The 49,390-nt window shown below is 40.2% G+C and carries 47 protein-coding genes; 33 read left to right on the forward strand and 14 right to left on the reverse strand.

Translation table 11 applies throughout. From position 1 onward, the window contains the following. A partial coding sequence (locus tag B2X72_RS05510) for a hypothetical protein (protein ID WP_286848500.1) occupies positions 1-463 on the reverse strand: 463 nt, incomplete at its 3' end. Positions 464-1,415: 952 nt separating this feature from the next. Here B2X72_RS05510 and B2X72_RS05515 point away from each other — a divergent pair. Genes B2X72_RS05515 through B2X72_RS05530 form a run of 4 tightly spaced genes read left to right on the forward strand, consistent with a single transcriptional unit; the run spans position 1,416 to position 7,941 of the window. Further along, positions 1,416-1,790: a hypothetical protein gene (locus tag B2X72_RS05515; RefSeq protein WP_286709420.1), complete on the forward strand. Its 375-nt coding sequence runs from the start codon at positions 1,416-1,418 to the stop codon at positions 1,788-1,790. Positions 1,791-1,800: 10 nt separating this feature from the next. Further along, a complete protein-coding gene (locus tag B2X72_RS05520) occupies positions 1,801-5,040 on the forward strand; it encodes a SusC/RagA family TonB-linked outer membrane protein (RefSeq protein ID WP_286709421.1) in 3,240 nt (1,079 codons plus the stop codon). Between the two features lie 4 nt (positions 5,041-5,044). Beyond that, positions 5,045-6,439 (forward strand): RagB/SusD family nutrient uptake outer membrane protein, encoded by a 1,395-nt coding sequence (locus tag B2X72_RS05525; protein ID WP_286709422.1) that lies wholly within the window; start codon positions 5,045-5,047, stop codon positions 6,437-6,439. Between the two features lie 2 nt (positions 6,440-6,441). Next, positions 6,442-7,941 carry a TlpA family protein disulfide reductase gene (locus B2X72_RS05530; RefSeq protein ID WP_286709423.1) on the forward strand — a complete coding sequence of 500 codons (1,500 nt, stop codon included), beginning with the start codon at positions 6,442-6,444 and terminating at the stop codon, positions 7,939-7,941. A 50-nt stretch (positions 7,942-7,991) separates the two neighbouring features. Here B2X72_RS05530 and B2X72_RS05535 read toward each other — a convergent pair whose 3' ends face one another. The 4 genes from B2X72_RS05535 to B2X72_RS05550 all read right to left on the reverse strand — a co-directional run bounded on the left by B2X72_RS05535 (position 7,992) and on the right by B2X72_RS05550 (position 10,342). Beyond that, positions 7,992-8,360: a hypothetical protein gene (locus B2X72_RS05535; protein ID WP_286709424.1), complete on the reverse strand. Its 369-nt coding sequence runs from the start codon at positions 8,358-8,360 to the stop codon at positions 7,992-7,994. A 19-nt stretch (positions 8,361-8,379) separates the two neighbouring features. After that, positions 8,380-8,880 (reverse strand): MauE/DoxX family redox-associated membrane protein, encoded by a 501-nt coding sequence (locus B2X72_RS05540; RefSeq protein ID WP_286709425.1) that lies wholly within the window; start codon positions 8,878-8,880, stop codon positions 8,380-8,382. A 221-nt stretch (positions 8,881-9,101) separates the two neighbouring features. Continuing rightward, positions 9,102-9,725 (reverse strand): hypothetical protein, encoded by a 624-nt coding sequence (locus B2X72_RS05545; RefSeq protein WP_286709426.1) that lies wholly within the window; start codon positions 9,723-9,725, stop codon positions 9,102-9,104. After that, positions 9,725-10,342: a hypothetical protein gene (locus B2X72_RS05550; protein ID WP_286709427.1), complete on the reverse strand. Its 618-nt coding sequence runs from the start codon at positions 10,340-10,342 to the stop codon at positions 9,725-9,727. The genes B2X72_RS05545 and B2X72_RS05550 overlap by 1 nt, the downstream gene beginning before the upstream one ends. A gap of 265 nt (positions 10,343-10,607) precedes the next feature. Here B2X72_RS05550 and B2X72_RS05555 point away from each other — a divergent pair, with 265 nt between their 5' ends. The 8 genes from B2X72_RS05555 to pnp all read left to right on the forward strand — a co-directional run bounded on the left by B2X72_RS05555 (position 10,608) and on the right by pnp (position 17,822). Further along, on the forward strand, positions 10,608-11,630 hold the full coding sequence (locus B2X72_RS05555; RefSeq protein WP_286709428.1) for a hypothetical protein: 1,023 nt from the start codon (positions 10,608-10,610) through the stop codon (positions 11,628-11,630). A gap of 132 nt (positions 11,631-11,762) precedes the next feature. Further along, complete coding sequence (locus B2X72_RS05560; protein ID WP_145327852.1) at positions 11,763-12,110, forward strand: hypothetical protein; 348 nt, start codon at positions 11,763-11,765, stop codon at positions 12,108-12,110. Positions 12,111-12,653: 543 nt separating this feature from the next. Continuing rightward, positions 12,654-13,298 carry a DUF6266 family protein gene (locus B2X72_RS05565; protein ID WP_153846071.1) on the forward strand — a complete coding sequence of 215 codons (645 nt, stop codon included), beginning with the start codon at positions 12,654-12,656 and terminating at the stop codon, positions 13,296-13,298. Between the two features lie 93 nt (positions 13,299-13,391). Continuing rightward, positions 13,392-13,952 carry a DUF6266 family protein gene (locus B2X72_RS05570; protein ID WP_286709430.1) on the forward strand — a complete coding sequence of 187 codons (561 nt, stop codon included), beginning with the start codon at positions 13,392-13,394 and terminating at the stop codon, positions 13,950-13,952. Positions 13,953-13,993: 41 nt separating this feature from the next. After that, a complete protein-coding gene (locus B2X72_RS05575) occupies positions 13,994-14,380 on the forward strand; it encodes a hypothetical protein (RefSeq protein WP_286848503.1) in 387 nt (128 codons plus the stop codon). Then, entirely contained in the window at positions 14,338-14,892 is a 555-nt protein-coding gene (locus B2X72_RS05580; RefSeq protein WP_286848504.1) for a CHAP domain-containing protein, read from the forward strand. Before B2X72_RS05575 ends, B2X72_RS05580 begins: the two co-directional genes overlap by 43 nt. Positions 14,893-14,903: 11 nt before the next feature. Beyond that, positions 14,904-15,344, forward strand: a complete 441-nt coding sequence (locus B2X72_RS05585; RefSeq protein WP_286848505.1) for a hypothetical protein — start codon at positions 14,904-14,906, stop codon at positions 15,342-15,344. A 291-nt stretch (positions 15,345-15,635) separates the two neighbouring features. Further along, on the forward strand, positions 15,636-17,822 hold the full coding sequence (pnp, locus tag B2X72_RS05590) for a polyribonucleotide nucleotidyltransferase (protein WP_075991035.1): 2,187 nt from the start codon (positions 15,636-15,638) through the stop codon (positions 17,820-17,822). A 281-nt stretch (positions 17,823-18,103) separates the two neighbouring features. Here the strand turns inward: pnp and B2X72_RS05595 are convergent, their stop codons facing one another. Then, entirely contained in the window at positions 18,104-18,430 is a 327-nt protein-coding gene (locus B2X72_RS05595) for a DUF493 domain-containing protein (protein ID WP_070563528.1), read from the reverse strand. Between the two features lie 77 nt (positions 18,431-18,507). Next, on the reverse strand, positions 18,508-20,790 hold the full coding sequence (locus B2X72_RS05600; protein ID WP_286848506.1) for a GH92 family glycosyl hydrolase: 2,283 nt from the start codon (positions 20,788-20,790) through the stop codon (positions 18,508-18,510). Between the two features lie 147 nt (positions 20,791-20,937). On the opposite strand from B2X72_RS05600, the gene B2X72_RS05605 reads away from it, so the two are divergent. Beyond that, complete coding sequence (locus tag B2X72_RS05605; protein WP_075991038.1) at positions 20,938-21,948, forward strand: LacI family DNA-binding transcriptional regulator; 1,011 nt, start codon at positions 20,938-20,940, stop codon at positions 21,946-21,948. Here B2X72_RS05605 and B2X72_RS05610 read toward each other — a convergent pair. Further along, positions 21,938-22,318, reverse strand: coding sequence for a methionine-R-sulfoxide reductase (locus B2X72_RS05610; protein ID WP_312352501.1), 381 nt, complete (start codon positions 22,316-22,318; stop codon positions 21,938-21,940). The two genes, B2X72_RS05605 and B2X72_RS05610, sit on opposite strands and share 11 nt — an antisense overlap. A 501-nt stretch (positions 22,319-22,819) precedes the next feature. Between B2X72_RS05610 and B2X72_RS05615 the strand changes: the two genes are divergently transcribed. The 16 genes from B2X72_RS05615 to B2X72_RS05690 all read left to right on the forward strand — a co-directional run bounded on the left by B2X72_RS05615 (position 22,820) and on the right by B2X72_RS05690 (position 40,129). Further along, positions 22,820-24,082 (forward strand): cytochrome c3 family protein, encoded by a 1,263-nt coding sequence (locus B2X72_RS05615; RefSeq protein ID WP_070563536.1) that lies wholly within the window; start codon positions 22,820-22,822, stop codon positions 24,080-24,082. A 37-nt stretch (positions 24,083-24,119) separates the two neighbouring features. Next, the gene (locus B2X72_RS05620; RefSeq protein WP_075991039.1) at positions 24,120-27,134 is read left to right on the forward strand and encodes a TAT-variant-translocated molybdopterin oxidoreductase; all 3,015 of its coding nucleotides are present in this window, start codon (positions 24,120-24,122) and stop codon (positions 27,132-27,134) included. Between the two features lie 29 nt (positions 27,135-27,163). Beyond that, positions 27,164-28,648, forward strand: coding sequence for an NrfD/PsrC family molybdoenzyme membrane anchor subunit (gene nrfD, locus B2X72_RS05625; RefSeq protein WP_046674137.1), 1,485 nt, complete (start codon positions 27,164-27,166; stop codon positions 28,646-28,648). Positions 28,649-28,654: 6 nt separating this feature from the next. Beyond that, entirely contained in the window at positions 28,655-29,191 is a 537-nt protein-coding gene (locus B2X72_RS05630; protein ID WP_075991040.1) for a DUF3341 domain-containing protein, read from the forward strand. Beyond that, complete coding sequence (locus B2X72_RS05635) at positions 29,175-29,813, forward strand: c-type cytochrome (RefSeq protein WP_376747259.1); 639 nt, start codon at positions 29,175-29,177, stop codon at positions 29,811-29,813. Before B2X72_RS05630 ends, B2X72_RS05635 begins: the two co-directional genes overlap by 17 nt. Positions 29,814-29,832: 19 nt before the next feature. Further along, positions 29,833-31,068, forward strand: a complete 1,236-nt coding sequence (locus B2X72_RS05640; protein ID WP_145327840.1) for a quinol:cytochrome C oxidoreductase — start codon at positions 29,833-29,835, stop codon at positions 31,066-31,068. 43 nt (positions 31,069-31,111) lie between these two features. Continuing rightward, entirely contained in the window at positions 31,112-32,449 is a 1,338-nt protein-coding gene (locus tag B2X72_RS05645) for a cytochrome c oxidase subunit II (RefSeq protein ID WP_075991042.1), read from the forward strand. A gap of 28 nt (positions 32,450-32,477) precedes the next feature. Then, the gene (locus tag B2X72_RS05650) at positions 32,478-34,349 is read left to right on the forward strand and encodes a cytochrome c oxidase subunit I (RefSeq protein WP_172462307.1); all 1,872 of its coding nucleotides are present in this window, start codon (positions 32,478-32,480) and stop codon (positions 34,347-34,349) included. A 41-nt stretch (positions 34,350-34,390) separates the two neighbouring features. Beyond that, complete coding sequence (locus B2X72_RS05655; protein ID WP_237241971.1) at positions 34,391-35,470, forward strand: COX15/CtaA family protein; 1,080 nt, start codon at positions 34,391-34,393, stop codon at positions 35,468-35,470. 73 nt (positions 35,471-35,543) lie between these two features. Then, positions 35,544-36,449, forward strand: a complete 906-nt coding sequence (cyoE, locus tag B2X72_RS05660) for a heme o synthase (protein WP_070563553.1) — start codon at positions 35,544-35,546, stop codon at positions 36,447-36,449. Then, a complete protein-coding gene (locus tag B2X72_RS05665; protein WP_088160233.1) occupies positions 36,449-37,030 on the forward strand; it encodes a cytochrome c oxidase subunit 3 in 582 nt (193 codons plus the stop codon). Before cyoE ends, B2X72_RS05665 begins: the two co-directional genes overlap by 1 nt. Positions 37,031-37,039: 9 nt before the next feature. Next, positions 37,040-37,786, forward strand: a complete 747-nt coding sequence (locus B2X72_RS05670; RefSeq protein ID WP_286777342.1) for a cytochrome c oxidase subunit 3 — start codon at positions 37,040-37,042, stop codon at positions 37,784-37,786. A 24-nt stretch (positions 37,787-37,810) separates the two neighbouring features. Further along, the gene (locus B2X72_RS05675; protein WP_088160234.1) at positions 37,811-38,188 is read left to right on the forward strand and encodes a cytochrome C oxidase subunit IV family protein; all 378 of its coding nucleotides are present in this window, start codon (positions 37,811-37,813) and stop codon (positions 38,186-38,188) included. 9 nt (positions 38,189-38,197) lie between these two features. Further along, entirely contained in the window at positions 38,198-38,926 is a 729-nt protein-coding gene (locus tag B2X72_RS05680) for an SCO family protein (protein ID WP_088160235.1), read from the forward strand. A 7-nt stretch (positions 38,927-38,933) separates the two neighbouring features. Beyond that, entirely contained in the window at positions 38,934-39,479 is a 546-nt protein-coding gene (locus B2X72_RS05685) for a DUF420 domain-containing protein (RefSeq protein WP_088160236.1), read from the forward strand. Between the two features lie 194 nt (positions 39,480-39,673). Beyond that, positions 39,674-40,129 (forward strand): ABC transporter ATPase, encoded by a 456-nt coding sequence (locus B2X72_RS05690; RefSeq protein WP_088160237.1) that lies wholly within the window; start codon positions 39,674-39,676, stop codon positions 40,127-40,129. Between the two features lie 114 nt (positions 40,130-40,243). On the opposite strand, the gene mtgA is transcribed toward B2X72_RS05690, so the two are convergent. After that, positions 40,244-41,008, reverse strand: coding sequence for a monofunctional biosynthetic peptidoglycan transglycosylase (gene mtgA / locus B2X72_RS05695; RefSeq protein WP_070560704.1), 765 nt, complete (start codon positions 41,006-41,008; stop codon positions 40,244-40,246). A 137-nt stretch (positions 41,009-41,145) separates the two neighbouring features. Between mtgA and mutS the strand changes: the two genes are divergently transcribed. Continuing rightward, positions 41,146-43,752: a DNA mismatch repair protein MutS gene (gene mutS, locus B2X72_RS05700; RefSeq protein WP_286735782.1), complete on the forward strand. Its 2,607-nt coding sequence runs from the start codon at positions 41,146-41,148 to the stop codon at positions 43,750-43,752. A 200-nt stretch (positions 43,753-43,952) separates the two neighbouring features. Here the strand turns inward: mutS and B2X72_RS05705 are convergent, their stop codons facing one another. Beyond that, entirely contained in the window at positions 43,953-45,110 is a 1,158-nt protein-coding gene (locus B2X72_RS05705) for a hypothetical protein (protein ID WP_286735783.1), read from the reverse strand. A 97-nt stretch (positions 45,111-45,207) separates the two neighbouring features. Here B2X72_RS05705 and B2X72_RS05710 point away from each other — a divergent pair, with 97 nt between their 5' ends. Together B2X72_RS05710 and B2X72_RS05715 are read left to right on the forward strand one after the other, a co-directional pair. After that, the gene (locus tag B2X72_RS05710) at positions 45,208-45,915 is read left to right on the forward strand and encodes a tRNA1(Val) (adenine(37)-N6)-methyltransferase (protein WP_088160240.1); all 708 of its coding nucleotides are present in this window, start codon (positions 45,208-45,210) and stop codon (positions 45,913-45,915) included. Positions 45,916-45,918: 3 nt separating this feature from the next. After that, positions 45,919-46,413: a metallophosphoesterase family protein gene (locus B2X72_RS05715; protein WP_088160241.1), complete on the forward strand. Its 495-nt coding sequence runs from the start codon at positions 45,919-45,921 to the stop codon at positions 46,411-46,413. 17 nt (positions 46,414-46,430) lie between these two features. Here the strand turns inward: B2X72_RS05715 and B2X72_RS05720 are convergent, their stop codons facing one another. The 3 genes from B2X72_RS05720 to B2X72_RS05730 all read right to left on the reverse strand — a co-directional run bounded on the left by B2X72_RS05720 (position 46,431) and on the right by B2X72_RS05730 (position 47,646). Beyond that, positions 46,431-46,739: an AraC family ligand binding domain-containing protein gene (locus B2X72_RS05720; protein WP_088160242.1), complete on the reverse strand. Its 309-nt coding sequence runs from the start codon at positions 46,737-46,739 to the stop codon at positions 46,431-46,433. A gap of 3 nt (positions 46,740-46,742) precedes the next feature. After that, entirely contained in the window at positions 46,743-47,117 is a 375-nt protein-coding gene (locus B2X72_RS05725; protein ID WP_286848512.1) for a DUF488 domain-containing protein, read from the reverse strand. 193 nt (positions 47,118-47,310) lie between these two features. Continuing rightward, positions 47,311-47,646: a MerR family transcriptional regulator gene (locus tag B2X72_RS05730; protein WP_046674120.1), complete on the reverse strand. Its 336-nt coding sequence runs from the start codon at positions 47,644-47,646 to the stop codon at positions 47,311-47,313. Positions 47,647-47,834: 188 nt separating this feature from the next. Here B2X72_RS05730 and B2X72_RS05735 point away from each other — a divergent pair, with 188 nt between their 5' ends. Then, complete coding sequence (locus B2X72_RS05735) at positions 47,835-48,170, forward strand: hypothetical protein (RefSeq protein WP_088160244.1); 336 nt, start codon at positions 47,835-47,837, stop codon at positions 48,168-48,170. A 166-nt stretch (positions 48,171-48,336) separates the two neighbouring features. On the opposite strand, the gene accD is transcribed toward B2X72_RS05735, so the two are convergent. Further along, complete coding sequence (gene accD / locus B2X72_RS05740) at positions 48,337-49,179, reverse strand: acetyl-CoA carboxylase, carboxyltransferase subunit beta (RefSeq protein ID WP_088160245.1); 843 nt, start codon at positions 49,177-49,179, stop codon at positions 48,337-48,339. Between the last annotated feature and the right edge of the window lie 211 nt (positions 49,180-49,390).

Raw genomic sequence — 49,390 nt, forward strand, 5'->3', positions numbered from 1 at the left:
CAGGCGGATTATTTTTCTTGTATTCTTCTGCAAACGTTTTAATCTTCTCAATTAAAACGGGATTAATAGTTTTTGTTGACTTTTTACCTTTTGTATTATCTTTTCCAGCATCGCTTTCCGGTTTGGCCCCATCTTTTTTGACTTCTTTATCCACCTCAACTTCAAATGGAATTTTCTCGACTTTCATCAAGCGTTTTAGTTCTTGGTCCAATGCCTTGGCAAGACCAGTGCTGCGTCGGCTTTGATCGCGTACTTTTAACAAAGCATTGTCTTTTTCAAACAGTTCTCCCAATTGATTTAAGTTCTCTTCGCTAGGTTGAGAGGTATTACTCCGCCATGAGCTTATTGTTTTAACATGGGCTCCTGTCCAAACGGATAGCAAAAAATTTGAGATTTTTAATGATTTTAATTCTTCTGATATTCTATTTATCCTGATTACTTCATCTAATTTTTTTCGTCCCATAATTTATTTTTAAAAAAAGTAGTACATAGTGTTACTTTTTAAGTATATTTGTACTGTAAGTATTTTGATAGCGAAATGTTGAGCAGTTACAAACTGCCCATAAAACGAAATCACTCAAGATAGAAAACCGCAATTTTCCGCTTGAGCTGATCTTGGATTCGCTTTCTATTGGATTTAATGTATATTTGTGCATATTCCAATAGGGCGATTCCTTGTTAGTCTCAGCGGAACTTCAACTTTGGTTGAAGCGGTCTTTGCGGTACCACTATCTGAGCATTGGAATTCGCTCTATTGGTTTATAAAGTCCAATTGTGCATCAATCTAATCAGAGTGATTTTCGTTTTCATAAACTGATAAATTATGAGAACAAAAATTACAACCATTAAATGTCTGTGCCGCAAGACCAAATGTCTCGAGGTGCGAAGATTCCTTTCATTTCACTACCAGAACGTTATTTCACCACCAGAATAAGTAACCGTATTTTTCAAAAAAACAAAGGGAGCGATACCGGTCAAACGATATCGTATTGAACAAATGTGAATGTTCGTATTGCTAGAAGGTTAAGCTTTCCTCGGTTTTCTCGTTTCGGGATGTCTTTAATCCCATTGTTTAGATTTTTTTATACTGTTAATTACTGATTCGAAACCTAAAATTAGCAAATAAAAAGAATCTTTTCAAGCGGCGATGAATGACAATCTTTTATTGTCGCGCAATAAAGCCGCGACGAGTTTTTTCCTTATTCCGACAGGAAGCACCCTAATTATCCACTAATCAATGCCTTGTAACCGTTTTTAGGTGCTTTTCGGATCAATTAGTTTTTAATGTTACACGGCGATGGCTGGTATGCCTTTGCAATAGGACCTTTTTTTGATGCAATTTTTTTGCAAAGGGGAATGTTGCGTTCTGTTCAGAAATCAGAATATTGCTTCCGCCATATTTACGAACCTCAATTATGAGCAAAAAATCAGTTAATCCGCTAGCACTAGAGTTAGCATTTTATGAAATATATGATCATGGATATGATCCAATACGGACGATAAGAAAATTCTGGTCCAGTCATTCAATACATGAATGCCACGAAAATATTGAAGCAGTATTTGACTTTATAAAGAATAATAAAGTAGGCGTTGCTAATCTAACTAAAAAAAAGGAGTTTTTCTTTAATCTATTGCGCTTATTGATCGCCTATTTTCTTGTGCATTATCGCAAGATCAAACTGGATGGTGTTCAGTTCTCCTTTGTAGAATCGCTCGAAACGATAGAGTCGGAATTGAATACTAAAAAGAAAATTCATGATTTCTTTAATCGAATAACTGACCAATCTTAACCATAAGCAGATGACAAACAAATCAAATCTTGTGTCTGCCTTATCGGATAGGGGCGCACGCCATACAATGATAAAAATAGCCCTACCATTGGTATTGCTATTCGTTTCTATGTTTAGTTTATCAGCTCAGACGCCCCGCAAGGACAGCGGGGCTAACGGGCCAATGGACTTAGTCCTACAAGGGACCGTCACATCCGATGCGGATGGCAAACCACTGCAAGGGGTATCGGTACACATCGAAGCGGAAAATAGTCGCGTTTCGTCTAAAAAGAATGGCACCTTTAGCCTGCCCGTACTGTACCGAAAGGGTAAAGTGAAGTTTACCTATGTAGGGTATAAGGCTTTAGAAACGGAATATGTCGCTGGGGTATTGTTGAACATTAAAATGTTACCACTGGCAAATCAACTGGACGAGGTGGAAGTGGTCTCTACAGGCTACCAAAAGATTCCCAAAGAACGGGCGACAGGGAGTTTTGTGCAGATTGATAACGCAATACTAAATCGGACTGTTAGCACCAATATACTAGATCGATTGGATGGGATCACAAATGGTCTTGTATTCAACAAAAATCCGGAAAGTAGTTCGCCCATAACAATACGGGGCAATAGTACCATCTATGGTAATCAGGTCCCTTTGATCGTCCTGGACAATTTTCCGTATGAAGGTTCCTTGGAAAGTATCAATCCGAATGATATTGAGACAATCACCGTGCTTAAAGATGCAGCGGCTGCTTCTATTTGGGGAGTGCGTGCGGGCAATGGAGTGATTGTTATCAATACTAAAAAAGGAGCCAGTCAAAAAACGCAGGTAAATCTCGTTTCCAATCTGACTCTATCACAAAAACCGGATCTCTTTTATAGGCCACAGCTATCGTCTTCTGATTATATTGCACTGGAAACTTCTTTATTTGATAAGGGGTATTTCTGGAATGTCACTGATGGTTACTCGTCCATATCGCCTATAGTCGCCATGTTGCAACAGCGAAAAGAGGGGCTGATCTCGGCAGCAGATTCGGCTTCATTGGTCGACCGGCTGAGCGGTTATGACGGCCGGCAGGATATTGCAGATCACGTATATCGATCGGCAGTAAATCAGCAGTATGCGGTTTCCGTACGTGGAGGGGGAACTGCATATCGTTATTATCTTTCGGGTGGATATGACGGGAATATGGGGAGCATAGTCAACCAATTGGACCAGCGCTATTCATTGACGGCCAAAAATTCATTTGACCTGTGGAAAGACCGTCTGGTTATTTCTTCAGATATTTTCTTTACAGAGAGTAACAACAGGGCTATTAATTCGCCTTATCTCACGCCACGATACCCTTACGAGCGTATGTATGATGAGAGCGGCAGTCCATTGGCTACAGTGAAAGACTTGCGTGCCAGTTTTGTGGATGGAATCGATAGGGACAAGCTGTTGGATTGGTCATACTATCCGGCCAATGAATTGGACGCCGACCGTGTGATCAGCGGAATTGACTATCGGTTAAACCATCGGCTTGAGGTAAAAATTATGACAGGCTTAAAATTCTCTGCGGATTACCTGTTTCAAAAAGGAACACAAAATAATACACGCCACTATCTATCAGAATCGTATTATACACGTCATCTGATCAATTCATTTACCCAGATCGATAAAAGTACAGGACAGGTAATCCGCCCCATTCCCTTGGGTGATATCTTAGATGAAGACAACAGTGCCTTTACCAATAAAGCGGGGCGGGTGCAGTTAAATTTTGATAGAAAGTTTGGTCAACATGATATCCATGCGCTGGCAGGTTATGAAATCAGGAACTATAATACGGTATCATCGAGCGATAGACGATATGGATATGATCCTGAAACCGGTATATCGGGCAACAATGCCATGGATTTTGCTACAGAATTTCCGCAGTCTTATGGTTACGGAAGTAGCCGTATTGCAGCGCGCGTAAGTAATCGGGGAGCTATAGACCGCAACCGTTCTGTTTATTTTAATGGCTCCTATAGTTATGACAGCCGCTATACGCTTTCGGTCAGTGCCAGACGGGATGAGTCCAATCTGTTTGGGGTCAAAACAAACCAGAAAGGAGTACCGCTCTGGTCTATTGGTGGCCTATGGCAGCTCTCGAATGAAAACTTTTATCATTTTGACCCAATTCCCATACTCCGTCTAAGGGCTTCCTATGGTTACAATGGTAATCTGGACAAATCCGTATCGGCTTACCTCACGACATTGGCGGGAACGGGTATCAACAGCTTTGGTAACCGATATTTGAAAATCTCAAATCCACCTAATCCTTCCTTGCGCTGGGAAAAAGTGGGGATCTGGAATATGGCACTTGATTTTGAGACTGCAGCAAAACGTTTGACAGGTTCTATCGAATATTACCGCAAAGGAAGTACGGATCTGATCGCCAACAGCCCTTTGGCTCCGCAGACCGGTGTGGTCTCCATCAAGGGAAATGCAGCTGATATGGTGACCAGGGGCTGGGATATAACAGTCAATAGCCGTAACCTGATCGGAGAATTAAAATGGGAAACTATGACGTTGCTGAGCTGGGTGAAAGATCGGATCACAAATTATAAGGCAAAGCAAAGTAACAACTTCGATATTGTGACCGGCAATTACATCAATCCATTGGAAGGCCATCCGCTGTATGCGCTGTTCAGTTTTCCTTACCTCGGACTGGATGGAACTGGAAACCCGGTTGGCCAACTGGATGGAGTGGAAAGCCAAAATTATAGCGCGATGATAAGTAGTTCAAATACCGACAACCTGATCTCTTCAGGTGTAGCTACACCGACATTTTTCGGAAGCCTGATGAATACTTTTCATTATAAAGACTTTGACTTTAGCTTCAATATCGTTTTTAAAGCTGGTCATAAGTATAGACGGGAGTCGCTAAATTATTCGGAATTGTTGACCAATTATAGGCAACCTGATTATGGTAAGCGTTGGCGGCAGCCCGGTGATGAGCTGTGGACGAATGTACCTGCTATGACGTACCCCTTCGACAGCAATCGGGAGAGTCTTTACAGGTATGGAGCAGCATTGATCGAAAATGCCAGTGCTGTTCGCCTGAAAGACATACGTTTGGCTTATCGCAGGTCTATCAACAGGATTGGAATCCGTGAACTCCAGATTTTTGTCTATGGAAATAATATTGGATTGCTCTGGAAAGCCAATAAGCAGGGGCAGGATCCTGATTCTCCTTTAATGCCTATGCCCCGTGCTTATAGTGTTGGATTAAATGCAAACTTCTAAGGAAATGATGATGAATATAAATAAAAACATTACTTCAAGATTCTCTTTTCTATTGTTATTTATGTCGTTATATCTTACTTCATGTAAGGATAGCTTTCTTGATGTGAAGCCCTCGACAGATATTGTATCGCCCAAAACATTGGACGATTTTCAGCAAATGCTGGATTATCCTCGGATAAATCAGACATCAGCACTCCCGTTCCTGGCCTCGGACGAGTGTAATATACCGGAGGAAAAAGACTGGTTGGCTCAATCAAATTTGGAACGAAATGTTTATATCTGGTCCGACGATCAGTATGGTGGACAGACGAGTATAGAAGATTTTAATTACCCTTATGAGGGCATATTTTATGCAAACTCGATTATCACAGGGATGGAAAATCTCCAAAATACCGCTGCAGATAGAAAAAAATATAACCATATTTTAGGGCAGGCTTATTTTGCACGGGCTTTTTCATGTTTTGATCTGGTCAAAAACTTTGCAGCACCCTATGATGCAGTTTCTTCACAACAGGAACTTGGGATCGCGCTAAAACGAACTCCTAATGTTGATGAAGTAGTACAACGTTCTTCTGTTCAAGAAAATTATGATCAGATCTTGTTCGATTTAAACCGTGCCATTTCATTATTGGATTTACCCATTACAGCTGATAGAAACCGGGCAAACAAGCCATCAGCTTACGCTTTGGCTGCCCGCATCTATCTGAGTATGCGGAATTATGAGTTGGCCGAAAAATATGCCGATAGCTGTCTTGCCTTGTACGATAAGCTGATCGATTATAATACAATTAGCTTAACCGTAGCGGCACCTTTTACGCTAGACAATGAAGAGTCAATGCTGTATTCAACCGTTGGGCGCAATTATTCATTGGTATTGTATGCTAGTACACAAAATATGAGTATTGATACTGAACTGTATAATTTATACGCTGATAATGACCTTCGAAAATCTATTTTCTTTTCTAAAAATGCTACAAACGGACTCATCAAGACAAAACGGGGATATAGTGGCTCTTCCCGTTTCCCTTATTCTGGATTGGCTACGGATGAAGTATATCTGATTAAAGGGGAATGCGCCGCCAGAAGAAATGATCTACGGACATGTAAGGATTATTTATTTAAGCTGCTTTCTAAAAGATATAAAACTGGGACGTTCACAATGGGAACTTTTTTAACAAAGGATGAAGCCCTAAAGAAAGTCTTGATAGAAAGACGGAAAGAATTAGTATGGCGAGCAGGATTACGATGGGACGATATCCGGCGGCTCAATAAAGAGGGTGCCAACATATCCCTTAGCAGGAAGCTGGGAAATGAAATTTACGTACTCGAGGCAGGTTCTCCGCGATTTGCATTTCCAATACCAACCAATGAATCTATTTTCTATACAAATAATAAGTAATCATGAGAAAAATCTTTTTTGAAATAATAATATGTTTTATCGGCTGTCTATCCGGGATGGTGCCGACAGTAAAAGCGCAGTCCGATATCACCATTGCAGGGCGCTTTTCAAAAGAATTACCAAAGGGGACCAAGTTAAATGTGATTGTGCTCGATGAATATGCATTGCCAAATTGGTTTGCATTTTCGACATCTTACAAAAGCGAAATCAGTGCGGATGGTCGTTTTCAACTTAGCTTTCAGCCTAAGAGTTCTAAACTTTTTGTAAGCTTTAAACTTGAGGGTCCTAAACAGGAATACAACTATCTGAATGCACTGGATAATAATTTTACACTTTATCTAATGGAGGCCGGAGATAGCTTACATATGGATATATCGGATGATAATATTATTTTTTCTGGACGAGGTGAGGACAGGATGAACTGCCAGCAGGCTATATATGCTAACCAGATATTTCCGAGAAATTCTATTTTACCATTGCTTCGTCAGAAAGAACGCAAAAATAGCGGTGATTACGTAAAATCTTTAATTGGATTGATTGATAAAAATCTGCAAACAAAGCTGGCTATCCTTGACCTTTATAAAAATGATTTGACCGACTCGGTATACCAAATCATAAAATACAATACGATCGGAGGTGCTTATCTGATACTGTGCTCGCAGTTATGGTTGGATAAGGGAAAAGGAGGATTTGACTTTTCGCAATTTAAACAAGGATTTCTAAACTGGCTATCTCAAATCCCTAGAGATGATAATGATCTGGCTGCATTTGCGCCACTTTATATCAAATATCTTTTCGAAAGAGAGCAAAGCCGTGCCGCTTATACAAAATATCCTGATAAAATAGCCCAGGATTTTGAATTTAGGGATATACTTCAAACGATTACTAGTATAGCTGCAAACAAACAACGGGATGCATTATTGACTGCAACCACAATAAATCTCGCTGATCGGAAAGCCGGCGTACAAGATACGGCGGCAAGTATTTTTAAAATGCTAAAGGATCCTACTATAAAGAATCTATTTGAAAGGTGGCAGTCAAAAACGGGAAATAATGTGCCTGCATATGCTTTTAGCCTGCCCGATACATTAGGGCAAATACATCGGCTAAAGGATTTTAAAGGTAAAATGGTCTTAATTGATCTTTGGTTTAACGGATGTTTTGGTTGTAAGTATATGAACAAAGAAATGCGCAAAATTATAGACCATTTTAAACCAAAAAAAATAAAGGATATTGTTTTTATAAGCCTCAGCGTTGATAAAACCAGAAAGGGCTGGATAAATGGATTGAAGACCAAAGAATACAGCCAGCCCGAGCAATTGAAACTCTCTACCTATGGGACATCTTGGTATGATAATCCATTCTATAAACATTACAATTTTAAAGGCGCGCCGCAGCTCCTGCTTATTGACAAAAAAGGGAATATTATTTCATCGGGGCCTCCAGATCCGAGGTTAGACGGAGGGAAGGCATTAATTGAGTTAATGGAAAAGAATCTTTAATGCAACAGGCCGGCAAATAATTGCCGGCCTGCTGTCTTCGATCCAAAATACTATTGGTAAAAGGCCTTATTTGAATCTGGGTGTGGTTGTACACCATTTGTCGGAGTCGCTTGACTGTAGTCTAATGTCGAAGGCAATGAAGCATTCTCAGATTGAACGACACAGTCATTTGGACTTGGTTCCTGACAATTCTCAATAGGATTTGGCGGAGTAGTTACTTCGATGTACTTGCCAGTTGCCTGGTCATTGACCCAGTAACGCATCGTTGCCTTTCCTGTTGTTGTTGCATGAAGCATTGCCGTTTGATCGGCTGCTTTTTTTGCTGCATTTTGCGCTTGGGCATATTGCGCCATTCCAGCTCCTGCCGCAAGTGTGGCTACTCCAAGTAGCACTTTCCCATAATTTCTAATTGTTCCCATGGGGTTAATTTTTAAATGTTTACAATTTTGTTCTTTTGAGGGCATAGAGTCCCGCGATCAGCCAGATGATATTAAAGACGATATGCGTTTTCCAGCCCATTGATTCGATGACACCACCGCAATGACAAAGCTTTTTCTCCACAAACTGAACCATCAGACTGAGGTATATGGTAAATACAGCCATTAATAGGGTCGAAGTCCACAGTGCAAAGTGCTTGATTTGAGACCCAGGCACTATAAGCAGAATAGCCAGCATAATCTCCAGCGAAGGGATGCCATAGCCGATTAGTTTCGCATACTGACCCAGATGGGGGATCTTGCCATTGCCCCTGATAAAGGCGGCTATGTTATTGAACTTGACCCAGCCCGTATACATGTATAGAAAGGCATAGCCATAAATGATCAGGTCAGGTAGGCGATGATAAACCCAGCGCGCACCCGAGCGGATTGAACTACCGCGTTTTGTGGAGCTTGCAGGCTGACCCTGTTGATACACTGTGCTATTGAACCGCTTTTCCATAAGCTTGTTTTGTTTGATTGTGATGTTTTTCTGTTTGCTGAGGAACCACCTGCTTGTAGCCGATGGGTTTCCGGGTTAGTCTTTTTCCTTACCGCCCTGCGGGAAAACTTTCAATCGATAGCTGTTCCAATTTTTGATCCGTTCCATTTTTTTCTTCTTTCGTTTAATTCAAAGGTAGGACGGGATTTTTGGCCAAAGTCTGTCACAGCTTGACAGTAAATTCAGTTTTTCGATCTCCTTTTCAGGTATAATCTTTTGGCCCGGTGGACCGAACTCTCTGAAATAAGCAAAAGATCAGACTGCTCCCTGATATTCAGGGCGCTATACAGATGGGGTAGATAGTCCGCAAAATAAAAATAACGTTCTGTCACATTAGGGATCGAGCCCATCACACGAAGATGGTCGAGCTGATGTTTCTGTTTGTTGATCAATAAGTTGACCAGGGTATCGATAGCGGTTTCAGTTTGCCGGTAGGGGACGACTGCTTTGTAGGGGATTTTCAGCACCAGGCCAGATCGCAGACAGCTGATGTCGCCCAATGCCGGGCTTTTGCTGTAAAAATGGATGGTTGTGAAAATTCCCATATGTGGCAAGGCGACGTTCATGATATTATACCGATTTCGATGAGGACAATAACGCTGTTTGACAAGCAGACCTGCCAGAACAATATAAATGGCCGATTGCCGATCTTCGGCAGCGACCAAGGTTTCGCCTTTTACCATAGGTCGAACCTGCCCATTTTTTAACAGCCAATTTTTATGAAAATCACCAAGTTCAGGATGGAACTTCTTCCAATAGCCTTGAAATTTCAACAGCATTTCTTTCGCAGAATAGTAAGTGCCCATCAATCAAATCTTTGGTATAAAAATGCTATTTCACGTAATTTATGTACAGCCTTGCTATTAATATCAGCATATAGACTGATTTCGTTGTCGCTAAGAAAGTCGACGTAGGGACCATACTCCTCCAAAAAAAGATGAATTCGATCTTCCGAACTGGAGTGGGTCTTTAAAAATTCGGAAAGATAGTGTTTTGAACGGTAGCGCAGTTCATGCTCTTCGAGCCACAACTTCAACTTCTTTGGATGATTGAGAATATAATGCAAATAGGACGGTTCTAACGACAGCAGCCAGCTTGGCATCAGGGCCCTGGTTCTAAAATGGTATGCCGACTGATTGTAAAGCCATATCGTATCGGGCATCAGGAGCTGAACAAGAGAACTGGGCTCTCGCTTGCGTGACGAACGGTCGTATTCTTTAAGAAGTCCATGGATCAATATAAACAACTGTGGCTCGGGCTGTTCTATACGCTGTCCGGGAGAGAGGTAATGTATCTGGAGCACATTAGCAAGTTTCTCCTCATCGTGGAGCCTAGTAATCCCTGTATCCTTTAGGAGATAAATAAAATGGGATAACAAATGTTGTTTAATAACGGACAGATCATTCATATTAGGATTATACATTGGCTCAGTTATGTAAGTATAAAGTACTCATTACTAAATTACAGAATGACCTGTTTCGTTAAAAGGTATTTGTTTTTCCTGTGATTAATTGATTTGGTATGAAAAATACCAGCGAGCGATGATTATCGCTTTCCTTGGAGGAATGTTTACCAAATAGCCGAAAACTATATTAAAAATAGGATTTCTTTAGGGTTTAACTTTGTTCTTTTGGTTTATAAACTTATTTTAGTGTTATACTAACCTGAAGTGTTTTAAATCATGAATTATGCAACTGGACGTTAATATTCAACGAATACTGTTTAATCTTATCGAAGAAAGAACCGAAAATCCTAATGAGCTGATCAAGGAATTAGAGCAGCTGCTCTGCATTGAAAATAGGTCCTTAAGAAATCGGCAACGTGGGGACACCTACCTTACGCTGCCGGAGTTTTATCGTCTTGCACGGCATTATAAGATCTCATTGGACGATATCGCAATACGGTTGGAAAACCATTTAAGTGACCATACAGGCCTGGAGGTAAAACTAACTGATGTGTCTTATCTGCCTCTGTTGAGCGGAGAGTTTATGGAACTCAAGCATTACATCGAAAATTTGAGGTATGAATTTGAAAAACTCCAAAATCAAGGTGATCATGCATGGTTGAAAATGACATGTACGGAAGTGCCGCTAGTACATCTGATGGCGTTTGAGGAACTCGCCTATTTTAAAATCTACACCTATTATTATCATATTGTGAAACTAGATATCACATTTGAGGAATTTTTGAAGAAAATACAACCTCTAAATCTGAGCGAACATTTTAAAGCGATTTCTGCGGCCTATGGTAGTATCTCCAGCGAAGAAATTTGGGATGGATTTACCTTTGAAAAACTATTACGATTACTAGCTGAAAGTGTTTTCTTTGGCAAGTTTGAAAAACAGAAAACCTTGGATCTTTTGCTCGGCCAGATCGACAGCCTTGTCGATTATATCAAAACAATGGTTGCCAAAGGTGAAAAAATGCACGGGGGGACTGTAGAATTGTATTATTTCGAGTCTGTGATGCGGGAAAGCTTTGTGCTTACTGGTTCAGATGACATTCCAGCTGAAGCCATGTTGAAAATATTTATGATTCAATCGGTCGGTATCAAAGATCCTGATTTCTCAACGTATCTTGATCTTACTTTTCAGGCCTTACGAGGAAGGTCTAATCCGGCCAATAAATGCTCAGAACTGGTAAAAACCAAGTTGATGAAAAAGCTGTCCAAGCAGGTTGAGGACTACAGAGCGAAGGTCATGAAGATGTAAAGGAACAACCGCAGTGGTATATAGGCTGGTCGGATTGGAAAAGCTGATAAAACCATGTAACTAAATTATAAATCCGAGCAATTTTTGACTAGATCGATAAGATATGGGAGGCGATTGCTCCAAAAATCCAAAATGATGAGTGAAAAATTACCTTGTGTTAATTGCTTTGCTTTGTCGGCGAAACCCGAGAAATGCCAGACGCCCTGTCTGCTGAATGCCTGCCGGCTGATTGTTGACCAGATTGTTCAGTCCGTGGAACAGGTGACCGCATTGATCCAGCGTAAATTGCCCGATCCTCCAATACAGCTTGTACATAGCAAAGAAGTCTGCAGCTATGTCGGCATCGTTGCAAAAACACTCTACCGCTGCGAGAAACAAGGGATGATCCTTGCTTATAAAAAGGATCATACGGGCAAGTATTTTTTACACGCTGATATGGTGCTATTTAAGAAAAAATACCATAATCTATCCGATTTTTAATCTTTCATTTTCTTTCTTCTTTCGTTTTTCTATTTTTCTTTTGTTTCATTTTATAGCAAGGGCCCTACTTGCTGTATTTGTCCATCTCTCTTTACCATCCTGTGTTCCTACTGGTTTTCTCCTCTTCATGCCTGCTTCGTCCCTTGTTCGGCATTCGTTCGGCCTGTTTTCGGAATGGCAATACAATTTCCCTACGGATGCCCTACGTTTTTCCTACCGATTAGAAGGCGGAGAGTAGGTAAAGTGTGGGCGGGTTGTAGGCAAAAGCCGAAAGAGAGGCGAACCAGTTGCAGATCAAAATCGAAGGCGACAAGAGTAAGCCTTGGCTTTTTCTGATTACAGAGGATTATCTTCTATGGACAGCAAATGGACATTTATCTGAGCTGTTCAGACAGATCCACATAGGGGGGCGGACAGTGATCGGACTAGTCTTTTTCAGCCCTTGAAAATGCGTTTTTTCTGTTTTATGTTTGTTGATGTAAAGCAAGATATACCGGTATCAGTCAAGTTTTTACATGTTTTTTAACTTTTAAAATTTACAACATGGGAACAATTAGAAAAGGCGTCAATGGTGGATTCAGCGGTAAAGCTGGATCGGTAATAGGCGCACATTGGAAGAGTATCGATTATATCAGAGGGCTTTCCAAAAAGAGCAACAAACCGGCTAGTGAAGCACAGCTGATCCAACAAGCACGCTTCTACACGATTGCCAAATTTATTATGCCGATAGCACCATTTGTAGAGGTCGGTTTTTCGCAGGTCAATAGTGAACGGATGACGGGGGTAAATGCAGCAATACAGGCAAATATGAAAGCTGCTATTGCTGGTACTTATCCAAATTTCGCATTGGATTACGCTAAGATAAAGATTTCTTCAGGAAGTCTGCAGCCTGGCGGTAACGTTTATGCATCGGTTAATTCCGGGATACTCACAATGGGCTGGTCGGACCAGGCAATACAGATGCAGAAAGGGAGCTTGGACGATGTCGTGCATATTCTGCTGTATCTGCCTTCGCTGGATGAGTTTTTGACCGCTCCGAAACCTCCTGTGCGTGGGGACGCTACGATCGATATTGAGCTGCCCGATTACTTTTTGGGTGAAAAGGGGCATCTCTGGCTGTTTTTTACAGATCGAAAAAACGAGAGGATCAGTCGTACAACCTATTTGGGGGAGTATGATCTTATCTAGTGATTAAATGATGTGGCCGGTGTGGGGGACCGGCCATATTATGTGGATTATGTAATGAATTTTTCTAAGGAATGAAAATTAAAACAATGTAAAATGAAATTATTATCAAAACAAAAGGAAAGGAAAGTGCTTGTTGTCAATGGAACAGAAACAGTTCGTATGAAGTTTGCCCGCGCGCGGAAATTTATCAATCCTGTAAACGATATCATACAGATGGGGTATACTGCACGAAAGCGTAATTTGAGAAAGACTGCAATTGGTCGGGCTATGTCAGGTTTACTGCAAAATGCCATGATAGGTACTTACCCAGATATTGTAGTGGATCCCGCAAAAGCACAGTTGAGTGCGGGTGTTAAACTGTCGCTGGGGGTAGATTCTGTCGACCGCCAACAAAAGCAAATTACCATTGTCTGGAACAGTGCTACAAATGTTTTATATCAAGATAGGGCGGACGACGCCATCATTCTCTGTGCCTATGCGGTCGAGGAGGAACTCGCTGCCATCAATAATGAAGTAGCGTTACGACAAGATGGTACATTGACCATGCAGTTACCGGATGGCATGGAAAAGCTGCCGATCCATCTTTATCTCATCGTACATGACCGAGAAAAAGCGAATTTCTCAAATAGTCAATACTTGGGGCTGTTTATATAGTCCATGATCTAAAAGTTTACTTATAAATCAAATTTTAACAAATGAAATTAGTACAAATACAAAAGCGCTGGTTTATCGAGGATATAACCTGGGCATTCACAAAAAAGCAGGAGATGGGTATCCTATCGGCCTGTCTCCTGATCTGTTTCATAGGCACTGGCCTTTTATTGCAGGCCATAGATGCCACTGCCGGTATCTTGGACATCGGCATCCTTTCCGTATTGTTCTTTGCAGTCTTAGCAGCATTTCTGCTCATCTATTGCTGTTTCTGGCTGCAGGAGTTTTTATGGAAACCTTTTAAATATTTTCGAGAGGACTTTAATTATTACTTTAATCAATTGACATCATGGCAACAGTGCATTATCTATTTTTCGGTATTTTTTCTATGGCTCTCCTTTTTGCTGGCCGTTTTAGCGATTATACTTTAATCAGGCGGGAATTCACAAAAGATCGCTATGAATTAGGCTCTGTCTATGACAAGCCTGCAAAGTTTACTGCGCAGCAGAAAGTTCGGTCGGCTATTGTTGACATTGCAGTCGCTGAGATCGGCGTCAGTGAAATGACAGGCAATAATGATGGCAGGCGTGTGGAAGAATACCTGGCCTATACAGGGTTAGGTAAAGGCTACGCCTGGTGTGCGGCCTTTGTATCTTGGAGTTTTAGTCGGGCGGGATTATCATTTCCGCGCAATGCCTGGAGCCCCGCTCTATTTCCAATGTCCCGACGCTATACCAAGCTGCAGATACGAAGAGGAGAAGTGCGGCCAGCAGATTTATTTGCCCTATATAACCAAAAGCTCGGACGAATCGATCACGTAGGAATCGTGCGAAACAGTGACGATAAATACATTCTGACGGTCGAAGGGAATGTCGAAAATAGGGTGCTTTCCAAACGGCGGGCATTGGTGACCATTTATGCGTTTGCTAACTGGTTGGACTGAAAGGAGGGAAGATGTTAAAACTATTGAATTATCTATCGAGTTTATTGGCAGGCATATGTATACTAGGCTCCTGCACTATTTTTAAGCATCGGACGGAAGAAAATCAGTATACATCGGCTAAACATCATAAGGAGAAGGAGGTAGATTTTAGTTACCGTAAAAATGATAGTCTTTCGCGGCTCTGGTATTTCTGGACAGACAGCGCTTTTCGCTTTCATCCGGATAGTGGTTTCATGGCCAGGTCGGGCGGACTGATCGCCAAGGAGTCAATGATAACTACTTTAGGGGAAAATAGATCGGCTCATACGGTCCGTAATGATGATATAGTATCTGGTTCCGAAAGAAAAACAAAGATGACACGGCTCGCACCGTTAGTATGGGTATTAGCAATTGCTTTCGTTCTGGTCTTGGTAATACTTTTTATATGCCGTAGGAAAATAAGAACTTTTTGAGGCTTCATTCAGATACTGCTCACCGCTACGTTGGGCAGCTTCGCAACGAGAAGATGGTCCAAAAGAAGATAATAGCTATAAAAGCACCTTCGGGTGCTTTTTAAGTAAATTTTCAAAAAATTATGGCGCTTGCATAACAACCATTGAGCCTTAGCGCAGGCTTTGCGCATTTAGCCTGCCGTTAATTGCATTAATCTTAATATTTTAATTTACCTTTGTGCTGAAATCTAATGTATTTAAAATATTGGCATGCTGCCAACAAGATGAAAAGCATGTCGCAAACAAGATTAAATGAATTACAACGAAATTAAAACAACCATCGATATGGGTAATGGCACCCAGATCGAATTGTCTACAGGTAAATTGGCAAAACAGGCTGATGGGGCTGTAGTATTAAAACAAGGTGATACGATGTTGCTTGCAACAGTTGTTTCAGCTAAAGAAGCGAAATCTGGCGTTGATTTTTTACCCCTTTCTGTAGATTATCAAGAAAAATATGCGGCAACTGGCCGTATTCCAGGTGGTTTCTTACGTCGTGAGGCTAGATTGTCAGATTATGAGGTATTGATCTCACGTTTGGTAGATCGTGCATTACGTCCTTTGTTCCCTGAAAATTATCACGCAGATACACAAGTTGCAATCAGCTTGATTTCGGCAGATAAAGATATTATGCCTGATGCTTTAGCGGGCTTGGCTGCTTCTGCAGCTATTGCTGTTTCTGATATTCCTTTCAATGGACCAATTTCTGAAGTTCGTGTTGCGAAAATTGACGGTCAGTTGGTCATCAACCCAAAATTGTCTGAGCTTGAAAATGCAACCTTAGAGTTTATTGTTGCTGGTTCTGCACAAGATATCGGTATGGTTGAAGGTGAAGCGAAAGAGATTTCTGAAGCTGAAATGGTAGAAGCAATTGCTTTTGCTCATGAAGCTATCAAAAAACAAGTTGCTGCTCAAGTAGAGTTGGCTAACTTAGTTGGTAAAACTGTGAAGCGTGAGTATAACCATGAGCCTGAAAACCTTGAATTGAGAGATGCTATTTTTGCAGCTACTTACGATAAGGTTTATGCTATTGCAAAATCTGCTTCTGCGAAACATGACCGTTCTGAGAACTTCGCAAAAATCGCGGAAGAGTACAGAGCAACAATGCCAGAGGAATTGGATGATGATACCGCATTCTTATTTAAAAAATATTTCCACGATGTTCAGTATGATGCTGTCCGTAACCTGGTTTTGGATGAAGGTATGCGTTTAGATGGCCGTGATGTACGTACTGTACGTCCGATCTGGTCTGAAGTAGATTACTTGCCTGCTGCGCACGGTTCGGCAGTATTCACACGTGGTGAAACACAATCATTGACTTCGGTTACTTTAGGTGCTAAAGACGATGAACAAATGATCGATGGTGCTTTTATCAACGGTTATAACAAATTTATTCTTCACTACAACTTCCCTGCATTCTCTACAGGTGAGGTAAGACCTAATAGAGGTCCTGGCCGTCGTGAAGTTGGTCACGGTAACTTGGCTATGCGTTCATTGAAACAGGTACTTCCTGCAGACAGTGAAAATCCATATACGATCCGTGTTGTTTCTGATATCCTAGAATCAAATGGATCTTCTTCAATGGCTACGGTATGTGCTGGTACATTAGCACTTTTGGATGCCGGTGTGAAATTGAAAGCGCCAGTTTCAGGTATTGCCATGGGATTGATTTCTGATGAGAAAACTGGTAAATATGCGATCTTATCGGATATCTTAGGTGATGAAGATCATTTAGGTGATATGGATTTTAAAGTAACTGGTACAGAAAAAGGTATCGTTGCTTGTCAAATGGACTTAAAAATCAATGGTTTGAAATGGGAAGTGTTGACGCAAGCTTTGGATCAAGCAAAAGAAGCGCGTTTACACATCTTAGGTGAAATGAAGAAAACAATTTCTGCTCCACGTGAAGATTACAAACCACATGCACCTCGTATCGTTCAATTGTTGATCGATAAAGAATTTATTGGCGCTGTAATCGGACCAGGTGGTAAAATTATCCAAGAGATGCAACGTGAGACCGGTGCTACAATTTCGATCGAAGAAGTTGATAACAAAGGTGTTGTTCAAGTATTCGCAGATAATAAAGCGGCTATTGATGATGCAGTAGGTCGTATTAAAGCTATCGCTTCTAAACCAGAGATTGGTGAAACTTACGAAGGTAAAGTGAAATCAATTATGCCATTCGGTGCTTTCGTTGAAATCATGCCTGGTAAAGATGGTTTATTGCACATCTCTGAAATCGACTGGAAACGTCTTGAAACAATGGATGGTATTTTCAAAGAGGGTGATAAAGTAACGGTTAAATTGTTGGATATCGACAAACAAGGTAAAATGAAGCTTTCGCGTAAAGCCTTATTGCCTCGTCCTCCAAAAGAAGACAAACCAAAGCAGGATAAACCTGCCGGTGAAGCTCCTGTAGCTGGTGCTGGACAAGAATAGGTTTATTCCTTTCAAATGATATGAAAAGCTCGCTTTAAGCGGGCTTTTTTTATGGAAAATGCTGTTAGGAACTGTTTGCTGCCCGGCGGGATGTCAAACGAATTTTGGATTTTTTAAATGAGGAGGCTGTTGTTAATCTATTCAAGCTACACCATGGTAGTAAAAGATTTAGCGGCGATTATTGGCTTGATGTCGTTATGCTGAAATAGGGGAGTAGTAAGGTTTATATGTAGATCAGAAAACAAATCAGGCTGTCGAATTGACAGCCTGATTTTGTGGTTTTATAACATGATAACACCTTTTATCTTCGCCACTTCTTTGTAGAAGTAGATCACCTGATCGGCGTCTTTTACGTTCAAGTTTACCGTAATTGAAGTATACTTACCTGTTTTGGAATCCTTAAAATCAAACTGAGCACCTGTGTCATCAAATACGCTTTGGATCTGATTGAAGTGGTCCTGATCTTTTGGTAAGATAAATTTATACGTATAGTCCTTTGGGAATGTTTCTAAATCTTCTAAGCGCTCTTTAAAAGTTTCATAGAAGTCTTTTGGATTATCACCTCCGTCAGGGATATCTTGTATATTGATGTTTTTGTAATCTGCCATGTTTTGTTTCTCCTTAAATATGTTATTAAGGTATTAACAAATATTAATCCAGTAATGTTTTACTGACAATATTTCAGTTAATTATTGTCAATGCTTGAAGGCCAATCGGCTTTGTTTTTACCAAAGTTTTTGTTTGGCGTAGCACTCATCTCGATTTCCATCTGTCCACCTTCTAAAAGCTGTGCATGTGTAATGAACGACTTAGCATAAGGTTTACCATTCAATTTGATCGATTTAATGTATTGATTTGCTTTACCTTGATTTTTAACATCGATAGCTAACGTTTTGCCATTTGGTAAATTGATGTTCGCATGTTGCATCATCGGGGATCCGAAGACATAAACACCACTCATTGCATTCAGTGGATAGAAGCCCATTGCTGAGAACACATACCATGCGCTCATTTGTCCGACGTCATCATTGCCACATAGACCAGCTGGACTGTTTGTGTAAAACTCTGTCATCGCTTTACGGACTAAGGCTGCACCTTTCCAAGGTTGTCCTGCGTAAGCATATAAATAAGGGATATGGTGATTTGGTTCGTTACCTTGCGCATATTGGCCGATTAGTCCTGAAATATCTGGAGAAGCTTCACCACCAAGATCCGATGACATGGTCGTAAAATAATCCAGTTTTTTCAAAAATTTATCTTCACCACCGAAAAGATTGATCAGACCTTTGACATCTTGAGGTACTAACCAGGTATATTGCCATGCATTTCCTTCGCAATAATCATTCTCGCGGTGTTTGGCCATCAATGGGTCGAAAGGTCTGCGGAACTCGCCATTGGCTTTTTTACCGACGAAATGACCTACTTCTTTGTCAAAATACTGCTCGTATAGTTTGTAGCGTTTTTTGAAATAGGCCGCGTCTTCTGTTTTGCCTAATTTTTCGGCAATTTTATAAGCACCAAAGTCAGCAATCGCATATTCCAATGCCCATGCTACAGATTCATTCGGCATGCTGTCGATCGGAATGTAAGTCAGTTCACGTGCATATTTCAGGCCGTGATCGTTGCCCATGGCTGTTGTCTTTACAGCTTCCCAAACCAACGGATAATCTTTCTCGTCAATAATTCCTTTTAAGAAAGCGTCTGCAATCACTGGAATCGCAGGTAGACCCACCATGGTGTTGGTTTCATTACCTTGTAAGTGCCACATTGGCAATTTACCTTGCTGTTGATAGATAGCCAACATGGTTTTGATAAAGTCCTGGTTGATTTTACGGTCTTCTAGGATGGTCATCAACGGGTGAAGTCCGCGGTAAGTGTCCCAAAGCGAAAATACCGTATGGTTGACAAAATCCTGTTTCTCGTATACTTGTTTGTCAGTTCCTAAATAATCGCCATTTGCATCGTTAAAGATGGTAGGAGCGAAGTAGGTATGGTATAATGCCGTATAGAAGATTGTCTTCGTATCTTTGTCGGCTTCAAATTGAATCTTATTTAAGGTTTTGTTCCAACGTTGATCCGCTTCTTGCTTAACTTTTTCAAAATTCCAGTTTGGAATTTCTGCATTGATATTGTTCAGGGCATTGGTCGAGCTTACTGGAGAAATACCGACTTTAAGTTCGATGGTTTTGTTTTTAACAGCATCAAAGAATAAAGCCGCTTTGATTGCCTGTCCTTTAAATGTTGTTTGGCCTAATTTTTCTTCTTTACCGTCGAAAAATCTTACTTTTTGTATCGGCTGAGAAGTTCTGATCGCAAAATACAATTTTTGGTCAGTTGCCCATCCTGTTGAAAAGCGATAACCAACAAAGGTGGAGTCGTTAACCTGTTTGATGTAGGTGTCTGTCGGTTTATCCCAATTGATATGGTAACCTAAGTCGACCAAAATATGTGCATTGTCTGTTTTTTCATAACGATATTGATGATAGCCAACACGTTCGGTTGCCGTCAAGTTGGCCTGTACCTGATAGTCATCTAAATAAGCGCTATAGAATCCGGGTTTGGCAACCTCATTTTCCTTTTTGAAGGAAGAGCCATAACCTGTATTCATTTTATTGAATTCCGCTGGCGTTAATTGTAATTTTCCGTTGGCTGGAACGATCATGAGGTCGTTGAGGTCACCGATACCTGTTCCGCTCAGGTGCGTATGGGTAAAACCCAAAATTTCCTGGCTTTTGTAATTGTATCCACTGCACCAGTCCCATCCGTTGAACTTGTCCCAAATCTGTGGAATTTGGGTAGGCCCTAATTGGACAGCACCTAAAGGTACATTTGCACCAACAAAGACGTGACCATGATCCGCTGACCCAATAAAGGGGTTGACATATTGTGTAAGATTTTGCTGGGCTTGCGCAAAAAATGGCAAAATTAGTGTGCCCAACACTGTTTTGAGTAGTTTATTTCCTGTCATAGGTTTTGTTCGGGTATTTGAAAACTGCTTAAAATTAGTAAATAAAACCTTTTAGCGCAATTTTATTATTATTTTAGTAAATTGTCGTTAAATTTTTTACTTTAGTAATCTTCGTAATAAAAAACTTAACAAACCTACTACTACTACATGAAGAAACGTATTCTGATCAGTGATATCGCAAAGGCGTTGGGGATTTCTGTAACTACTGTGTCCTTTATTTTGAATGATAAGGCAAAAGAAAAGCGTATTAGTGAGGCTTTGACTAAGCGGGTTTTGGACTATGTCAAGAAGGTCGGCTATAAGCCCAACGAATTGGCAAAAAGTCTCCGGACAGGGAAGACAAAGATTCTGGGTTTGATTATCGAAGATATTTCCAATCCTTTTTTTGGGAATATAGCACGTCTGATCGAAAGTAAGGTCTATGAGCAGGGCTACCGTATTATTTATTGTAGTACCAACAATGATGTGGAAAAGGCGAAGGAGTTAATCCAGATGTTTTACGATCGTCAGGTAGATGGTTTTATTATTACACCTTCCGATGGTTTGGAAGATACCGTAAAGCAGTTGCAGCAGAATAATATTCCGGTTGTGCTATTCGACCGTTATTTTCCGGGGCTTGAAACAGACTATGTTGGTGCGGACAATTTTCAGGGAGCCTTTGATGCCAGTAACCATTTGTGTCAACAAGGCTATAGACGTATCGGATTTGTATCGCTCTATTCGGATCAGACCCAAATGAAGGAGCGTTCAGATGGCTATATGAAGGCTATGGATAATAATAAGCAACAAAGTTTTATTCAAAAGATTCAGATGGATGCTTCGGATGAAGAAGCAATGGAACTATTGCGGGAGTTTATCTGTGAAAATAGGCTGGATGCCGTTTTGTTCTCTACGAACTATCTGGCGATTTCGGGTTTGAAGGCTTCCAAAAAATTTAATTTTACGATGCCGGCGGTGATTGCTTTTGACGACCATACGGTTTTTAAGCTGGTCGAACCTGCTATCACGGTTGTTTCGCAGCCGATCAAGGATATTGCTGAGAATCTGATCAATATTTTGTTGCTGCGTCTTCAGGGAAAAATAAAAGCAACACGTAGAATGGTGTTGCCTTGTGAACTGAAAGTTCGTGAGTCGACTAAAGTGAAAGTTACTTCGTAGTATCGGCCACAAATTTCATTGAAATAGAATTAACGCAGTGACGCGTGTTTTTTGTCGTAAAGCCTTCTCCGAGGAATACATGGCCCAAATGCGCGCCACATCTACTACACAGGATTTCAGTGCGGCGACCATCGGCATCGGTGATCCTTGTAATTGCCCCGGGAATTTCATCATCAAAACTTGGCCAGCCACAGCCTGATTCAAATTTTGACGCCGAACGGTATAGTGGGCTGTCACAACGGCGGCAGATATAAGTTCCTTTGAGCTTATTGTCTAAAAGTTCACCGGTAAAAGGCCGTTCAGTTCCCTTATGTATAATAATGTATTCCTCTTCTTTACTTAAGGGGTTGTATTCTTTGTTAGTTTCCATGATTGTCGTGTGTTTAGTCTTGAAGCTGGCTTTACTAGGAACTACCCAACAGGGATGAGCTATTCCTCCTATATAAAGACATCATCCAGATTTTTTTATTGTTAGCTTGGGACTTGACCCTGACCAGATCTCCATTCGTCTTGATAAAGTTCTCCATTCATCTTGATAAAGTTACGGAAATTAAGTCGAAAAAAAACCTTTTGTGTCTTCTGCGATCTGTTATTTTGAATATTTTAAATTGTCATGGAATTGTCTTATATTTGGGTAGCTATCCAAATGAAAAGTTGTAGTGATGGAACCACTTTAATAGCGTAATGTTGTTTTTATCCTTGTTTAAACGCATTTGTTTAGAATGATTATAAATTGATATTAAAGGTCACAAAATTGTCAGCGATTTGTTAATAAATCATACTTTTGTGGCATTGTTAGGGGGGTAGTGGCTCCTTTAACCATGGGAGTTAATTTTTTACATTCACAAATAAATAGTATAAAGTGCTAAATATGAGAACTATCTCATCCGTTTTGGGAAGCCTTGCGAGGGTGGTGTCAACGAGTTTGATGCTATTATTTGCCGTTACGACGTTGCATGCGCAAGATGTCAAGGAAGGTGAAAAAATCTTCAAATCTAAGTGTACATCCTGTCACGCCATTGACAGAAAAGTGGTTGGTCCTGCTTTAAAGGGGATTCCAGAGACGAAAGACGAAGCTTGGTTAATCAAGTGGATCAAGAACTCTCAGGCTTTAATTGCGTCTGGCGATGCTGATGCAGTTAAAATCTTCGAAGAGAACAACAAGCTTGTGATGACTTCTTTTACTGATTTATCTGACGATCAGATCAAGTCGGTATTAGCGTATATCACAGATGCTTCTAAGGAGAAACCGAAAGAGGCTGCTGCTGGTGGCGCTGGAGCTAAAGATGATAACGCGTCTATGTTCATGATTTTGGGCTTGATCGCAGTTGTTGTTTTGGCTGTTGTCGTTATCGTGGTGTTGAATCGTGTGATCCGTACCTTAGAAAATGTAATTGCTAAAAACCAAGAAGCTATTGCTGCGCAACAAGAGCCAGAAGATAGCCAACGTTTTGTGAAGTTTGCGAAAGCATTCGTTAAGAACAAGAAGTTGGTTGGCTTTACAGTCTTGATGTTAGTTGCATTATTAGCTGTAGGTGGTTGGAAAACAATGTGGAACGTTGGTGTTCACCAAGGCTATCAGCCGGTTCAACCAATTAAGTTCTCGCACCAAATCCACGCTGGTGTTAACAAAATTGAGTGTCAATACTGTCACGGTGGAGCATTTAAATCTAAAAATGCGTCTATTCCATCGGCCAACGTATGTATGAACTGTCACAATACAATCACTGCTTCAGAACATTATGATGGTGAAATTTCTCCGGAAATTGCTAAAATCTATCGTGCATTGGATTGGAATCCTGATACACGTACTTACGGTAACAATCCGAAACCAATTCAATGGGTTCGTATTCACAACTTACCTGACTTTGCTTACTTCAACCACTCACAACACGTTGTGGTAGCTGGTGTTGAGTGTCAAACTTGTCACGGTCCAATCCAAAATATGGAAGAAGTATACCAATACTCTCCATTGACGATGAAATGGTGTGTTGATTGTCACAAAAAGACAGATATCAAATCGGATAACAAATACTATGAAGATTTGATTAAAGCACACGAAAGAATTAAGAAAGGTGAGAAAATGACTGCAGCCATGATCGGTGGTCTTGAGTGTGGTAAGTGTCACTATTAATAATTATTTGAAATACGCAATCTTATATACAGCTTAAATGGATAGCAATAAAAAATATTGGAAAGGTTTGGAAGAGTTAAATCAAACTCCTGCTTTCGTTGAAGGAAGCAAGGGTGAGTTTGCCGAATCTATTCCTGTAGAAGATGTATTAAACGAAGCAGGCTTGAGTACTAAAACTCCTCGCCGTGACTTCTTGAAAGCATTAGGATTTGGTTTGGGTGCTGTTTCTTTAGCGGCTTGTAACCGTACTCCTGTGCATAAGGCAGTTCCTTATTTGATTAAACCTGAAGAGGTAACTCCAGGTATCCCTAACTATTATGCTTCGACGTTCAACGGTCAAAGCATCTTGGTTAAAACTCGTGAAGGTCGTCCGATTAATGTTGAGCCTAACCCGAATGCAATTGGTTTGAACCAAGGTTTAGATTCAACGACTGCTGCTTCTGTATTGGATTTATATGATGAGTCCAAATTGAAACAGGCACAATTGAAAGGTCAAGATGTTGAGTGGTCTAAATTGGATGGGGAAGTTGTTAAAGCTTTGAATGCAGCAGCATCTTCTGGTAAACAAATTACGATCGTTTCTAACACCGTAAACAGTCCTTCAACGTTGGCGGCTATCGCTGCTTTCGCAACGAAATTCCCAACAGTTAACCATGTACAATACGATGCTGTTTCTTACAGCGGTATTATCGAGGCGAATAAAGCTTCATTTGGTAAAGCTGTTGTCCCTTCATACAATTTTGAAAAGGCAAATGTGATTGTTTCCGTTGCAGCTGATTTCTTAGGAACTTGGTTAGCAGGTGAGGAGCATACACAACAATACGCTAAAAACCGTGATTATAAATCGTTGAAAAACGGCAAAATGTCACGTCACGTGCAATTTGAGTCTGGTCTTTCCATGACGGGTACAAATGCGGATGCACGTATCGCAATCAAACCTTCGGAAGAAGGTGCTACATTGGTTGCTTTATATAATGCAATCACTGGTCAATCTTTGGCTGGTGCTACTGCAAACAAAAAAGCACAAAAAGGTGTCGCTCTAGCGGCGAAAGAATTGGTGAACAGCAAAGGCGCAGCAGTTGTTGTTGCTGGATCTAACGATGTCAATGTACAAGTATTAGTGAATGCAATCAACGTTGCATTAGGTGCTTACGGTACAATCATCGATTTGGATAACTATTCTAAACAATACCAAGGTTCGGATTCTTCGTTCCAAGCTTTCTTAGCAGCAGCGAAATCAGGTCAAGTTGGTGTTGCGTTCTTCTTGAATAGCAACCCGGTGTATGACTACTTCAAAGCAGATGATGTAAAAGCAGCGTTGAAACAAGTTCCTTTCACCTTATCATTTTCGCAACGTGCGGATGAAACAGCTTCTGAATTGACCGCGATTGCTCCAGCAAGTACGTTCTTGGAATCTTGGGGTGATGCGAATCCAAAAGAAGGTTTGTTCTCTATCATTCAACCAACAATCAATCCTGTTTTCAAAACACGTCAAGTTGAACAAAGCTTGTTGACTTGGGCAGGAAATGATACCGATATGTACAACTTTGTTAAGAACTTGTGGTCTACACAAATCTTAGCGGGTTCTACAAAAAACTGGGATGCTGTATTGCAAACTGGTTTTGAATATAAAGGTGCTAAAGCGGCAACAGCTCCTGCATTTACAGGAAATGCTGCAGCAGCGGCTTCTGCAATTGAAGCATCAAGCAAAGCAATTACCGGTGAGTTTGAGTTGAAACTTTACGAGCCTTCTGCACTTCGCGATGGTCGTTATGGAAACAATGCTTACTTGCAGGAATTGCCTGACCCGGTTTCTAAAGTAACTTGGGATAACTATGCTGCTCTTAACCCGAAAGATGCTGAGAAATTAGGTTTGGGCGAAGACGGTAAAGTAACTGTAAAAGCAAATGGTGTTGAATTGGAATTGCCAGTTGTACAACAACCAGGTCAAGCACAAGGAACAGTTTCAGTTGCTGTAGGTTATGGCCGTACAAAAGTTGGTAAAGCAGGTAATGAAGTTGGTAAAAACGCATTCCCTTTTGCTTCTATCATCAATGGTACAGTACAAGGTGTTGCTAAAGCAACTGTAGCGAAAGCGTCTGGTACTTACCAATTGGCACAAACACAAACACACCACACGATCGAAGGTCGTAACGTTATTCGTGAAACGACATTTGCGAAATATCTGAAAGATCCTAACTCTGAGGCAGGACGCTTTACAGATAATCACAAAACATACGATTTGTGGAACAAATATGAGCAACCTGGTCACAAATGGGTGATGGCGATCGACTTGAACGCATGTACTGGTTGTGGTGCTTGTATCGTTGCTTGTAACGTTGAAAATAATATTCCTGTTGTAGGTCGTGATGAGGTTCGCCGTCGTCGTGAAATGCACTGGTTACGCATTGACCGTTACTATACAATCGAAGGAAAAGATCAAGATCTTACAAAAGAGAAAGAAATTGCAAGAGCTTCGGCTGATTTAGATTTCGAAGATATCACTGTTGTTCACCAACCGATGTTGTGTCAACACTGTGGTCACGCACCTTGTGAAACGGTTTGTCCAGTATTGGCAACAGTACACTCTTCAGAAGGTTTGAACCATATGGCATATAACCGTTGTTTTGGTACACGTTACTGTGCGAACAACTGTCCTTTCAAAGTTCGTCGTTTCAACTGGTTTGCATACTGGAATGATTCACGTTTTGACAACTACCTGAACAATGAGTTCACACAATTGGTGTTGAATCCAGATGTTGTTACTCGTTCACGTGGGGTAATGGAGAAATGTTCAATGTGTATCCAACGTATCCAATCAGGTAAATTGCAAGCTAAGATTGAAAATCGCAAAGTTAAAGATGGCGATATCCAAATGGCTTGTCAACAAGCATGTTCTGCAAATGCAATTATCTTTGGTGATGCAAATGATCCAGAATCAGAAGTGTCTAAAGCATTACGCAACGAGCGTGTTTATTACGTACTTGAGGAAATCAATGTTCAACCGGGTATCGGTTATATGACAAAAGTTAGAAACACTTTTGAGGCGTAATCTTGTACAATATTTGAAATAAAAATACTATGTCATCGCATAACGAATCAATATTAAGAGAACCATTAATGACCGGTAAGGACATTACGTATGCAAAAATTACGGATGATATCTTACTACCGGTTGAAAATAAACCGAATAAAGCATGGTGGATTGGTTTTACCGTTGCTGTATTAGGTGCTTTATTATGGGTAGTTAGCGTTAGTTATACCTTTTGGACAGGTATCGGCGCTTGGGGTCTGAATAAAACTGTAGGCTGGGCTTGGGATATCACCGACTTCGTATGGTGGGTAGGTATCGGTCACGCGGGTACGTTGATTTCAGCTGTATTATTAATCTTCCGCCAGAACTGGCGTAATTCAATCAACCGTTCTGCAGAGGCGATGACGATCTTTGCGGTAATCTGTGCGGCTACATACGTTGTAGCTCACATGGGTCGTCCTTGGTTGGCTTATTGGATTTTCCCACTTCCAAATCAATTTGGATCACTTTGGGTAAACTTCAACTCTCCTTTGGTATGGGATGCGTTTGCGATCTCGACTTACTTTACAGTATCCTTGGTATTCTGGTACTGTGGTTTGTTGCCGGATATCGCGACAATTCGTGACCGTGCTACTGGATTAAAACAAAAAATCTATTCTGTATTATCATTCGGATGGAATGGTTCAGTGAAGACTTGGCAACGTTTTGAAATCGTGTCATTGATCTTGGCAGGTATTTCTACTCCGCTGGTACTTTCTGTACACACGATCGTATCCATGGACTTTGCAACTTCGGTTATCCCTGGATGGCATACAACGATCTTCCCTCCATATTTCGTGGCGGGTGCGATCTTCTCTGGTTTCGCGATGGTACAGACTTTATTGTTGATCTTACGTAAAGTAATGAACTTTGAGAACTACATCACGATGTTCCACATTGAGTCGATGAATATCATTATCATGACAACTGGTTCTATTGTGGGGGTGGCTTATTTAACTGAGTTGTTTATCGCAATGTACTCTCGTTCAGAATACGAAATGTATGCTTTCGAGAACCGTATGTTGGGTCCATACGCGTGGGCTTACTGGTCAATGATGACTTGTAACGTAATTTCTCCACAGTTATTCTGGTTCAAAAAAATCCGTACAAGTATTCCTATCTCATGGATCTTATCGATTGTGGTAAACATCGGTATGTGGTTTGAGCGTTTTGTAATTATCGTGACTTCATTGCACCGTGATTACTTGCCTTCATCTTGGGCAATGTTCTACCCAACTTGGACAGACGTAGGTATCTTTGTAGGTTCAATCGGATTATTCTTTACATTATTCTTGTTGTTCTTACGTTTCTTACCAGGTATCGCTATCGCCGAAGTGAAATTGTTGTTGAAATCATCTTCATTACAACATAAAACTAAATTGGCTCAAGAAGGCGCATTCCCTGAGGAACAAGTGAAGTACTTCCAAGAGTCATTAGAGAAATATGATTCAGTGACAGAAGAAGAGATTAAAGAATTATCAGTTAGAAAATAATCAGCAATGAGCAATACAAAATATATATTAGGTAGTTTTGCGGATCCCGATGAAATGATGCATGGGATCGACAAATTGCAAGCAAACAATATAAGTATTTACGACTGCTTTACTCCGATGCCTATTCACGGCATCGAAGCAAAGCTGGGTGTGAAACCTTCTCGCTTGCCTATCGCAGCATTTTGCTTTGGAGCATTAGGAACGACATTAGGTTTTAGTTTGTTGTATTATACAATGGCTTATGATTGGCCGATGAATATCGGTGGTAAACCATCTTTTGGTATGCCAAACTTTGTTCCAGTTACATTTGAGGTTACGATCTTATTGTGTGCATTGGGTATGGTTGCCACGTTTTTCTTCCGTAACCACTTATTTCCGGGACGTGCACCTCGTGTAATGGACTTGAGAGCAACAGATGATCGTTTCATCCTTGCAGTAGATGCCAAAGAAAATACAGATCACGCTTTGATCGATAGCTTATTGAAAGAAGCTGGAGCTGTTGAAGTTAAGTACAATGATAGAAAATATGTTAGCTATGAATAAGAAGAATTTACTTGGAACGCTATGCGCAGCTGTGGCATTGACAGCACTTGTTTCTTCTTGTGGTGACAAAACAACTCGTAGTACAGGTTTAGAGTTTTCTCGTAACATGTACGATCCGCTTGCTTTCAATCCGGATCAACCTAATGCGAATTTTGCTGATGGAAAAACAGCACAAACACCTCCTAAAGGTACAGATCCAATTGGTTTCACTCGTTTTGAATACGCCAATACATTAGAGGATTATGAACGTGCAGGAAGAGAAGTAAAAAGTCCTTTGGTCGTAAATGCCGAAAATCTTGAAAAAGGTAAAGCTTTGTTCACCACTTACTGCTCGATATGTCATGGAGTAGAAGGTAAAGGTGATGGTCCTATCACGAAAGACCGTAGCGTGACTGATTCAAGAGGTACTCGTCAATTAGAGAACTTTCCTCCGCCACCATCTTATCAAAGAACAGATGCAGCGAGCTCTTCACGGGGTGGTTTGATGGCTGACTTGACTGATGGTAAAATTTACCATACAATTTATTACGGACACAACTCCATGGGATCACATGCATCTCAATTGTCTCCAGAGGAGAGATGGAAAGTTGTTATGTATGTTAACGAATTACAAAAGAAATAATCTAACATCAGATATATAAATGGGAACTCACAGTCATCATCACGATTATAATTTCAACGAGCGATACGAGTTTGCTGGCAAGGCTAAATTGTACAGTATTATCGCTGTTGTACTAGGCGTAGCTGCTGTAGCTTTCGGGTTGCTTTCGGGCGATCACGTTACTGTAGAGCGTACTTATGCCAACTTGTTATTGATGGGTTATTACTTTACATGTGTATGCGCAGCTGGAACATTCTTTGTTGCCTTGCAATATGTAACACAATCTGCATGGTCTGCAGGTTTGGTACGTATACCTCAGGCTATGGCGAGTGTTTTACCAATTGCATCATTAGTTTTATTAGTTATTGTAGGTTTAGGTTTAACCACACATAACTTATATCACCACTGGAATGCAGATGGTATCACTGATCCGCATAGTACAAATTTTGACCCTATTATCGCAGGTAAATCTGCTTATTTAAATGTTCCATTCTTCTTGATCCGTCAGGTCGTGTTTATGGGTACATATAGCATTTTTGCCGTTATTTTTGCGAAACTTTCTTATAAAGAAGATTTAGAAGGTGGATTGACTTCTTATAAAAAGTCATTCAAATTGTCGGCAATCTTCTTAGTTATCTTCGGTTTTACTACACCTATCTGGTCTTTCGATACAGTAATGTCTTTAGAGGCACACTGGTTTTCGACAATGTTCGGTTGGTATAACTTTGCAGCAATGTGGGTAAGTGGTATTTCATGTATCACGATCATCGTTGTTGTATTGAAGAAAGCTGGTTATATGAACTGGGTAAACGAAAATCATTTACACGATTTGGGTAAATTGATGTTCGGTTTCTCTATCTTCTGGACTTATGTTTGGTTTGCACAATTCATGTTGATTTGGTATTCAAACATCCCAGAGGAAACAGTTTATTTCTACAAACGTTGGGAACCTGAATACAAACCTTGGTTTTGGTTGAGTATTATCATTAACTTTGTGGCACCATTGTTACTATTAGTGGATCGCGATGCGAAACGGAAACAAAACGTGATGTTGTTCGTAGCGATTCTATTATTGGCTGGTCACTGGCTAGATTATTATATCATGATCATGCCTGGTACTGTTGCTGAACATAGAGGATTTGGTATCATTGAAATCGGAACTGCACTTGGTTTCTTAGGTTTGTTCATCTTCTTAGTGATGAGTAAATTGAGTAAACAAGCATTGGTGCCTAAAAATCATCCTTTCTTGGATGAGAGTTTGCATCATCAGATATAGTTTCACTTTTAAAGGAAGGTTACGTAAAAACGTTATAAAAGAAATGAGCTTTAAATTAAATAATAGATTCAAATCCATCTCGGGTTTTGTGCTTGCACTAGGATTGCTTTTTGCGACTCCTATCCTAGCAAGTCAACAAGATACAGTAGCATCTGATTCTGCTAAAGCGGCGACTACAGCAGTGGCTGCCCCTGCAGCAACGGATTCGGTTGCAAAAGATACAACAGCGGCAGCAGGTACTGCTGCTGTTGCATCTGCTAGTTCTTCTACAGAAGCTAGTGCTGCTGCTCCTGCTGTTGAAGAAGTGAAGCAAATAGACCCTCAGGTTTATAAAAACTTCACATATTATGTCTTGTTATTCTTGGTTATATGTACAGTTGTTGCCGTTATCGGTAAAGTACTTTCGATCTATGAATTGACAAGAAAGATGAACGGTAAATACAATCCGTTTGCGAATAACACGTTTCAATCGGCATTGTTATTCATTTTCTTGGTTGTATTCCTTTACGGTGTATATTGGTCATATGTACACTGGGGAGCCGCTTATTGGAGATCTGCAGTAACTGAGCACGGTGAGCGTATTGATACAATGTTTATCATTACGACTGCAATTACAACATTTGTATTGGTTATCACACACATCTTGTTGATGACTTTTACATTTTTGTATCGCATGCGTGCAAAACGTCAGGCTTATTATTATCCTCATAACAATGCAATTGAGAAATTGTGGACAATTGTTCCCGCTGTTGTTTTGACAGTTTTGGTATTGTTCGGTTTCTTTACATGGAGATCAATCACAAATATTCCTGAGGATCTACAAAAGTCAGCATTACAAGTTGAGGTATTAGGCGAGCAATTCCAATGGAATGTCCGTTATGCTGGTTCAGATGGGATTATTGGTAAACGTAATTATAAAATGACGACACCAACCAACCCGTACGGTATTGACTTTAATGATAAAAATTCTTGGGATGATATTCAAGGATCTGAAATTTGGTTGCCTGTAAATAAACCAGTTCGTTTCCATATCGTTTCAAAAGATATTATTCACTCTTTCTATATTCCTGATTTCCGTGTTCAGATCAATGCGGTACCGGGAATGACCAATTACTTCCAGTTCACACCTACTGTTACAACAGAAGAGATGCGTGATCGTTTGGGTGATTATAACTATGACTTCGTGATGTTGTGTAACAAGATCTGTGGATCTGGTCACTACAACATGCAAAAGAAAGTGGTTGTCGTAACTGAAGAGAAATATAAAGAGTGGTTAGCTAAACAAAACAAATATTTTACTGAGGATTTGCAAAAAGAGTTCAGCGGTAAAACAGCTAACGTGAAAAAGGATAGCGTACAAGTTACAGCATCTTTGAACTAATTAAGAATTTTTGAATATAAAATCGAATATGTCAAGTACAGTAATATCGCATAGCGCTGAACATCACGATTCGCACGGCCATCATCACGAGGAGTCGTTCATCAGAAAGTATATCTTCTCGGGTGACCACAAGATGATTGCTAAGCAATTCTTGATCACTGGTATCATCATGGCAGTTTTTGCGATGCTTTTATCAGTATTATTCCGTATCCAATTAGCATGGCCGGATAAAGAGTTCCCTATATTAGAAGTATTCTTGGGTAAATGGGCTGAAGGCGGTCGTATAAAACCGGAGTTTTTCCTTTCCTTGGTAACCATTCACGGTACCGTTATGGTATTCTTCGTGTTAACGGCTGGTCTATCAGGTACTTTTAGTAACTTATTGATTCCATATCAAATCGGAGCACGCGATATGGCATCTCCTTTTATGAACATGTTATCTTACTGGTTGTTCTTTGTAGCATCAGTGATTATGGTTGCATCGTTCTTCGTAGAAAGTGGACCTGCTTCTGCTGGTTGGACAATCTATCCCCCACTATCGGCTGTTCCTACTGCAATCGCAGGATCTGCAACTGGTATGACTTTGTGGTTGGTGAGTATGGTTCTATTTGTAGCTTCACAGTTGATCGGTGGTATTAACTATGTAAGTACAATTTTGAACATGCGTACAAAAGGAATGGACTTATGGAAAATGCCTTTGACAATCTGGGCGTTCTTCTTAACTGCTATCGTGGGTATGTTGTCATTCCCAGTATTGGTTTCGGCGGTTGTTCTTCTGATTTTTGACCGTGCTGCTGGTACGTCATTCTATTTGTCGGATCTTGTTGTTCAAGGACAAATTTTACCGAACGAAGGTGGTTCACCAATTTTGTTCCAACACTTGTTCTGGTTCTTAGGTCACCCTGAGGTATATATCGTTGTTATGCCTGCTTTAGGTTTAACTTCTGAGGTTATTGCGACCAACTCACGTAAACCAATCTTTGGTTACCATGCAATGGTTTATTCATTGATCGGTATCACCGTATTATCGTTTATCGTATGGGGTCACCACATGTTTGTAACAGGTATGAACCCGTTCTTGGGTGGTGTATTTATGATTACAACATTGATTATCGCGGTTCCTTCTGCTGTAAAAGCGTTTAACTATCTTGCAACGTTGTGGAAAGGTAATATCCGTTTCACTCCAGCGATGATGTTTGCTATCGGTTTGGTATCGTTCTTTATCTCTGGTGGTTTGACAGGATTGTTCCTAGGTAATGCAGCGTTAGATATCAACTTACACGATACGTATTTTGTTGTTGCCCACTTCCACTTGGTAATGGGATCGGCGTCAATCTTCGGTATGCTTTGTGGTGTTTACCACTGGTATCCTAAGATGTTCGGTCGTATGATGAACACAAAATTGGGTTATTTACACTTCTGGTTGACTTTCATTGGTGCTTACATGGTATTCTTCCCAATGCACTTTATGGGTATCGATGGTGTGCCTCGCCGTTACTATGCATTTACAGAGTTTGCTTTCATGGCGAAATGGGTTTCTGTCAACAAATTGGTAACATGGGCTGCAATCATCGCTGCTTTAGGTCAGGTAGCTTTCTTGTGGAACTTCTTTACATCGATTTTCTTCGGTAAAAAAGCCCCACAAAACCCTTGGCAGTCAAACACATTGGAATGGACTACTCCAGTAGAGCATATCCATGGTAACTGGCCAGGAGAAATTCCAACTGTACACCGTTGGCCTTACGATTACAGTAAGCCAGGTCATGGTGAGGATTTTATTCCTCAAAGTGTTCCTTTCTCTGAAACAATGAGCTCTAATTTGCCTCATGATTTCGAAGGAGACGAGGAAGCTGAGCGTATCCAGGCAGAATGGAATGCTCAAAATGGTAGAAAAGACTAATAAAATCTTATAAAATAGAGTAGGAATTCCTACTCTATTTTATGGAAGTTTGTATTTTAAGAGGTAGGGGTAGTATTATGTTTCCAGCAGCTGAGAAGCGATTTATAAAGACCAATTTTATAACGATCATTGTGTTGTTTTTGGTCATTATTGCTGGAGGAGTTGTTCGGAGTACAGGGTCAGGAATGGGATGCCCAGATTGGCCAAGATGTTTTAACCGTATTATTCCTCCAACAGATATCTCCCAATTACCTCAAGGATATGAACAGCATTATATTGAAGGAAGAGCAAAGAAGAACGAACGTTTCGCGAAAATTGTAGAATTTTTCGGCGATAAGGAAATGGCTTACAAGCTCCGTACCGATAAGAGTATTTTGCAGCATGAAGAGTTTAATGTTGCGAAAACTTGGACGGAATATATCAATCGGTTGGTAGGCGTTGTTTCCGGATTCTGTTTGTTATTTACAGCTATTTATTCTTTCACCTATTTAAAATCAAAAAGCTCGATCGTTGTTTGGTCAGTGATTAATCTTTTTGTTGTCGTACTTCAGGCTTGGCTGGGATCGATCGTTGTATCGACAAATCTGATGCCCTGGATTATTACGGTACATATGCTCTTAGCCATTGTAATTGTTTGTATTAGTATTTATACATATTTCAAAGCAGTTACTTTGCGAAACAAGACCTTACTGGTCAATCGTTCTTTGGGTATATTAAAAGGGCTTGCTATTGCTTCAATTTTATTGATGCTAACACAGGTAATTGTCGGAACGGGAGTTCGAGAGGAGGTTGATTTATTAACCGGTTCAACGATAGCCCGGACTGATTTTATAACAACTATTGGCCAACAGTTTGAGTTACATCGCTGGTTGGCATATTGTTCTTTGATTTTAGTTATTGTATTATTCTTTTTGGTCCGCACGAGTTTTAATACGGGTTCTAAGCAATATAAATTTGCTTTAATCGCATTGATTCTAGTGGGTATCCAAATGCTATCAGGAATTATCTTAGCTCGATTTGCAATACCTGCATTTGCACAGACAACGCATTTGGTGGTAGCTACGCTCTTATTTGGGGCACAGTTCTACCTGTTGTTATTGTTAAACAAGCAAAGGCACTAATCTTGGAATTCGGGATGTTTATGTTTAAAAGTACGTGTTTAATTACACTGATAGTAGGAGGTCTCTTTTAGTTATGAAAGAATTTATTTCAGATTTCAAAAAGCTTGTTAAGTTGAGACTTACATTGACGGTCGTATTTTCCGCGTCAATTGCTTTTCTGATAGGATCAAAACAACAGGGTGATATATTCTGGTTCAATTGGTTATTGTTGACTATAGGTGGTTTTCTGGTGACAGGTTCTGCCAACGGTTTTAATGAGATCATTGAAAAGGATTTGGATAAACTGATGAAACGTACGGAGGACAGACCGTTGCCATCAGGCCGCATGACAACAGGACAGGCTTTGGTATTGAGTGTCTTTATGGGCATCTTAGGAACCTTGGTGCTTGTTCGTTTAAATTTTGTCGCTGGTCTGCTGTCGGTTTTCTGTATCCTTCTTTACGCCTTTATCTATACACCATTAAAAAGAAAATCACCAATAGCAGTGTTTGTCGGCGCGTTTCCGGGTGCATTTCCGCCATTAATTGGATATTATGCAGCCTTTTCGCAAGACGATTTAGCCTACTATAGTGGACATAACGAAGCGGCAATTATTATTATTCCCTTTGTGTTGTTTGCTATTCAGTTTTTATGGCAGTTTCCGCATTTCTGGGCAATTGCCTGGGTTGTGGATGATGACTATAAATTAGCGGGCTTTCGCTTATTGCCGACGACAAAACGTGATAAGATATCTGCGTTTATGGTATTCATTTCAGGTTTGTTTATGATACCTGCAGGTTTTATACCTTATCATTTTGGCTTTGGTGGAATTTGGTTTACGATTGTATCCGTGGTCGGTGGAATAATGTTTGGTTATTACGGTTATTTGCTGTTTAAGAATTGTGATATTCCTTCAGCGAAGAAAGTGATGTTTACCTCATTTATTTATTTACCTGTGACACAACTCGTATTATTGCTTAACTTTATTCCGTTGAAATAATGTTAGATATACAAGCACAAACTGACGAGAAGTTAGTACAGAGAAAAGCCCAAAAGTTCAACCTATGGTTGGGTATGTTGGGTATGTTCATGATGTTTGCGGCGTTATCCAGTGGTTTCATTGTATATACAGCGAGCGGCGTGGACAAAGGGATTAAGACCCTATTGCCAAATGCACTTTTATATAGTACCTTGGTGATTGCGGTTAGTAGTCTAACGATGTTTTTAGCACATAAAGCGGCTAAAAATGGCGAGTCTTCCAAACAACGGTTGTTTTTGATAGCAACTTTTATTTTGGGAGCTGTATTTTTTGCCTTGCAAGTTCATGCTTGGAATGTATTGATCGATAGGGGTGTTTATTTTGTGAATAACAATGCATCGCAATCTTTTATTTACGTTTTTATCTGGATGCACTTGGCGCATATTATTGCGGGGTTGATCGTTTTGATTGGCGCGATTATAGGAATTAACAAACTTCCTAAAGACGGCAATCTTTTCCGCATGGATCTTGCCAGTATTTTTTGGCATTTTCTCGATCTTTTATGGATTTATATATATGTTTTCTTACTTTTGAATCAATAATAGTAAACAATGAGTACAACAGTATCGCAATTGGATAAGGTAAAAACTGGTCCATGGAATGGTGGGAAATCACCTTGGAACTTAGAGTATGGAAAAATCATGATGTGGTTTTTCTTGGTAGGGGATGCCTTCACATTTTCTGCATTTTTGGTTTATTATGGCGCACAACGATTTTCACACGCTGTATGGCCGGATCCTGATAAGGTTTTTCAATCTATTCCAGGAATTACTGACGGGGGACAACCCTTAGTATTTGTCGGTTTGATGACATTTATTTTGATTATGTCTTCAGTAACTATGGTGTTGGCGGTTGAAGCTGGACATCGTAATTCGAAGCATGAGGTTGTTAAATGGATGTTATGGACAATCTTAGGTGGTCTTTGTTTCGTTGGTTGTCAGGCATTAGAGTGGACGCATTTGCACCACGAAGGCTTTTGGTTCGGACGTAACCCGGCAACTGATATTACAACTCACATGCAAGGTGATAATGTGGTAGAGAAATTAGGTAAGTTTTTTACAGGAGATATATCTTATACTTCGGCTTTACAGTTTGCCAACCTCTTCTTTACCATTACTGGTTTTCATGGTTTCCACGTATCAGTAGGTATTCTTTTAAATATCATTGTTTTGTGTATGACGTTGAACAATACATTCGAGAAAAGAGGATCATATTTAATGATTGAAAAAGTAGGTCTATATTGGCACTTTGTGGATTTAGTGTGGGTATTCGTGTTTACACTTTTCTACCTTGTTTAGTAAAACAATTTAATTACAAAAGCTATGTCACAATATCAAGATAATATCGCTCACGGAGAGCACGCTCACGAAGGTGGGATGGATAAGAAGGCCATCTGGAGAGTATTTGGTGTACTTTTAGCCCTTACTTGTCTAGAGTTTTTAATTGCATTGGGCTTCGTGCACCATTGGCAAATTTTAGCTAAAGGTGCGTTAGTAAATACTATTTATATCGTGCTTACTTTAGTTAAAGCTTATTATATCGTTGCATTCTTTATGCACTTGAAATTCGAGAAGTCGAGTTTCATTGTTACCGTTGCAATTGTGTTTATTTTTATTATTTATTTTATTGTTTTGATGCTTGTTGAAGGAGGGTATTTAGCATCTGCTTTTCAAGAACATCAATTGTTTCCAAATAAATAGATAAAGTGAATGGATAATAATACTGGACAAAAGAAAGGTATTAAAACTATATTGATCCTGGCAGTAATTCTTTTATTGCCAGGATTTTTATATTTTGTACTAAATAAAAGCGGTTCTAATAGCTACGCCTCTTTGCCAATTTTTGGAAAGAAAGAGGTTCCGGGAACTACCCATCGTAAATGGGGACGTGATATTCCCGATACCATCTACCATACTGTACCCCCGGTTGATTTTGTGAATTTCGATGGCAAGAAAGTGCATCTATTGGATAATGATACAACACTTTCTGTCGTCCATCTGATGTACTCTAGAGATGCTTCATTATCGCGGACGATGATTAAGCGTTTGGATCAAATCGCCAATCGATTTATTCAGAATAAGAAGGTCCGCTTGTATTCAATTACGGTTGATACGGCATACGATACACCAGAAGTGTTAGCTAAATACGCAAAAGTTTACAAACCATGGACCAAATCTTGGTTTTTTGTGACAGATCCTTCTGTTGATATCTTTAAATTTGCCCAGGAAAGTTTATTACAAGATGCACTTGTCAATAAGGAGGGCAGCAAACCATTTATTATTGGGTCTAATTATCTTTTACTTGATACAAAAGGACGGATAAGAGGTATTTATGACATTAATGTCAAAACGGATGTTGACCGCCTTGAGGATGAAATCAAATTATTATTGGTCGAGGAAGTCCGAAACCATCCAGCTACAATAGAACAAAAGAGGTAATTATATCATGGAAGAGAGTCTTAACAAGGAAAAAAAGTATAGTAAATGGATTTGGTTGCTATCGATTGTGATACCGATAGTGGTTGCTATCCTTTTTACGGTGAATTTACAAAAGCTGGGTTATGATGTAAAACCGCTAACATTTTTGCCTCCTATCTACGCGGCTATCAATGGGATTACGGCTGTATTGCTTTTTTGGGCTGTGGCTGCGATAAAAAAGGGTAATAAGCCCCTGCACGAGCGTTTGATCAAAATGTGTATTGCTTGCTCTTTAGCTTTTCTGGCGATGTATGTCGCTTATCACATGACTTCAATCGAAACGAAATATGGCGGCGAGGGAATTTTAAGACCGATCTATTTCTTTATCCTGATCACGCATATTTTGCTTTCCATTATCATCATCCCCTTTGTACTCTTTACATTTGTTAGAGGCATATCGGGTTCTTATGAGCGTCATAAAAAGCTTGCCCGTATTACTTATCCCATGTGGCTTTATGTAGCTGTTACCGGCGTGATCGTTTATTTGATGATCTCTCCGTATTATATTGGTTAGTGGTAAGAGTTGAGGGTCAAGGTATTGTGATGAAATACAATGGCACGCCGGATTCGAGTTGTTTAATCTGGTTTAATATTTAAATGAAATCGGATGCGATGGAGACTATATTCCATGTATCCGGGAGTATAAACAGTATCGGATTAATCAGTTGATTCATATCGGCTAGATGGATCTGTAAAAATCATTCGCATATGAAGCGTATCTGGATTTATCAGGCAGATCGCCTGTTAACGGCGACAGAGGGACAGGAGATTGTTACTGACCTGAAAGCGTTTGCCGAACAATGGAAAGTGCATGGAAAACCACTTTCTGCATCCGCAGAATTGCGGGATAATCTTTTTATCATCCTTAAGGTGGACGAGGAAGTGGCGGCTGCATCAGGTTGTTCTATTGATAGTTCGGTTCGATTTTTAAAAGGAGTTGAATCGAAGTATGGTATTCAACTATTTGATCGAATGCAATTTGCATATAAAGGGGATCAGGGAATAGGCGTGGTTAACCATGACGGATTTGAGAAGTTATTGGCAGACGGTACCATCAACGATAATACCTTAGTATTTGATAATACCATTACCCATGAGCATCAAATGGAAGACGCTTGGGTAATACCCTTCCATCAAAGCTGGCATAAACGACTTTTTAGATAGGTTGTAAAACCATTTTATATAAGAAAGGCCATAGTTACATATGGCCTTTCTTTTTGATCTATAGATCTGTATTGCTTCTCTTCTGATCGATCCGCCGAACAGCGATGGTTTCGCTTATTCAGGAATAGTATAATGATGCATATATTTTGCTATCGCATTTGCACGTCTATTGACATAAGCAGAAGGGTTACGCGCATCCCATTCTCTTGGGTTTGGCAATATGGCTATAATCAATGCGGCCTGTTTTTTGGAAAGATTGCTGCCTGTTTTGCTAAAATAATACGAAGCTGCCGCATCCGCACCATAAACTCCCTGTCCCATTTCAATCACATTAAGATAAACTTCGAGGATGCGTTTCTTGCTCCAGAATGTTTCGATAAGAATGGTAAAGTAGGTCTCGAAGCCTTTTCTTAACCAGGAGCGCCCTGGCCATAAAAAGACATTTTTGGCTACCTGCTGACTGATTGTACTTCCGCCGCGTAATTTCTTTCCCTGTGCATTTTTTTTAATGGCATTCTGAATTCCTTGCATGTCGAATCCCCAGTGTGTCATAAAGTGAGCGTCTTCTCCGGCAATGGCCGCTAACTTTAGGTTGTCCGAAAGTTCATCGTAATCCAGCCAGTTTTTTTCCAGTTTAAATCCCTTGCCCTGTTCTTTTAGCTCAAACCCACGTTGAATCATCAACCAAGTGATGGGAGGATTAATAAACCGCAGGCTAATGACCCAAAAGAGTGAAATGCCAATAAAATAGAGTACTACCCGTGTCACAATGCGCAGGATAGGAGATTTTATGGACTTCAATGGGTTGAAGGATTTTTTTTTGAAGGTATTTTGTTGTTTGCTGGACGTATTTTGTTTACCAGATCTTTTGATGGCCATGACTAATTTTTTTCGGATACAAACTTAGCTTATATTCTTGTTTAATGGAAATGATTTTGTCGAGAAGTTGAGTGTATCGTTTGCCAAAGCGACGATATTATCCTATTTTTACGCTTCATAAAAATTGATTTTAAAAGTTGGCAAAAGAAAAGAAAGTGACCCCATTGATGCAACAGTACAATGCGATCAAGATTAAGTATCCTGGAGCGTTGTTGTTGTTCCGTGTTGGCGATTTTTACGAGACATTTGGTGAGGATGCGATCAAAGCTGCCCAGATTTTGGGCATCGTTTTGACAAAGCGTGGCAATGGCTCGGAATCGGAAACTGCATTGGCTGGTTTTCCCCATCATTCATTGGAAACCTATCTTCCGAAACTGGTGCGTGCTGGCCAACGGGTGGCGATCTGTGATCAGCTGGAGGATCCGAAGACGACAAAAACAATTGTTAAGCGCGGTGTGACCGAGCTAGTGACACCTGGAGTCTCCTACAGTGACAATATTGTTCAACAGAAATCGAATAATTATTTAGCATCAATTTTTATCGAAAAGGAGCGGATCGGTATTTCTTTCTTAGATATTTCAACAGGTGAATTTCTGGTTGCTCAAGGTAGTGTGGCCTATATAGATAAATTGCTTCAAGGTTTTAAACCGAGAGAAATTATTCTTTCAAAAAAACAGAGCAAGGAGTTTACAGAGCAGTTTGGATCACAATATTACACCTATTTTCTTGACGAGTGGCCTTATACGGGTGATTATGCCACTGAAACGCTATTGAAGCATTTTGAAGTCTCCTCGATGAAAGGATTTGGTGTGGACCGCATGACTGCAGGAGTTGTTGCTGCTGGTGTAGCATTGCATTACCTCAATGAAACCGAGCATCGTAATCTGCAACACATTTCTACGCTTTCCCGTATTGAAGAGGACCGTTTTATGTGGCTGGATCGTTTTACGATTCGCAATTTGGAATTAATCGGATCGTTGAATGAAAATGCGGTAACGCTATCCGATGTATTGGATCATACATCCAGTCCAATGGGAGCGCGTCTGCTCAAGCGCTGGATCGTGATGCCGCTCAAAGACAAAAAGAGTATTCAGGAGCGATTGAATGTGGTCGATTTCTTTTTCACTAACCGTGATTTGCGGGATGAGCTGATTGGTCAGATCAAGCAGGTGGGAGATCTGGAACGTTTAATTTCCAAGATCGGACTGCAAAAAGCGAATCCGCGGGAAATTGTGCAATTGAAGCGCGCATTATATGCTATTGAGAAATTGAAGGAACTTACGGATCGTAAAGATGCTGATGCTCTTCGGACAATCTCAGATCAGTTAGATGCTTGTGCTGTTATACGTGAAAAAATCGAGCAACAGGTTCAGGCGGAGCCTCCTGCCGCAATCAATAAGGGGAGTGTAATCGCGGAAGGGGTGGACCCTGAATTGGATCGATTGCGCAAGATCGCTTTTGGTGGCAAGGATTATCTGCTTGAGATCCAAAAAAGGGAAGCGGAACTCACAGGGATTCCTTCTTTAAAAATAGCGTTCAATAATGTTTTCGGTTATTATCTGGAGGTCACAAATACGCACAAAGATAAGGTTCCGACGACGTGGATCCGTAAACAGACACTGGTGAATGCTGAACGTTACATTACGGAGGAACTTAAAGAATATGAAGAACAGATTCTCGGTGCTGAGGAGAAGATACAAGCGCTTGAGAATAGATTATATGCTGAGCTATTGGTTGCCATTGCTGAATACATCAAACCTATTCAACTCAACGCCCAGCTCATAGCCAAGTTGGATGTACTGCTTAACTTTGCTGTTGTAGCGGAGAAAAACTATTATGTAAAACCCGAAGTCAGCGAGAGCAAGATTTTGGATATTAAAGGTGGAAGACACCCTGTCATTGAAAGAAACCTGCCGATAGGTGAGGATTATATTACCAATGATACTTTTTTAGATCCGAAAACACAGCAGATTATTATTATTACGGGCCCTAACATGGCGGGTAAATCTGCATTGCTCCGTCAGACTGGATTGATCGTGTTAATGGCGCAAATTGGTTGTTTTGTGCCAGCAAAAGAGGCTAAGATTGGCCTGGTTGACAAAATTTTCACCCGTGTAGGTGCTTCGGACAATCTTTCTTCGGGTGAATCTACGTTTATGGTGGAGATGAATGAAACCGCGAGCATCATGAATAATCTATCGGACCGCAGTCTTATTCTTTTGGATGAAATCGGTCGTGGTACAAGTACTTATGACGGTATTTCTATTGCCTGGGCTATTGCCGAGTTTTTACATAATCATCCTGCTGCTAAGGCAAAAACCTTGTTTGCCACGCATTACCATGAATTAAACGAGCTGACTACTTCGTTGGATCGTATAAAAAACTATAATGTAACGGTGAAGGAGGTTAATAACAAAGTTATTTTCTTGCGTAAACTTGTTCCAGGAGGCTCAGAGCATAGTTTCGGAATCCATGTGGCAAAGCTCGCTGGAATGCCGCAAAAGTTGCTTAATCGGGCCAATCAAATTTTGAAAAGGCTGGAGCAGGAGCGCACAGGTGGTGAGCAGATTAAAGATAGCATGCGCAAAATCCAGAAACAGGCCTACCAATTGCAGATGTTTTCTATTGATGATCCTGTCTTGAATAAGATCAGGGATATGCTGAATAACCTGGATGTTAATTCGCTTACTCCGGTTGAAGCATTAATGAAATTGGATGAGATACAACGCCTTTTGAAGAATTAAATCTTCCTTTTGGCTTGGGAAATTGATCTCAAGCGGAATTTTTTTCGATTTATATACGCCAGATGATGTTTTGTAAGATAGACATCATCTGGCGTATTTTTTTCTGAAAGTGTCTGGTCTTATTGGCCAGAAAGAACCTTCAGCTCGCTTTCATTGCTGTTGGTGTCTGCGAAGTCATCAGGTTTTTGAGGGCTATTTGCCTAAAACCTGAAGAATAGCTCCAAGCTTCCATAATTTGCCTGTATCGGGATCAATACCTTGCTGCTTGCATCATAAGGCGTGTAATGATAGCCGAGTTCGAAACCAATGTACTTTTGGTTTTTCATGCGAAATAGGGATGCGAGACCAAGTCCTAAGTGCACATTATTGATGGTTACCATACGATCGGTGTATCCGCCATCATAATAATAACCATCCGGATCATAATAACCGGAGGAATAAGCACTTTCTGTGATGCCGGTATCTGTAATATCTATGCCAAGGATACCTTTTGGAATCAGTATAAATTTGTCGTTGTCAAAAACTTTGTAACCTACAGCACCGCCCATAAATGCGGTCGCTGAAGAATTGACCGAAACATTGGAGCCCTCGTAATTGTAATCAATATTGCGGTCGTTTGAGTTGATGCGCACCTTGAAGCCACCTTCGAAAATAAATTTTCTTTCCAGCGAGCTCATCAGCATAAATCCAAAGTTTATGTTGGTTCCGAAAATTTTGTTGGCTCCGCCAAGTGGGGTGACTACGCCGATTGAAGGAACATAGCCCAGTTTGGCTTTCTGTCTATCTCTGTACACTTTGGGGACTGGAAACCGCTGTTGATTATCTTGTTCGTTAGCTTGTTGGTCTTGTACGGCATTGGCAACTTCAGTATCTGAAAAAAGCTCTAAAATAGTTTTTTCCTGATCGGTTAACGTATAACTATCGGAAGCAAGCAGGGCTTTGGCTCTTACTTTTATCAGGCCGTCCAGGGGATGCCTTAATGGCACGAAATTGTATTTTTCCTTATGCTGTTCGTATTGTGTTGAAAAATCGTCCTGGTCTGCCGCATCCAGTCTTTGTAGAAAATTTTTATCGAATTGATTGTCTATATAATTTTTGATCTCTGTTGTGGTATTCTTTTTTTCAATGATGTATATAAGAATACGTAAACGCTGTACAAACTCGTTGGTACCACAGCTAGCTTGTATACTATTGAGTAAAGGATCAATTTTGTCAAAGTCATTGTTGTTCAATGTTTTTGTCAATAAGGGAAGTATTTCAGTTGTATGCCGGTCACAATTCTCTTGTGCATGCAATAGTTTTGTAGGAAGCACACCGATGATGATCAATATCATAAAAGCAAGCTGACGGATATTCATGGCTTATATAGATTTGTTGCTGACTAAATTAGCAAATAAATTGCAGGATACACTGGTTTGTTTGTACCAAAGGTTCTAAAAGTTTTATCTTTGATGTATGGCGTCGATATTTCGGTTTAAACAGTTTGAGGTTGATCAGTCTGACTGTGCAATGAAAATTAACACAGATGGTGTACTGCTGGCTTCCTTGCTGGAAGTAGAACCTGTGGACCGGATACTGGACGTAGGTACAGGTACGGGAGTCATTGCATTGATGTTGGCTCAACGGCTCGTAGACAGTAGGGTAGAGGCTGTCGAAATTGACCCTTTGGCTGCTGCGATGGCTGACAGAAACTTCCGTAATTCCATTTTCCAGGAACGTTTAGTGCTGCATGCTTCCTCCTTTCAACAAATGGATGTACAAGGGCATTACGATCTGATCGTATCAAATCCACCCTTTTATACAGATTCCTTACATAACCCGGATGAACGCAAGAAGCTGGCGCGACATACCGATCTGGATTTTTTTGCTGAACTGCTGGATTTCGCCGCTTTACGTTTATCGGATCGGGGAAAATTAGTGTTGATCGTTCCAACGGCATTAGCGGAAACGTTGACTAAAATTTCGGCGGAAAGGGGATTATACTGTTCCAGTGAAGTACAAATAAGCTCCTTTGAAGGGGAATCGGCCATTCGGAAAATCGTTACATTTGAACGCTTACGCGTCGAACTGCTCGCTCAACGTACGTTTGTTATTTATGCCGCCAAGGGTATTTATTCAGAAGCTTATCGAAATGCCTTGGCACCTTATTTTTTAGCTTTTTAAGTGATGACAAAGATCGGATTACTCTCGGATACACATTCTTTTTTAGATGAAGCTGTATTTACTCATTTTGCAGCCTGCGACGAGATATGGCATGTGGGCGATTTTGGTGATCCTGATGTTGCGGATCGGTTAGCCGCTTTTAAGCCACTGCGCGGAGTATACGGAAACATTGATGGTCAGGAAATTCGTTTACAATTTCCAGAAGATTTGAGGTTTAGGTGTGAGGAAGTGGACGTATTTATGACACATATTGGTGGTTATCCGGGGAAATATGCTGCACGCATAAAAGGGGAATTGATGAAAAATCCACCTAAATTATTTATTACTGGACATTCACATATCTTAAAGGTTATCTTCGACCCCAAGATCCATTGTCTCCATCTCAACCCTGGGGCGGCAGGTAAGCAGGGCTGGCACAAAGTAAGGACATTAATGCGGTTTGAGATCAATAAAGATAAAATTGAGAACCTGGAGGTTATTGAACTCAAAGACCGTTAAGTCACCTAGATTCTTCTTCAGTCTTTTTTATGAATAGACAGCCGGACGATACTTTGGGTAATGGCAAAGAGATCGTGCGGTACATTCGGCTCTAATGTCACTAACATGCCTTTCGTTAGACTGATTTTGCTTCCGTTAACGCCAAAATCAATATTGCCTTCGACAATTTCCACAATAATTGATGCAGCTGTTGTATGCTCCTTTAGATATTGCCCTTCTGCAAAAGCCAAGCGATATTCTTTGCTGCCATTTGTTTCTAGCAGGAGGTCCATTTTGGGTTTTTTGTCCTGAAATGTGACGTTTTGAAAAATAGATGCTGTCTGCATGGATTATCTGTTGTTGCTGATATATTGTTGATAAAGGTCCTGTAAATAGGTCTGTAAGATCAGGGCGTGGGTATGCAAGGTATCATGGGTGGCATATAATAACGTAATGATTTCTTGTTGCTTGTTGTGGTCAAGAAATTCCTTGCAATAGTTGTTATGCTTTAGTTCTGTTCGATATTTTTCCGAGAAGTCATCCCACAAAGCTGGATTGTGGTGATACCAGATCCGAAGTTCTTTTGAAGGGGCAAGATTCTTATTCCATTCAGACAAATGAGCCTTTTCCTTTGTTATTCCACGAGGCCAAAGTCTATCGATGAGTACACGATACCCATCACTAGGGGAAGCTGCATCATATATTCTTTTTAGCACAATTTTCATGGCTATATATTATAAAATAACACTATTACTGATGTAAAATAAATATATGATTTTCAGCTGTAAAATGTGTCAGCTCGTTATCTTATTTCTTCTATAAATCGAAAGAATTTCCCTCTCGGATAGACGGGAAGAAGTTGGTGAAAACGATGGAAAGTTTCCTATTGCGGGAGTTTTAAAAGAAGTTTCTCAGGTACTATAGTGAATCACGAACTTCAAGAAGAAAGTTCTTCAAGCGCTCCAATGAATCTACAACACGTTGATTTTCTTTTGCCTCAGATTTGTTGTCACGCAGGTAATCACGTGCACCCTGTAGGGTATAACCTTTATCTTTAACCAAATTGAAGATGATCTTTAAATTGGCAATATCTTCTTGCGTAAATAAGCGATTGCCTTTTTTATTTTTCTTAGGTTGTAGAATGTCAAATTCACGCTCATAAAAACGTATTTGGGACGCATTTACATCAAACATTTCTGTAACTTCTCCCATTGTATAATACAATTTATTTATTTCACGCTCTTTGTACGGCATATCTTCACGATTAATCTATAGCAAACTTAATAAAAATTCCAATTCAAAAAGAAATTTTTGCGATCTCTTATCTGATTAGGGACTGACCGAGAGGGATATGGTACAATTTATGAGAAGCCAATAATAATTGTGTATAAAGGGAAATTTTTCTAAGTTTGACTAGTTTGAAAACGGTCTAAACATCATATATGATTATAGTTAGCAAATTTTGGACGAATTTCTTCTCTTTTGGAAAAGCCAATGCAATTACTATTTATCCTTTTATCTTTCTGAAAAATACCTTTTTTAAACAGCAGGACGACTTGATTCGTCATGAGCGTATACATTTGCGACAGGCGCTTGAATTAGGTATTCTCTTTTTCTATGTATGGTATCTCATAGAATTTGTCGTTCATTTTATTCAATTTAGAGATTTTGATAAAGCCTACCGGCGTATTTCTTTTGAGCGGGAAGCGTATGACAGGGAGGGCGAAACAGATTATTTGTCCAAAAGAAAAATATGGGCTTTTTGGCGATATCTTTAAAAAGATGGCCTATTCAACCCTGCCATAAAAGCCTCATAAGGTCATAGGCACAACAATTATGAGCTGAATTGAAGATGCTTTCTAGCCGATAAAATAGACACTTTCAAAAAAGAAAGCGGTGCCAAGAATATTCTTGGCACCGCTTTCTTTTTTATTTTGAGGATGATTATCCCACTAATTTAAGATAAGTAGCTACTTTGTTTTTTAACTGTCTACGGTCGACAATGAAATCCAAAAATCCATGCTCAAGAACAAATTCTGAAGTCTGGAATCCTTTTGGAAGATCCTTTTTGATTGTTTCTTTAATGACACGTGGTCCTGCAAATCCGATTAATGCTCCCGGTTCTGCGATATTTACATCACCTAACATCGCGTAAGATGCTGTAACTCCTCCTGTCGTAGGGTCAGTCAATAAACAAACGTAAGGAAGTCCTGCCTTTGCCAATAACGCTAATTTAGCCGAAGTTTTAGCCATTTGCATCAATGAAAATGCGGCTTCCATCATACGTGCACCTCCTGATTTGGAGATTAGCATAAATGGAATTTTATGCTCAATACAGTAATCTATCGAACGCGCGATTTTTTCACCAACGACAGATCCCATTGATCCGCCGATGAAACTAAAGTCCATACAAGCAATAACGATGTCTTGACCATTCATTTTTCCATGGCCAGAACGTAAAGCATCTTTCAGGCCTGTTTTGGCTTGACTTTCCTTTAAACGTTCAGGGTATGGCTTTGAATCGAAAAATTCTAATGGATCACCAGAATTTAGATTAGGAAATAGTTCTGTAAATTCGTTATTGTCAAATAAAATTGAAAAATATTCTTTGGAGCCAATTCTTAAGTGGTGCCCACAATATTGACAAACATAGTCGTTTTCTACTTGTTCAAGATGCAACAATGGTTTTTTACATGTGGGACATTTGTTCCACATACCATCAGGTGCTTCTTTTTTATTAGCGGTAGCTGTGCTAATACCAGCTTTTTCTCTTTTAAACCAACTCATACGATAGTTCTTATTCGATTACAAACTTATATAAATTTGCTTTTATATACAATTATAATTGTGTTGAATGTACATGCCAAGCGATTAAAACTCCTTGTGTAACAGGGCTTCTATAAATAGGGGAAATGCGGGTAACAATTGGGATATATAAGGTATTTAGCTGATTATTAGGTTAGAATTGAATTTTGGACCGGAGGATTAGTCAAAAAAA

Source organism: Sphingobacterium sp. UBA7253 (assembly GCF_002472745.1).
GTDB lineage: Bacteria > Bacteroidota > Bacteroidia > Sphingobacteriales > Sphingobacteriaceae > Sphingobacterium > Sphingobacterium siyangense.

Bases quoted from the DNA above. Each gene is read 5' to 3' on its own strand.
- B2X72_RS05515 (WP_286709420.1), top strand. From the start codon at position 1,416: ATGAGCAAAAAATCAGTTAATCCGCTAGCACTAGAGTTAGCATTTTAT.
- B2X72_RS05520 (WP_286709421.1), top strand. From the start codon at position 1,801: ATGACAAACAAATCAAATCTTGTGTCTGCCTTATCGGATAGGGGCGCA.
- B2X72_RS05525 (WP_286709422.1), top strand. From the start codon at position 5,045: ATGATGATGAATATAAATAAAAACATTACTTCAAGATTCTCTTTTCTA.
- B2X72_RS05530 (WP_286709423.1), top strand. From the start codon at position 6,442: ATGAGAAAAATCTTTTTTGAAATAATAATATGTTTTATCGGCTGTCTA.
- B2X72_RS05535 (WP_286709424.1), bottom strand. From the start codon at position 8,360: ATGGGAACAATTAGAAATTATGGGAAAGTGCTACTTGGAGTAGCCACA.
- B2X72_RS05540 (WP_286709425.1), bottom strand. From the start codon at position 8,880: ATGGAAAAGCGGTTCAATAGCACAGTGTATCAACAGGGTCAGCCTGCA.
- B2X72_RS05545 (WP_286709426.1), bottom strand. From the start codon at position 9,725: ATGGGCACTTACTATTCTGCGAAAGAAATGCTGTTGAAATTTCAAGGC.
- B2X72_RS05550 (WP_286709427.1), bottom strand. From the start codon at position 10,342: ATGTATAATCCTAATATGAATGATCTGTCCGTTATTAAACAACATTTG.
- B2X72_RS05555 (WP_286709428.1), top strand. From the start codon at position 10,608: ATGCAACTGGACGTTAATATTCAACGAATACTGTTTAATCTTATCGAA.
- B2X72_RS05560 (WP_145327852.1), top strand. From the start codon at position 11,763: ATGATGAGTGAAAAATTACCTTGTGTTAATTGCTTTGCTTTGTCGGCG.
- B2X72_RS05565 (WP_153846071.1), top strand. From the start codon at position 12,654: ATGGGAACAATTAGAAAAGGCGTCAATGGTGGATTCAGCGGTAAAGCT.
- B2X72_RS05570 (WP_286709430.1), top strand. From the start codon at position 13,392: ATGAAATTATTATCAAAACAAAAGGAAAGGAAAGTGCTTGTTGTCAAT.
- B2X72_RS05575 (WP_286848503.1), top strand. From the start codon at position 13,994: ATGAAATTAGTACAAATACAAAAGCGCTGGTTTATCGAGGATATAACC.
- B2X72_RS05580 (WP_286848504.1), top strand. From the start codon at position 14,338: ATGGCTCTCCTTTTTGCTGGCCGTTTTAGCGATTATACTTTAATCAGG.
- B2X72_RS05585 (WP_286848505.1), top strand. From the start codon at position 14,904: ATGTTAAAACTATTGAATTATCTATCGAGTTTATTGGCAGGCATATGT.
- pnp (WP_075991035.1), top strand. From the start codon at position 15,636: ATGAATTACAACGAAATTAAAACAACCATCGATATGGGTAATGGCACC.
- B2X72_RS05595 (WP_070563528.1), bottom strand. From the start codon at position 18,430: ATGGCAGATTACAAAAACATCAATATACAAGATATCCCTGACGGAGGT.
- B2X72_RS05600 (WP_286848506.1), bottom strand. From the start codon at position 20,790: ATGACAGGAAATAAACTACTCAAAACAGTGTTGGGCACACTAATTTTG.
- B2X72_RS05605 (WP_075991038.1), top strand. From the start codon at position 20,938: ATGAAGAAACGTATTCTGATCAGTGATATCGCAAAGGCGTTGGGGATT.
- B2X72_RS05610 (WP_312352501.1), bottom strand. From the start codon at position 22,318: ATGGAAACTAACAAAGAATACAACCCCTTAAGTAAAGAAGAGGAATAC.
- B2X72_RS05615 (WP_070563536.1), top strand. From the start codon at position 22,820: ATGAGAACTATCTCATCCGTTTTGGGAAGCCTTGCGAGGGTGGTGTCA.
- B2X72_RS05620 (WP_075991039.1), top strand. From the start codon at position 24,120: ATGGATAGCAATAAAAAATATTGGAAAGGTTTGGAAGAGTTAAATCAA.
- nrfD (WP_046674137.1), top strand. From the start codon at position 27,164: ATGTCATCGCATAACGAATCAATATTAAGAGAACCATTAATGACCGGT.
- B2X72_RS05630 (WP_075991040.1), top strand. From the start codon at position 28,655: ATGAGCAATACAAAATATATATTAGGTAGTTTTGCGGATCCCGATGAA.
- B2X72_RS05635 (WP_376747259.1), top strand. From the start codon at position 29,175: ATGTTAGCTATGAATAAGAAGAATTTACTTGGAACGCTATGCGCAGCT.
- B2X72_RS05640 (WP_145327840.1), top strand. From the start codon at position 29,833: ATGGGAACTCACAGTCATCATCACGATTATAATTTCAACGAGCGATAC.
- B2X72_RS05645 (WP_075991042.1), top strand. From the start codon at position 31,112: ATGAGCTTTAAATTAAATAATAGATTCAAATCCATCTCGGGTTTTGTG.
- B2X72_RS05650 (WP_172462307.1), top strand. From the start codon at position 32,478: ATGTCAAGTACAGTAATATCGCATAGCGCTGAACATCACGATTCGCAC.
- B2X72_RS05655 (WP_237241971.1), top strand. From the start codon at position 34,391: ATGGAAGTTTGTATTTTAAGAGGTAGGGGTAGTATTATGTTTCCAGCA.
- cyoE (WP_070563553.1), top strand. From the start codon at position 35,544: ATGAAAGAATTTATTTCAGATTTCAAAAAGCTTGTTAAGTTGAGACTT.
- B2X72_RS05665 (WP_088160233.1), top strand. From the start codon at position 36,449: ATGTTAGATATACAAGCACAAACTGACGAGAAGTTAGTACAGAGAAAA.
- B2X72_RS05670 (WP_286777342.1), top strand. From the start codon at position 37,040: ATGAGTACAACAGTATCGCAATTGGATAAGGTAAAAACTGGTCCATGG.
- B2X72_RS05675 (WP_088160234.1), top strand. From the start codon at position 37,811: ATGTCACAATATCAAGATAATATCGCTCACGGAGAGCACGCTCACGAA.
- B2X72_RS05680 (WP_088160235.1), top strand. From the start codon at position 38,198: ATGGATAATAATACTGGACAAAAGAAAGGTATTAAAACTATATTGATC.
- B2X72_RS05685 (WP_088160236.1), top strand. From the start codon at position 38,934: ATGGAAGAGAGTCTTAACAAGGAAAAAAAGTATAGTAAATGGATTTGG.
- B2X72_RS05690 (WP_088160237.1), top strand. From the start codon at position 39,674: ATGAAGCGTATCTGGATTTATCAGGCAGATCGCCTGTTAACGGCGACA.
- mtgA (WP_070560704.1), bottom strand. From the start codon at position 41,008: ATGGCCATCAAAAGATCTGGTAAACAAAATACGTCCAGCAAACAACAA.
- B2X72_RS05705 (WP_286735783.1), bottom strand. From the start codon at position 45,110: ATGAATATCCGTCAGCTTGCTTTTATGATATTGATCATCATCGGTGTG.
- B2X72_RS05710 (WP_088160240.1), top strand. From the start codon at position 45,208: ATGGCGTCGATATTTCGGTTTAAACAGTTTGAGGTTGATCAGTCTGAC.
- B2X72_RS05715 (WP_088160241.1), top strand. From the start codon at position 45,919: ATGACAAAGATCGGATTACTCTCGGATACACATTCTTTTTTAGATGAA.
- B2X72_RS05720 (WP_088160242.1), bottom strand. From the start codon at position 46,739: ATGCAGACAGCATCTATTTTTCAAAACGTCACATTTCAGGACAAAAAA.
- B2X72_RS05725 (WP_286848512.1), bottom strand. From the start codon at position 47,117: ATGAAAATTGTGCTAAAAAGAATATATGATGCAGCTTCCCCTAGTGAT.
- B2X72_RS05730 (WP_046674120.1), bottom strand. From the start codon at position 47,646: ATGCCGTACAAAGAGCGTGAAATAAATAAATTGTATTATACAATGGGA.
- B2X72_RS05735 (WP_088160244.1), top strand. From the start codon at position 47,835: ATGATTATAGTTAGCAAATTTTGGACGAATTTCTTCTCTTTTGGAAAA.
- accD (WP_088160245.1), bottom strand. From the start codon at position 49,179: ATGAGTTGGTTTAAAAGAGAAAAAGCTGGTATTAGCACAGCTACCGCT.